Genomic DNA, 57,671 nt, shown 5'->3' on the forward strand with positions numbered 1-57,671 from the left:
CTTGTTCAGTAAGACTTGCTAGTATTAAAGATGGTTTAAATAACGTACTTTCGGAATTAGGCGGAATGCATATTTCATCTTCTTCTTTTTCAAGTATCAATTTGGCTTATACCTCGTTTGAATTCATTGGCTGGATTGACAAGCTTAAAAAGATTTATAAACTATATTCTAAATGCCAAGAGGCTTCATTTAGACTAATCGATGGGGCATTATACCAGAGTGCTTCTGGGACAATAATGTAGACCAGACTCCTTACTATACTCCTAAAGATTTTGCTTTTTTTAGTGGAGTTATTGATGGAGCCTATTTAGATATTGTTGGTACCTTAGGATTACCTGCTACGTTTAATAGCTTCAATGAACTCATACAAGCTTATACACTCTATAATTATTTCAATTGCAAAGATGTAGCTAGTCAAGTAGAGATAAATCAGTTAAGAAATGAATTGCAAAAACATATCTCTGAAAGCAGTATCATTGACTGGATGATATCAGTGTATTTACAATCACAATTGGAGCAAAAACAAGGACATAAAAATAAGTGTGAAAATTATGCAAAAATACGCCAAGGTACTCAACAGTATTTGAATGATCCTATTGTAGTAATAGAAGATCTTAACTGGAAATCTGTAATAAATGGATTTAATAGTCTTGATAATTCTATTAGAAATTATATAGATGAAAAATCAGGTACAAGTAATCAAGCACGTTATGAACAAGGAAAATTATTGTACCTTGTTGCCAGTATATTAGAACCTAATGGAAAGACAGGAATTAGAAGCCTAATTGCAAACACGAAAAACAGCATACAGGCTTTACCTAAAATAACAACCAAAATTGATTCCCGATCTTTAATTACGAAACTTCAGCAGGAAACAAGACAAAAAAATTGAAACCTTAAAAAATGAATGGAAAAATACTCCATCAAAAATAAAATTATATTTTACTAATCCAGCAGCAGTAAAAACTTGGATAACGCATACTAACATTACTAAAATACTGGAGATTATCAAAAATGATGACCTTAAAGGAATGAAAATAGGTATAGAAATATTAGATATAAAAGGTAACTTTGTCAAAACGCATTATATCATAATTGATCAAACATGGGATTTGAGAAGGGTGCATGAGGGAGTAATATATTATCATCCAATAAGTGGTATAGGAAATGATCAAATAAGGTTATTATCAAGCAGTAACTCTGTAGGTAAGCATAATCACCTTAAGCCTTATTTGAAAATAGAAAAGTACGATCCTATAGAAAATAAAGGAAATATTTCTATGGATTATTTAGGAAATAGAGTAACTCAAGAAGGTGCAGAACGATATTTTTTAACTCATTTTAACATAACTTCAATTTCACATGAACTACCATAATAAATATATTACTCACGAATACTTAAGTCGTTTAAAAAGGAGTATCATCTTGTATCTTTTAGATTTTGATTATAATTTAAGGCAGGATTATACTCAAGATCATGTTGCTCGTTGGTACGGAGGACATTATTCTGAAGAATTTATGCCAGAAGAATCTTTGGCTCTAGAGGTGGAAGGTTATTTTAGCCAAAACGAGATTTTTTACATAAAAAAAATATCTAATCTCTTACATAAAGCAGCAGAAATAAATAGAAATAATCTTACTATTGGTGTTATTGAATCTCCAGTAAATTTAAATTATAATGCGAACATGGATATTAATATTTATGAAGAAGTAAAAACTACAATTGATGAATTTTTAAATATTGAATCTATCAAAGATTTCATTAATAAAATGAAATTAATTAATAGTAATGGCAGATGGCTTCCAACTGACAATTTGTAACATTAGATATTTATCTTTCATTAAATCATATTAGTTTATGTTACGTTTGTTTTCTTTTATAACTCTCTTATTTTTTATTACCTCCTGCAAAAAGGAAACCGATCCCATCACCGAATCCTTCGATTCTAAAAACCTAATCCGTCGCTGGACACTCAGCACTATTGAGGCCGATTGGGAAGGGAAAAATTATTCCATTGATGCCACCAAGCCATTTTTAAACGAAATGGAATACAAGGCCGATGGTACCTCAGTCGCCTACAATGATAAAGAAGTAAGTGATACGGGTACCTGGAAGCTTACGGATAATAAACTTGAGGAAACGCTAAGTAGCTATTCCGAAAAGCTGGTTTGGCCCCTCAAGTCGCTTTCTGCTCAGGAACTGGTGATGGAGTCTCCCCTGCACTCCAGACTGCGGGGGTTTCTTTTGTTACTAAAAGCAGGACTTGGTGGAGGGGTTCAGTGAGCCACTGGGGTTGAATTAAAATCCAACCTTACTACATGAGTCGAGCCTATGGCTCTTGGGTGTTGTCACTCCATTGGATAGTCTAGATCCGAAGGATTGGTCCATCTTTTAGGAACGGATTGAAATTCGTTCTTGTAATTGTATGCTCCCAAAATCGCTTTCTCAGGCCAATCCCTCCAACTGCTTAAATACCGGAATCAGAAGCTTCCCTTTCTCCGTCAGGTAGTATTCGATATGCAGGGGCTTTTCTGTAATAGTGACCTTCTCCAGAATTCCTTCTTCTTCCAGTTCCCGCAAGGCTACCGCTAACGACTGTTTATTCGTGTCCGGTATCTGGCGTAGTAGTGAATTGAACCGTAACGGAGCATCTACCGCCAGACGAAAGATGTCAGCCTTCCACTTTCCTGACAACAATTTCAAAAGACCCTTCGCTGGACAGGTCTCTGGGGCTTGGGGCTGTTCGCGGGTAGTCATGAATTTCTGACCTATTGCAAGGCTTAAGTGGATCAATCAATTTCGTACAAAGATAAAGAAATCAACTACATGGGACTACAGGTCAAAAAACCGCACGAAATGAGTGACGAAGAGCTACTCAAAAACGAGAAGTATCTGAAATTAGCAATCACGATGAGTGTAATCGCAGCCCTGCTCATGTTGGCTACCAGAATCTATGTAACCCTGTCGAAAGGAAAATTCAACGCCATTGCGGCGGCTTCGGTGGCGATGGTACCGCTGGTGCTAATCAATGCGATGAACTTAAAAGCAGTACGGACGGAGAAGAAAGGTAGATCATTGTAGATGATACCGTTAGCTCGTTCATAAAGATTTAGGTTAGCGGAAAACGAACGCAGAAAACGCTTTGGTTTACAAGCTATTATCCATTTTTCGGTGAATCATCTTGTCCTGTTTTCAGCGAATCGGGGTAAATCGACTGATAAGATGCTACAGAACCTCGAAAAAATGATATACATATCTCGGGTTTTTATAGCCTTATTTTGAGGTTGTAATGAAGTTCACCCTTCAATCTATCGCTTCATTCGTATTTGTCTTTCTTTAAAGAAGAAGAAAACCTCGATTTATCCGTGATTCATCCGTTTTTTGGGTAACCATGAAGAAAAACCTCATTCCTGTTTTACTAGCTGCTGTACTGAGTTCGACGAGCGTTTTTGCTCAGTATCCCCAAATTCCCGCCGACGTACAGAAAGCTAGTGATGAATTACTGGCCGAAGCCCGCAAAAAATCGGACTTAGCCTGGCAAAAAGCGTATCCAACCATTCTGAAAGAAGCCCGCGAGGGCAAGCCGTACATTCCCTGGGCGGGACGGCCCTATGATTTGCCGCAGGCACCCATTCCGGCCTTTCCCGGAGCCGAAGGCGGCGGTGCCTTTACTTTCGGTGGACGCGGGGGCAACGTATATGTAGTAACGAGTCTGGAGGACAGCGGCCCCGGTACCCTGCGGAATGCCTGCGAACAGGGGGGAGCCCGTACCGTCGTGTTTAACGTTTCGGGTATTATTCGGTTGAAAACGCCGCTCATCATCCGGGCACCGTACATCACCATCGCCGGACAATCGGCTCCGGGCGATGGCGTCTGCGTAGCCGGGGAGTCGGTCTGGATCAACACCCATGACGTGGTGATTCGGTACATGCGGTTCCGCCGGGGTGAAACGCACGTCGGTCGTCGGGATGACTCCATCGGTGGAAACCCCGTGGGTAATATCATGATCGACCACGTATCGGCCAGCTGGGGTCTGGACGAAAACATGTCGATGTACCGCCACATGTACAACGATAGTACGGGAGCCATCGAGCAGAAACTGCCCACGGTGAACATTACTATTCAGAACTCCATTTTCTCGGAAGCCCTCGATACCTGGAATCACGCCTTTGGCAGTACACTGGGCGGCGAAAATTGTACCTTCATGCGGAATCTCTGGGCAGATAACGCCGGACGGAACCCTTCCATTGGCTGGTACGGCATCTTCAATTTCGTGAATAACGTGGTCTTCAACTGGGTACACCGATCGGTAGACGGCGGCGACTACCGGGCCATGTTCAACATCATCAACAACTACTACAAACCCGGTCCGCTGACGCCGAAGGATTCGCCCGTCGGCCACCGGATCATCAAACCCGAAGCGGGTCGCAGTAAGCTGGATCACCTGGTATTTGGCCGGGCGTACGTTCACGGAAATATCATGGAAGGGAACGAAGCCATTACGAAAGACAACTGGAACGGGGGCGTGCAGGTAGAAAACTTCGCCAACACGGATAAGTATACCGCCGATATGAAGTGGAATGAGCCGCTGCCCATGCCTCAACTGACGATTCTGCCCACGCAAAAAGCCTTTGATTACGTACTGGCGAACGCCGGTGCCACCTTACCCAAACGCGATCCCGTGGATACGCGAATTGTGGAGCAGGTACGGACGGGCAAGATCACGTATAAGGAAGGCGTGAAACTGCCGGAAAGCCAGTTCAAACACCGTCGGTTACCCATTGATTCGTACAAACAAGGCATCATCACCGACATTAGTCAGGTGGGAGGCTATCCCGAATACAAAGGCACGCCCTACGTTGATAGCGATAAGGACGGCATGCCCGATGACTGGGAAAAGAAAAACGGACTGAATCCGAAAGATCCGTCGGATGCTTCCAAAGTCAAGAAAAAAGACGGGTACACGAACATCGAAAACTACCTGAATAGTCTGGTTTCAGTGCAAAATGTAAAGCCCTAAAATCTAAGGGTACCCATCATAAAAAGGACTCTTTTGGGGTGTCAGACCGGGGCGAAGGCTTCGACGCTGACACCCTTTCATTTGGTACGGGTTTATGCTAAGATGATACAGCGGCTGGGAAACATGGTATACGAAAAAAAGAGCCTATTTCTTTACTTTTGAATACTTTTTCAGGGAAAAGGTACAGTCCTGAATGATCCATTGAAAAAGAATACGCGAGTGAGTGTGTATCCAATCCACGCTTCTGTAGAAACTTATCTTTTCTCACCAGCGAAAGGTCACCCGATGTTTCGCTGGTGAATGTATTCATTTAAGCCTGTTACCTGCGGTGTATCAAACGAAGCTTTTCTTAGGACTTGTACTGGGACTAGGGCTGGGAACGGCTCTGGCTCAAAAGCCTAAACCGGTAAAAAAACAACCGCCCATTCAGCTGAACGCTCAGCAAAAACTGGAGTATACGACCGACGTCCTCGGCAACCGGATACTGGATTTTTCCTACTGCGGCTACCGGGCGGGCGAAGCGGCTATTCCGAACGTACCCATTCAAATTCGGGTGCCCGTAACGAAAGGCGATGCCACGGCCCGGATTCAGGCCGCCATTGATTACGTATCGAAATTACCGCTAACTACCGAAGGTTTTCGCGGGGCTATCCTGCTGGAAAAAGGGCTGTATGAAGTAAGGGGTACGCTGAAAATCAAAGCTTCAGGCGTAGTCCTGCGGGGCAGTGGCATTCACGCGACGACGCTACGCGGAACAGGAGTCAGCCGGGACGATCTGGTCACGATCACCGGAAAAAACGATCAGCGGATCGAGAAAGCCGTACCGCTGACGGATGCGTACGTACCCGTCAATGCCCGCGTGGTGCATGCCCACGCTTCTTTGCAACCGGGAGATCTGGTACAGATTCAGCGACCTTCCACCAAAGCCTGGATCGATACGCTGGGCATGGATCATTTCGGCGGCGGCGTAACGGCTTTGGGCTGGAAACCCGGCCAACGGGACTTGTACTGGCACCGAAAAGTAGTAGCGGTCCAGGGCAATGAACTGACGCTGGATGCCCCGCTCACCACTGCACTGGATCAAACCTTCGGCGGCGGAACCATGGCCCGCTACACCTGGCCCGGAAAAATCCGGCAGTCTGGCCTGGAAAACCTGCGGATGGAATCGACTTACGATACGAAAAATCCCAAAGACGAAGACCACCGCTGGACGGGCGTAACGCTGGAAAACGTGGAGGACGCCTGGGTCCGTCAGGTCGATTTTGCTCATTTTGCGGGCTCGGTCGTCAACGTACAGGAGACGGCTCAACGCATTACGGTGGAGGATTGTCGTTCCTTCGAGCCCATCTCCGAGATCGGCGGCGAACGACGCTACACGTTTTATACCAAAGGCCAGCAAACGCTGTTTCAACGCCTCTATTCTGAATACGGTTACCACGATTTTGCGGTAGGTTTCTGTGCCACCGGGCCGCAGGCCTTCGTACAGTGCGAAGCCCATTTGCCCCACAGTTTTAGCGGGGGTGTAGATAGCTGGGCTTCGGGCGTATTGTTCGACATCGTGAACAGTGACGGCAATGCTTTACGATTCGGTAACCTGGGCCAGAACGGGCAGGGAGCCGGATACAACGCCGCCAACAGCGTATTCTGGCAGTGTACGGCGGCACTCGTGCAGTGCGATCAGCCCGTACTTGCTCAGAACTGGGCTTTTGGTACCTGGGCTCAGTTTGCGGGTAATGGGTATTGGGAGCAGTCGAACGAGCACATTCGTCCCCGCAGTTTGTACTATGCTCAGGTGAAGGAACGTCTCGGAGAGCGTTTTCCGGAAGCCCTGATGCCCGTTCCCACGGAAGCTTCGAGTAGTCCGCCGGTTAACGTGGCTCAGGAGCTGACGCAGGCGTCGCTTCGTCCAGCTTTAACGCTATCGGAATTCATCGAAAAAGCTTCCACCCGAAACGCAATTCCCGTGGAAACAAAAGTCGCTGCCGTGGATTCCAAAACCACCCCAGGTTCCGTACCTCAATCGGCTCCGATGGAAATCAAAAAGGGCGTGCTGGTACGGGGAGAACAAATTCTGACGGGTCGTCGGCAGGAGGTGCCCTGGTGGAACGGGAGTACCCGGCCCCAGGGTCTGAAAAATGTCAAACCGCACATTACTCGCTTTGTTCCGGGACGCACCGGCGTTGGACTTACCGACGATCTGGACGTCCTGACCGATTCTATGCAGGCTCAGCACATTCTGGCCATCGACCACAACTACGGACTTTGGTACGACCGTCGCCGCGACGATCACGAACGCATTCGTCGCATGGACGGGGAAGTGTGGGCCCCGTTTTATGAATTACCGTTCGCCCGCAGTGGGAAAGAAACGGCCTGGGACGGCCTGAGTAAATACGATCTGACGAAGTATAACCAGTGGTACTGGAATCGGCTGAGACAATTTGCCGATCTGGCCGATCAAAAGGGCTTGATACTGGTACACGAGCATTATTTCCAGCATAACATCATCGAAGCCGGAGCCCATTACGCCGATTTCCCCTGGCGTCCGGTGAATAACTTGAATCACACGGGCTTTCCCGAACCCGTGCCGTACGCGGGCGATAAGCGGGTATTCATGGCCGAGCAATTCTACGACGTGACGCATCCCGAGCGGCGGAAACTACACCGGGCGTACATCCGGCAATGTCTGAATAATTTCATCGGAAACACGGGCGTCGTACAGCTCATCGGAGCGGAATATACCGGGCCTTTGTCCTTCGTTCAGTTCTGGATCGATACCATTAAAGAATGGGAAAAAGAAACGGGCAAACGCGTTACCGTCGGACTCAGTACGACCAAAGACGTGCAGGACGCCATTCTGCAGGACGTCAAACGAGCCGACGCCGTGGACCTCATCGACATTAAGTATTGGCATTATCAGGCCGACGGGTCCGTCTACGCTCCGGCGGGTGGACAAAACCTGGCTCCCCGCCAGCACGCCCGCTTGCTCAAACCCAAACGCAGTTCCTTCGAACAGGTCTACCGGGCGGTGAAGGAATACCGGGAGAAGTATCCCAACAAAGCCGTAACCTACGCGGGCGACAGCTACGACGTTCAGGGGTGGGCTGTGTTGCTGGCGGGCGGTTCCATGCCCAGCCTGCCGCCCATCGCCGACGGTGCTTTTCTACAGGCCGCAGCCCGGATGCAGCCCGTCAACTTACCGGAAAATGGGCCGAATCAGTACGCTTTGAGTAATCCGGCACTTGGTTATATTCTGTACAACGACTCGAATCAAGCCATTAGTTTACCCGTTCAAAAGTCAGTAACCGTTACCCGGATCGATCCGAAAACGGGGCAGGTACGCGGCGTGAAAAAGTCCGACCTTGGAATGCTCGATCTACCCGCCAGCCAGGGTCCCGAAGTGATTTGGATACGTTTTCAGTAAACCAGTACGCAGCAGTACCGAATGATTTTCCAGCCTTTTTACCGAAGGCCGGGAAGCGTATGCTTACCTCTTTACAAGTTAAACCTATACAAAACCTATGAAACAATTCTTCCTGACCCTGCTGGGGTTCCTGCTGCTATTCTTCACGGCTCAGGCCCAAACCCGTACCATTCGGGGCAACGTAACGGGAGCCGGAGAGGCCCTGCCCGGCGTAAGCATTTTGCTGAAAGGTACCCAACGCGGCACCACTACCGACGCCAGTGGTAGGTTCCAGCTCGAAGTACCGGAATCCAACGCCGTACTGCTGTTTAGTTACGTGGGCTATCAAAACAAAGAAATCATCGTCGGTAGCCAGACCGAATTGACGGTAGAAATGACGGCGGATAACAAAGCCCTCGATGAAGTGGTCGTCGTGGGTTACGGTACGCAGAGCAAGCGGGCCGTGACAGGGGCGGTTACGTCCATCGGGTATGACCAGTACAAGGATCGTTCGTTCAGTAACGTCACGCAATCACTGGCGGGGAAGATGCCGGGCGTCAACATCACGCAGGCCCAGGGAGCACCGGGCTTATCGCCCATCATCCGGATTCGGGGCGTCAATTCCATCACGGCGGGGACCAATCCGCTGTTCGTGGTAGACGGTGTGCCGCTGGAAAACTTCAACCTCAACATGATCAACCCGCAGGACATCGAGTCGGTAGAAGTACTGAAAGATGCTTCCTCGGCGGCTATTTACGGGTCACGCGGGTCCAGTGGCGTAATTCTGGTAACGACCAAGCAGGGGCAGGCGGGCCGTACTACCGTGAGTGCTACCTTCGAATACGGCGTGCAGGAAGTAGCCAAGCAGATCAAAATGATGAACGCCCAGCAATACATTGACTACTACGTCACGGCAAAAAACAACGGCTGGGTGGCAGCGGGAGGGAAGGCCACCGATCCCAATTCGGCCCGGACGGCTTCGTACCGCATTCCCGAGGATTTCCTGAACAACCGTCAGCTATTCGGAAATGGTACCAATTGGCAGGATGCCATGTACCGGACAGCTCCGCTGCGAAACGCTCAGGTGTCGGTGTCGGGGGGAACGGACAAAACACAATTTCTCTTTTCAACGGCCTATCTCGATCAGGACGCCGTACTCGATCAGAACTACTACAAACGCCTGACCATTCGCTCGAACATCAAAAGTGCCGTTTCGAAACGCCTCACCATTGGAGCTAACCTCGGCATCACGGGAATCAACGACCGGACGGAAGGGACGCAGGGGAAAAGTGACGTCATCAGTCTGGCTTTGCAGAGCACGCCGATTTATCCGGTGTACAACGAAAACGGCAACCTCGGCCCACTGGACCCGAACTCAACCTGGAATCGCTTTGTACCCTTCAATGATCTGGTACTCTGGCACCCGTATTCGCTGACCCGCTTTTACCACAAGAAAAACCGCTCGTTCAATACGCTGGGGACGGCATACGCGGAATTCAACATTCTCGACGACCTGAAATTCCGGACGAGTATCAACGCGAACCTTTTCAACAACCGGGGCGACAGTTACCGCGTGGCGAAGCAGGGCTACGGCTACTCGTCGGTGCTGGACGCGGCAGCAACGAATTTCTCGACGTACTCACTGAACTGGCTGAGCGAGAATACGCTGAACTACGACAAGCAATTCGGTGATCACAAACTGACGGCTCTGGCGGGGTATACGGCTCAGAAACAGCGGGATGAGTACGCGACGGTGGGAGCCAATAACTTCCCGAACGATCTGGTCGAAACGCTCAACGCGGGTACGGTTTCGGCGGGAAGCACCACGGCTTCGGAATGGTCGATGCTGTCGTATCTGGGTCGGGTGAATTACAACTTCAAGAACAAATACTTTTTGACGGCGGCGGTGCGGCGGGATGCCAGTTCGCGATTTGGTCGGAACAGCCGCTGGGGTACGTTTCCTTCGGTATCGGCGGGCTGGCTGGTTTCGGATGAGAATTTCATGAGTGACCTCAAAGCCGTCAGCAACCTGAAACTCCGGGTAAGTTATGGCGTAACGGGCAACAACCAGATTCCCAATTACGGGGCGGTGAGTTTGCTCGGCAGTAGTAATTACGTGGGCAACGGAGCCATCGCCAACGGCCTGCGAAATACAAATATCGCCAACCCGGATTTACGCTGGGAGAAGAACAATCAGTTTGATATTGGACTGGATCTGGGGCTGTTCAACAACCGGCTGAACATCACGGCGGATTACTACAATACCGTCACCAAAGACATGTTGCTGAACCTGCCCGTGCCGGACATTACGGGTTTCTCGACGCAGCTCACCAACATCGGACGGATGCGGAATCGGGGATTTGAACTGGCGATCAATTCCAAAAACGTGGTCGGAGCATTCAACTGGACGACGGATCTTAACTTTTCCCTGAACCGCAATAAAGTCCTGAAACTCGGTCCCTCGAACGCACCGATTATTTATACGGAATACGTCGTGAGCGTCAAGACGGAAATCGGTCAGCCGATTTCAAATTTCTACGGCTACGTGTTTGATGGCGTATTCAAAAACCAGTCGGAAATCGACGGCTATCCGCACGACCCGAGTACCACGCCGGGCGATCCCCGCGTGCGGGACGTCAACGGCGATGGCCGCATCACCACCGACGATCAAACCACGATTGGCAATTACCAGCCTGATTTCATTGCCGGGATGACGAATACGTTCAGCTACAAAGGCTTCGACCTATCTTTTCTGTTGCAGGGTTCCTACGGCGGAGAAATTGTAAACCAGAACGTTCGTTACCTTGGAATCTGGAACGCGGGCCGGAATTTCTACGAAGACCTGACCAATTACTGGCGTTCCGAAAGCGAGCCGGGTGACGGCAAACATTTCAAACCCACCATTTCGCCGAAGGGTTTACAGGAAAAATTCTCCAGTTACTGGGTGGAAGATGCGTCGTTTCTGCGGGTGAAAAACATTCGGGTTTCGTACGCCCTACCGACGAGTTGGCTTAGCAAAACGCCCGTCCGTTCGGCCCGGGTGTATGTGAACGCTGAGAACGTCTTTCTCTTCAGCAAGTACCGGAATATCGATCCCGAAAACACCACTTACCGTCCCACGAATTACAACGCCATCAGTACCGAAACCGGTACGATTGGCAGTACGGGTAATGCGAGTTTCCCCTCGGGAGCCATGATCGGCGTGGATTACGGCTCGTACCCGCTGCCCCGGGTCATTACGTTTGGTATTCGTGCGGACTTCTAAACCTGATACTCATGAAACGTTATTCATTCCATCAATCGGCTTACGGGCTGATGCTCGTGCTGGCGACGCTTACGGGCTGCACGAATTCCTTCCTGGATCTGGCTCCAATTTCCAACGCCAACTCCGAAAATTTTTACCGGACTACCGCTGATTTCGATCTGGCCGCCAACGCCGCGATGGCTACCCTGTACACCGTATACGGTCCCGAAGGCCCCGTTTCGTACGCGGGAGAAATTCAGTCGGATAATGTAACGCTAAACGCCGTGGCGGGCATTCAGGCCGACAAATGGGCCTACCGCGATTATACGCTTAATTCCACCAATACGATCAATTACTCCTTCTGGCAGATGTACTATTCGGCTTTGTACAACGTCAATATCGTGATTCAGAAACTGGAATCGGCTTCGCTGAATGAAGACTACAAAAAGTCCATGCGGGCTCAGATGCTGTTTCTGCGGGGCTTGTACTATTTCAATATGGTGCGAACCTGGGGCGATGTGCCCCTGGTACTGACACCCATTACAGCCGCGGAAAGTTATACCTACGCCCGCAAGCCACAAGCCGAAGTATACCAGCAGATTCTGTCGGATTTGCAGTACGCGGCGGAAAATCTGCCGCTGGCTTCGGCGACGGCCAAAGGCAAGCCAACCCAGGGAGCGGCCCAAACCTTACTGGGCAAGGTATACCTGACGCTAAATGATAAAACCAACGCAGCCCGCGTGCTGAAAGCCGTTTACGACAGCAAACAGTATTCGCTGGTACCGGCGTACGCTTCGCTGTGGTCGAATACGAACAAGAATACGAGTGAATCGATTTTTGAAATTCAGTTTCTGGGCGGCTCCCCGACGAGTCCGTACAGCGAGTACTACCAGACGTTTTTCCCCGCGGTGAGTTATACGGGGTACATCGGAGGCGGTATCAATCAGGTAACGAATGATTTGTGGAACGAATATGAACCGGGCGATCCCCGCAAAACGGCGAGCATTGATACGGGCTACGTGGATACGAAAGGAGTGTTTCAGTCTATCAGGTTTCCAAAGAAATGGAACGACAAAACAACGCCAGTAACGACGGGCAAGGTGCTCGGCCTGAGTAATTTCATGGTACTTCGCTACGCCGATCTGTTACTAATGCTCAGCGAAGCTACCGACGATCCCACGTATCTGAATCAGGTACGGACGCGGGCGGGTGTACCGACGTATGGCTCGGCGAATTATCCTTCCGGTCGCTACGGAACATTGGCCCTGGCTTTGGAACACGAACGTCGGGTGGAGCTGGCTCTGGAATTTCACCGCTGGTTTGATCTCAAACGTACCAACCGGGCCATTCCAGTGCTGACCACCAAAGGCAAACCCGCCACGGAACCGAAACTGATCGCTCCGATACCCTTAACGGTGCTTCAGCAAAATTCGATTATTACGCAGAATCCGGGGTATAATTAAGCATAGAAACGCCGCTTTTCTGTTCGCCCCGATTGTGAATGATCGGGGCGTTTTTGGTCAAGCGTCTTAGACGCGAAACCATTCCACCCCGATCATTCCATGACGGTTTTAAATCGGGGTGAGCTGAAATGTTTCAAAAAAAAATAATCCGTCTAACCGCCCTCTCAGGAAAGTATCGTATAGAACTATGCTAAGTTCTTACAACGTACGCATGGGTTTACTCCTCTATGTTTGAAAAATGGCCCTCTGAGGTCAGAAAGGCATTTTTCTGGTTAGAAAAGGCAATAGGGGAGAGCCTTTCAAGGGAGCGTCTGTTCTAGTAAGATTCATTGGTAAAAGTGAATAATACTAAGCCTGACCATTAATTGCGTATAGTCATGACGAAAAAAATAGGGCTATTTCTGGGCATGGTGGCCCTGTTGGCCGCCTGTCAGTCTAAAGGAGAACAAGCAAAAGACGAGAAACCCAACGCACTGAGTTTACTGAAGGTATCGGACAACGGCCGCTTTCTGGCCACCAAAGACGATAACGAGCCTTTTTTCTGGCTGGGCGATACGGGCTGGCTGCTGTTCACAAAACTCAACCGCGAACAGACCGATCAGTACCTTGAAAACCGGAAACAGAAAGGCTTCAATGTTATTCAGGTGATGGTGCTGCATACGTTGGGAGCTAAAAACGTATACGGCGATTCGGCCCTGGTGAACAAAAACGTAGCGACGACGCGGGTTGAAAACGGCGATGACCCCACTAAACCCGAAGAGTACGACTTCTGGAATCACGTGGATTATGTGATTGATAAAGCCGCCGAAAAAGGCATCTACATGGCCCTCGTACCCATCTGGGGGTCGAACGTGAAGTCTGGCAAAGTGAAGCCGGAGGACGCGAAACTCTACGCCGAATTCCTGGCCAACCGGTATAAAAATCGCAAGAACATCATCTGGCTGAATGGCGGGGACATCAAGGGAAGCGATGGACTGGACGTCTGGCAGGCCATCGGTACAACGCTGCGGGAAAAGGATCCCAATCACCTGATTACCTACCATCCCCGGGGCCGGTACACGTCCTCGGACTGGTTTCACGCCGAAAAATGGATGGATTTTAACATGGTACAGTCGGGGCACCGTACCTACGCTCAGGATACCTCCCGCAACGATAAATGGCACCACGGGGAAGACAACTGGCGATTCATTCAGGCCGATTACGCCCGGAAACCCGTCAAACCCGTTATCGATGGTGAGCCTTCGTACGAGGGCATTCCGCACGGTTTGCACGACGTTAACCAGCCCCGCTGGACGGCTGCCGACGTGCGTCGCTACGGGTATTGGTCGGTGCTGGCCGGAGCCTTCGGGTATACCTACGGCGACAACGAAGTCATGCAGATGCACCGCACGGACGATACGTCGGGAAGCTCGTACGGCCCTAAACTTACCTGGGACAAAGCCGTAGACGTCGAGGGTGCCGGTCAAATGATTCACCTGAAAAACCTGCTGCTTTCCAAATCGTACTTTGACCGCGTACCGGATCAGTCGCTCGTGGCCGATCAGGGCGAACGGTATAATTATCTGACGGCCAGTCGCGGGCAGGATTACGCGTTGGTTTACACCTACACGGGTCGGACCTTCAAGCTCAACATGGGCAAAATTCCGGGGGCCAAAGTGAAGGCTTCCTGGTACAGTCCCCGCGATGGGAAGTACACCGAAATTGGCGAAGTGAGCAATCAGGGCGTGCAGGAATTTAATCCACCGGGTGAACCCAAAGATGGAAACGATTGGGTACTGGTAATCGACAAGGTATGAAGCAGGTAGCCTGGATGATTGGCCTGTGGATGTGCCTGAGTTCGTGTACCCGGGACACGTTCCTCTTTACGTCTTTTCACGAACCGGCTAACGAAGGCTTGCGGCTATTGTACAGCCACGACGGCCATCAGTGGAAGGATCTGAATAAGGTATTCCTGAAACCCGAGGTAGGTACGCAGAAAGTCATGCGGGACCCTTCGATGGTACGGGGCAAAGACGGCACGTTTCACCTGGTCTGGACCTGTAGCTGGAAGGGTGATAAGGGGTTCGGATACGCCAGTTCCAAGGATTTGATTCATTGGTCGGAACAACGATTACTGCCCGTGATGGAACATGAAGCGGCCACGGTGAACGTCTGGGCTCCGGAAGTTTTTATGGATGAGGAGACGGGACAGTTCGTTATCATCTGGGCGTCCACGATTCCGCACCGGTTTGCCCGGGGCGTGGAGGACGAGGATAATAACCACCGGATGTACTACACAACGACCTACGATTTTAAGACGTTTTCGCCGACGCAACTTTTCCTCGATCCGGCGTTTAGTGTCATTGACGCCGTCATTGTGAAACGGAAAAAGGACGATTACGTACTGGTACTGAAAGACAATACCCGACCCAACCGAAACATCAAAGTCGCCTTTGGCAAACGAGCCATCGGGCCGTACACGAACGTTTCGGAGCCTTTTACTGATCCCTTCACCGAAGGACCTTCCGTGGTGAAAGTGAAGGATAAGTGGCTGATTTACTTCGATTCGTACCGAACGAAAACCTACGAAGCCGTCGAAACCAAAGACTTTAAAAGCTTTCGGAAAGCCAAGGTAAGCGTTCCTGAAGGCCATAAACACGGGACTATTTTGAAAGTAGACCGCAACATTTTGAAAGGATTACAGCGATGAAAAGCCTTTGTACCCTAGCCCTGGGCTTGCTGATCACGAGTGTGAGTGCTCAGGACACGGTTCGCTACGTAGGCACGACGCTTTCGAACGTGGATTACCACCACGGGCAGTTGAATGCAGCCGTGGGCGTGCACAACATTCAGGTCTTTCGGGCCAATCGCGAGAACCCCGAAAACAACTGGACCTACAACCACGCCCCCATGCTGGCGTACTGGAACAACACGTTTTACCTGCAATACCTGAGCGATCCGGTGGGCGAGCACATCCCGCCGGGCCAAACGCTGCTACTGACTTCCAAAGACGGTTACCATTGGTCAAAGCCCGTCGTAATCTTTCCCCCGTATAAAGTGCCGGATGGCTTTTCCAAGAAAAAACATCCCGGAGTTGCCAAGGATCTGTACGCAGTGATGCACCAGCGGATGGGCTTTTTCGTCGCGAAAAACAAACGACTGTTAACGCTGGCCTATTACGGCATTGCGATGGACGCCAAAGATGATCCCAACGATGGGCAGGGTATTGGCCGCGTGGTCCGGGAAGTATACAAAGACGGCACGTACGGACCGATCTATTTCATTCGTCCGAATGCTTCCTGGAAACTGGATCAAAACACGTATCCGCTGTATACCAGCAGTAAGGATAAGGGATTTGTGGAGGCTTGTACCGAGTTGCTCGCGACGCCCCTGATGATGCAGCAATGGGTGGAAGAAGCCGACCGCAATGATCCGCTGATTCCGCTTAAAAAGGAAGTCAAGGCGTTTAGTTACTATCATTTACCCAACGGCAAGGTCGTCGGGCTCTGGAAACACGCCCTGACTTCGGTTAGTGCCAACGAAGGGAAAAGCTGGCAATACAATCCCTTGCGGGCACCCGGTTTTGTGAACAGTAACGCCAAAATCTGGGGACAGCGGACTTCCGATGGCCACTACGCTACCGTTTACAATCCTTCTGAATTTCGCTGGCCGCTGGCGATCTCGACCAGTACGGATGGTCTGAATTACAAAAACTTATGGCTGGTAACGGGTGAAATTACACCGATGCGGTACGGCGGCAATTACAAATCCTACGGACCGCAATACGTTCGCGGAATTGAAGAAGGCAACGGTACGCCGCCCGACGCAAATCTGTGGCTGACTTACAGCATGAACAAGGAAGACCTCTGGGTAGCCAAAGTGCCGGTTCCGGTGACGGCCGATGTAACGGGCCCCGTTCGGGAAGTCTTTGACGAAATGCCCACCGGAAAAGAACTGGGTTCCTGGAATATCTACAGCCCCGTAGAGGCTCGGGTCACGGTAGACAAGGGGAGTGACGGCAAGAAGGCTCTGATCATGCGGGACAAAGATCATTTTGATTACGCTACGGCGGAACGGGTAATCGCTGAATCGCGGAAGCCGACGATTGAGTTTACCGTGGTGCCCCGGCAGAGTAATACGGGCGTGCTGCACATCGAATTACAGGGACCGAATGGACAGGCCGCCGCCCGCCTGATTTTTGACGCCGACAGTACACTGAAAGCAAAAGTCGGGTACCGGGAATCGGCTGTGATGAAGTACGAAGCAGGAAAAGCCTATACGCTCAAACTGGAGCTGGATTGTAGCAAACGAATGTATACCCTTTCCGTCAACGGTCAGCCTAAGGGACTGAAGCTGTTTTTCGCTCCGGTACCGTATTTCAAAAAAGTACTCTTCCGGACGGGAACGGTACGCCGCTTTCCCAACGCCGATACGCCCACCGATCAGAACTATGACCTGCCCGACGCCGGAAAAACGGACCCGGAAGCGGTGTATGAGATTCGGTCGTTCCGGGCGGAAGGAGAGTAAGGTTAGTTGTTAATTAATGGTTGTTGGTTGATGGATCATGTTGGGTGTCGTTGAATTAAGAGTTGAATGAAGAATGGAAGAGATGATTTTCTACGATTTGGCTAATAAAGTCCGTAGGACTGATCCATTCATTAACGCCGGATTTCAATCCGGGGGACCAGCAATCCCAGTCCAGTACCTCCATTTTCATTCGTAAGCGTCATGCGATACCTTGTTCTGCTTCTGGTCCTACTGCTCCACGTCACCGCTCAGGCTGACGTCGTGCTGCCTCGCATTTGGGGGCATCACATGGTCCTGCAGCGGGAAAAGCCCGTCTTCGTCTGGGGACAGGCCTCGCCGGGAGAAGTTGTGACGGTACGCTTCGCGGATCAGAACGAACAAACTACCGCCGATGCTTCGGGGCACTGGAAACTCAGCCTGAAACCGTTGGCAGCCTCCAGTCAGCCGAGAGACCTGACGATTCAGGGCAGGAATACCATCGTACTCAAAGACGTGCTTGTGGGGGAAGTCTGGCTGTGTTCCGGCCAGTCGAACATGGAATTTACCATGCGGAAAAACAGCAAGGTCAAACCCTGGAAAGCCGTAGGCGAGTGGCCCGACCCCGTAAACGAACTCGAAGGGGCCGATAATCCCGAAATCCGAATTTTCCTCGTTAACCGCAAAACTTTACCCAAGCCCGATTCAACGCACGCGGGCTGGAGCATGGCGAAAGACTCCGCCCTGCGATCCTTCTCCGCTCCGGCGTACTTTTTCGCGAAGAAACTCCAGCAGGAACTAGGCGTACCCGTAGGTGTCATTGCCTCATCGGTTCCCGGCAGTCGCATCGAACCCTGGATTGCCGAACGGGCTTTTCAGGAAAATGCCTATTTCCGCAATCAGAAAATCGAAGGAGAACCCGGAAAGTTTTACGAACCTATGATTCGTCCGCTGGCTCTGCTCACACTTCGGGGATTTTTGTGGTATCAGGGCGAAAGCAACTGTTTTCTGAACGAAACCGAAAGCTATACGCAGAAAATGAAAACGCTGATCGACAGCTGGCGTAAAGCGTTCGGTGCTCAGGATTTACCCTTCTACTACGTGCAACTGGCTCCCTTCACCTACAGCGAATCGAAGGGCAACAAAGCTCCGTTGACGAAAGCGTCTTTACCGGAATTTCGGGAAGCTCAGGAGAAGATACTACAACTGCCGCATACGGGTATGATCATCACAACCGATCTGGCCGATAGCCTGACGGACATTCACCCGCCCTACAAATGGGAAATCGGTCGGCGGCTGGCCCTGGTGGCTCTGCACGAAACGTATCAGAAAAAAGACGTAGCGTATACCGGACCGATCTTCCAGAAACTGAAAAAGAAAAAAGGTACGCTACAGCTGTATTTCGAGCACGCCGAGGGACTGATGAGTCAGGATGGAAAACCGTTACGCGACTTCGAAATTGCCGGGAAAGATCAGGTGTTCGTACCCGCTCAGGCCGAAATTCAGGGCAACACGGTCGTGGTATCAGCACCGCAAGTCAAAAATCCGGAAGCTGTCCGCTTTGGCTGGTACGAGCGGGCTCAACCGAATCTGTTCAACCAGGCGGGTTTACCCGCCCGACCCTTTCGGACCCGTCGGCCGTAAGGATTTGCATCGATTTCTAGCAGTTTAACGCTTTCGGAACGTGAACGAAAGCCAGTATTGAAAGCATGAAAAGTACAAGTTTCTACCTCTTATTCCTAAGCATCTGGCTGGTGTCGCTGGCTCAGGCTCAGCAGACCCGCAAACACTATTTGTCGGGTACGGGCAGCGACCAGACCGTCAACTGGCAGTTTTATTGTACTGCTGGGCAGAATTCCGGTAAATGGACGACCATTCCTGTACCTTCCAACTGGGAATTACAGGGCTTCGGGAAGTACAATTACGGCTTTAACCGCGACAGCTCGAAAGGCCGGGAACAGGGCTTGTACAAGTATACGTTTGCGGTTCCGGCGGCCTGGAAGAATAAAAAAATCAACCTGGTGTTTGAAGGCGTCATGACCGATACCGAAGTGAAAATCAACGGTACGTCGGCGGGCCCCAAACACGAAGGTTCCTACTACGCCTTCAAGTACGATGTAACCAATCAGCTTAAATACGGAGCGGATAATCTACTCGAAGTCACCGTCTCCAAACACTCCGCCAATGCGTCGGTCAACGCGGCTGAGCGGAAGGGCGATTTCTGGATTTTCGGAGGTATTTTCCGTCCCGTCTGGCTGGAAATTCTTCCGGTCGAACACATCGAACACGTAGCCATCGACGCTCCGGCGACGGGGGCCTTCAAGGCCGAAGTAAAGCTGGGTGATGTAACGAAAGCCAGCGAAATCAAAGCTCAGCTGTACACGCTGACTGGCCAGAAAGTGGGTACGCCCTTCGGAGCGAAAGTATCCCCGAATCAGGCATCGGTTACGATTCAGACGAAGGTCAACAACCCGTCACTCTGGACTTCCGAAACACCCACGCGTTACCGGGTGGAGCTTAGTCTGGTTCAAAACGGAAAGACGCTTCATACACTTCAGGAAAAATTCGGCTTCCGTACCGTCGAAGTCCGGAAACGCGATGGGGTTTACGTCAACGGTACGAAAGTGAAATTCAAGGGCGTGAACCGGCATTCGTTCTGGCCGACATCCGGTCGTACAATGAACAAAAAGCTGAGTGTACTAGACGTGAACCTGATGAAGGAAATGAACATGAACGCCGTGCGGATGTCGCATTATCCGCCGGACGATCATTTCCTGAACGTTTGCGATTCGCTCGGCTTGTTTGTGTTCGACGAGCTGGCGGGCTGGCACGGCAACTACGACACCCCGACGGGTACCAAACTGCTGCACGAACTCGTTACGCACGACGTTAATCACCCTTCCGTGATCTTCTGGATTAACGGCAACGAAGGGGGACACAATTACGATCTTGATCCGCTGTTTGCGAAGGAAGATATTCAGAAACGCCCCGTCATTCACGCCTGGGAGGTATTCGGCGGTTTCGATACCCAGCATTACCGGGAATACAACTACGGCATTGGCAGCTATGACCTGGGCCATGAAATTGTAATGCCGACGGAATTTCTGCACGGCATGTACGACGGCGGCCACGGGGCAGGCATTGAAGATTACTGGGAAGCCATGTGGCAGAATCCGCTGTCGGCGGGGGGCTTTCTCTGGGATTTCGCGGACAATGGCGTCATCCGTACCGACAAAAACGGCATCCTGGATACCGACGGCAACCACGCCGCCGATGGCATTGTGGGTTCGTATCGCGAAAAAGAAGGCAGTTTCTTCACCATCAAACAGGTCTGGTCACCGATCAAGATCGAACGCCGGGAAATCGCCGAGGGTTTCGACGGGACGTTCACCATCGAAAACCGGTATCATTTCACAAATATCAATCAATGTTCCTTTTCGGGGAAACTCGTGAAAACGGCTTTTGGTACGACTAAGGCCAGCGAACAGAGCTTTACCGTGACCGCACCTTCGCTGAAACCGCTGGAAAAAGGGACGATCCGGGCGAATCTTCCGGCCCACTGGCAGAGCTTTGACGTACTGTATATTACGGCTTTCGATCCGCAGAAAAAAGAACTCTTTACCTGGAGCTTCCCCATCTCTTTACCCGAAAAAATCGCCGCGACGGTGGTCAAAACGGAGGGAACGGGCAACGTACAGATCAGCGAAACCGACTCACTCTACACACTTTCGGCGAATGGCATGCAGCTCGTGCTGCACAAAGGCAATGGCCGGATTCAGCAGGTTAAAAACGGTTCGGGCGTGATTCCGCTGACGAATGGTCCAGTGCTCCAGGAAGGCGTGAATAACTTCAAGAGCTTCACCCGACGCACCGAAGGCAAGAACGTCATCATCGAATCGACCTTCGATCGCAAAAACAGTTACAACACGCTGCAATGGACGATTTATCCCTCCGGCTGGGTGAAAATGCAGGTGAAGTACTTCCCCGGAGCTTACTTTACGAATCTGGTGGGGGTGAACTTTTCGTTTCCGGAAGAACAGGCGAAGTCCGTTCGCTGGATGGGCAACGGTCCGTACCGAGTCTGGAAAAACCGCATGAAAGGCAACCAGCTGGGCGTCTGGGAAAAAGCCTACAACAATGCTTCCACGGGCGAGCCGCCGCTGACGTACCCCGAATTCAAGGGCTATCATTCCAACCTGTACTGGATGCAGCTCGAAACGAAGGGCCAGCCACTGACGGTGGTTACGCCGGACGAAGATCTGTTTTTTCGCCTGTTCACGCCCAAACCGATTGTGGATGAGTACAACAACGTACAAATGACCTTCCCCTCGGGTGATCTGTCATTCATGCAGGGCATTTCGGGCATCGGTACCAAAACCCAGAAGCCCGAAACAACCGGGCCGATGGGAATGAAACACATTTACTACGATTACGAAAAAGAACCGATGCGGGCGAAGGTGCTCACGGTCTATTTCAATTTCGCCGGAAAAAATTAGTACATGCTCGGGACAGCAAAACGGTATACAAACAGATAACCTTAGCCTCTCGAACGTTTAACAAATACCATGAAACGCTACGTACTCATCCTGCTGCTGCCTTTTTTTCTGTTCGCCTTCGATCAGAAACCAACGGCTTTGCGGGTCAGTGACCTGCGAATCGAGGGACGCATGAATCCGGAAGGAATCGATGCCCGACAGCCCCGTTTCAGCTGGCAACTCACGGGCGAGCAACGAAACCTGACCCAGACGGCCTATCAGATTCTGGTCGCTTCGAGTCAAGAAAAACTGGCGGCGAATGAAGGCGATCTCTGGGATTCGGGAAAAGTAAATGCCGACCAGAGTATCCAGAATCCGTATCAGGGGAAAACGTTGAAAAGCCGGACCGAGGCGTTCTGGAAAGTGAAAATCTGGACCAATCAGGGCGAAAGTGACTGGAGTACGCCGCAGCATTTCAGCGTGGGGCAGCTCTACGCAGTTGACTGGAAAGGTCGCTGGATTGGGCTTGATCGGGCCTTTCCTTGGGATACGGAAACGCAGTTTTCCCGCCTGTCGGCCCGGTATTTCCGCAAGGAGTTTACCCCGAAAAAAGAAATCAAACGGGCGAAGGTATACATCATCGGACTGGGTTTGTACGAACTCTACCTGAACGGACAGAAAGTAGGCGATCAGGTGTTGGCTCCCGCTCCAACGGATTACACGCAGGGCGTCAAGTACAATACCTTCGACGTTACTGCACTACTGAAATCGGGTAAAAATGCCATCGGGACTATTTTGGGTAACGGCCGTTATTACACCATGCGGCAGGCCTATAAGCCTTATAAGATCAAGACGTTTGGTTACCCAAAACTGCTGCTGAATCTGGTATTAACTTATGCCGATGGCTCGACGGAGTGGGTCACTACCGATGATTCCTGGAAAGCCACGGCCGACGGCCCCATTCGTACCAACAATGAGTACGACGGCGAAGAGTACGACGCGACGAAAGAACTGCCGGGTTGGAGTACCGCAGGTTTCAACGACCAGAAGTGGCTGAAAGCGGAATTTGTGCAGGAACCCGGCGGAGCTTACGAAGCCCAGATGAACGAAAATATGAAGGTGATGGAGACGGTGAAACCCGTATCGATCCAACCTTTGAAAACGGGTGGCTACGTGCTGGATATGGGTCAGAATCTGGCGGGCTGGGTTCGGCTGAAGGTACAGGGTAAACGCGGCGACCGAATCAAACTCCGCTTTGCCGAGACGTTGCAGGAAAACGGCGAACTGTTCGTCCGCAACCTTCGCGATGCTAAAGTAACGGACGTGTACACGCTGAAGGGCGGTGGTACGGAAACCTGGGAGCCGACGTTTGTGTACCACGGGTTTCGGTACGTGGAAATTACAGGTTTTCCGGGCGTACCCAAACCCGAAAATTTGAAGGACGCGTGGTCTATGATGATATACCGACGATTGGTACGTTCACCTCTTCCAACCCAACGCTGAATCAGATTTTCAAGAATGCGTACTGGGGCATTCGGAGTAACTACAAAGGGATGCCCGTCGATTGTCCGCAACGCAACGAGCGGCAACCCTGGCTGGGCGACCGGAGCACGGGGGCGTACGGAGAGAGTTTTCTGTTTGATAACAGTCGGTTGTACGCCAAGTGGCTGGATGATATTCAGCAGGCCCAGAAAGCCGATGGCAGTATCCCCGACGTCGCTCCGGCCTTTTGGCGGTACTACAGCGACAACGTGACCTGGCCAGGTACGTACCTGATGGTGGCGAACATGCTGTATCGGCAGTTTGGCGACACGGAATCGATACGGAAACATTATCCCTCGATGCAGAAATGGATGGCCTACATGGCCGCTCAGTACACCAAAGACGGCCTCGTTACCAAGGATAAATACGGCGACTGGTGCGTACCGCCGGAATCGAAAGATCTCATCCACGCCAAAGACCCGGCTCTGCAAACGGATGGCATGCTACTGGCTTCGGCTACGTACATCGGTCTGCTGGATTTGATGCAGCAATTTGCTCAGTTGCTACAGAAACCAGAAGAGGCTCGGGCGTACGAGCAACAGGCAGCGGTGATGAAAAAAGCCTTTAATGAGAAATTCTTCCAGGCTTCTACGGGTCAGTACAGCAATAATACAGTCACGGCGAATTTGCTGCCGCTGATGTACGGCATTGTACCCGAGAAACAGCAGTCGCAGGTGTTTGCCAGTATTGTCGATAAGATCGTGAAGGAACAGAAATCGCACATCAGTACGGGCGTGATTGGTACGCAATGGCTCATGCGAGGACTGGCCCAGCACGGTCGGCCCGATCTGGCGTACACGCTGGCAACCAACCGCGATTATCCGAGCTGGGGCTATATGGTGGAAAACGGTGCTACCACCATTTGGGAATTATGGAACGGCAATACGGCCAATCCGGAAATGAATTCGGCCAATCACGTGATGTTGCTGGGGGATTTACTGATTTGGTACTACGAGCATATCGCCGGAATTAAGGCTCAGGCACCAGGTTTCAAAGTCATTGAAATGAAACCGGATTTTCCGGAAGGGCTGACGGAAGTAGACGCCTCGTACCGCTCGGGCTACGGATTGATTCAGTCCACCTGGAAGAAAGAAAAAGGACAGTTAAGCTGGTCGATCCAGATTCCGGGTAATGCCAAAGCACGAATCTATTTACCCGCAAATTCGGTAGATGAAATCAAAGAAAACGGCAAAAAGGTGACGGTCGTGGAAGGGCTGAAGTTGGTAAAGAAAGAAGGCGATCGCGTAGTGCTGGAGGTGGGTTCGGGAACGTATCGGTTTGAGGTTAACCCGTGACTTATCCGGGACACCCGTAGACCTAATCTCAGGATCCGATCCCAGGGAAAGTCGAAGTAAGAAGTCCGGAGGACTTCAATGTGCATAGCCCCGGGTGGAACCCGGGGAGACGAATCCGGAGACCAATGCCCTCCCCGGGGTTGTAACCCCGGGCTAATCAGATTGAACCCCTCCAGGGTTCGGTCCCAACGGCGGACGAAATAAGAAGTCCGAAGGACTTCAACGTACATAGCATAGCCCCGGGTGAAACCCGGGGACGGGACGGCAAAATCCCCAAACCCAAAGAAACAGAAACCCCGGAAACCGATGGAAATCCGGCATAGCAACAACAAACCATGAAAACGTTCCAAACCTACCTACTACTGGCGGGTGGTCTGCTGACCGCCCCGTTAACCCAGGCCCAGGTCGAAAAATGGCAGAGCGGCGTAGTCAAACACGAAGCCATCTTTGAGACGGCCCCTTTCCCGGAAAGCCACTCTGCCACCATCGTCGAAACGCCCAAAGGGCTGGTAACGGCCTGGTTCGGGGGAACGAAAGAGCGAAATCCGGACGTCTGTATCTACATCAGTCGACTGGAAAAAGGACAGTGGACGGCTCCCCAAAACGTCGCCAACGGCATCGTAAACGATACCCTCCGGTACCCCACCTGGAACCCGGTGTTGTACCAGGTACCCAACGGAGATCTGCTGTTATTTTACAAAATCGGCCCGAGTCCGAGTAAGTGGCAGGGCTGGATGAAAACCTCATCGGACGGAGGGCTAACCTGGTCGGCAGCGAAATCCTTACCCGAAGGCTATATCGGACCCGTCAAAAACAAACCCGTCTTACTGGAAAATGGCAACCTGTTTTGCCCGACCAGCACCGAAGGCAAGGGCTGGAAAATTCATTTTGAAGTAACCAAGGATCAGGGAAAAACCTGGCGGAAAGTCGGACCGATCAACGACGGAAAAACGCTCAACGCCATTCAGCCCAGCATCCTCAAACACGGGAAAGGGAAGCTACAGATTCTGGCACGGAGCAAAGACCGGGCTATTCTGGAATCCTGGTCGAACGACAATGGGGAAACGTGGTCGCCGCTGGCGAAAACCAATCTGCCCAATAACAACTCCGGTACCGATGCCGTCACCCTGAAAGACGGTCGGCAGGCCCTGGTGTATAACCATGTGCTGCCACCGGGCGACAAAGCCAAAGGTCCGCGGACGCCCCTGAATCTCTCCATTTCCGAAGACGGCAAAAACTGGTCGGCGGCGGTGATTATCGAAGACTCACCCATCAGTCAGTATTCCTATCCGTCGATCATTCAGACGTCAGACGGACTCATTCACGTCGTGTATACCTGGCGTCGCCAGAAAATCAAACACGCCGTGATCGACCCGAAAAAGATGAAACTCATTCCGATCAAAGATGGCGTCTGGCCGTCGATCAAAGGCTATACGCCACCGCAGGGCGGCGAGATGACGAAAGACGGATAAACCGATCGGAACGGTTTGAATCCACGAAATGAATCCTCTACAACCATGAAACGAATCCTTGTTTTACTCCTGCTGCTGGGGGCGAAAACCTACGCTCAAAGCTCCGACGATGCATTCCGGAAACCCTTGAAAGAGGTAATTCAGGAAATCGAAACCCAGTATGCGGTAAAAATCCGGTATCCTGAAGACCTGGTGAAGGATCGGCAGATTACCTACGCCGACTGGCGGTTTCGTCCCGACGTCGAGCAGACGATGTCGAATATCTTCGCCTCGCAGGACATTACGTTTACCAAAGAAGGCGACAAAAAATACAAATTGCAGGCCTTTCAGTATCATCTGAAAACGCCCAGAGAAGGCAAGCAGCAGCTCGACTATCTGGCCTCTCTGTACAAGGATCAGGCGAGTTGGGAAATGCGTAAAGCCGAACTCAAAAGCTGCATGCGGGCGGCGTTAAAGCTGGACCAGCTACCCGCGACTCCGAAAAGCCAACCCATCATTACCAACAAACGAACGTTCGATGGATATACCGTCGAAAACGTAGCCATTGAGACCCTGCCGGGAATGTACGTCTGCGGATCGTTGTACAAACCCACGCATGCCAAAGGACTAATGCCCGTCATCCTCAATCCTGACGGTCATTTCGGAGACGGACGGTATCGCTCTGATTCGCAGTATCGCTGTGCCATGCAGGCCCGAATGGGAGCGATGGCGTTTAGTTACGACCTCTTTGCCTGGGGAGAATCACTGCTGCAATTCAAATCCGCCGACCACCGTCGGAGTCTGGCCAATACGATTCAGATTCTGAACGGGATGCGAATTCTCGACTGGCTGTTGACCCAGAAAAATGCCGATCCGGCCCGCGTCGCGGTAACGGGCGGTTCGGGTGGCGGTAGCCAGACGATGCTGCTGACGGCCCTCGATGATCGTATCGATTTGAGCGTTCCCGTGGTTATGACGTCCTCGTACCACAGCGGCGGTTGTCCCTGCGAGAGTGGAATGGGTGTGCACCTCTGCGGCCACGGTACCAACAACGTGGAGATAGCGGCCATGGCGGCTCCGCGTCCACAACTGGTCATTTCCGACGGTAAAGACTGGACCCAGTACGTTCCCGAACATGAGTTTCCTTTCCTGCAACGAACCTACGGCTTCTACGGCCCTTCGGCGGTGATCAAAAACGTGCATTTGTCGGAAGAAGGACACGATTACGGCATCAATAAGCGACTGGCTCTGTACCAGTTTCTGGCCGATCAGTTCAAGCTGGATACGAAGCAAGTGAAAAATGCAGCGGGTCAATTCGACGAATCGAAATGCACGATTGAGAAGTATCCCGCGATGTATGTATTCGGTGAAAAAGGGGAGAAACTACCCGCGAATGCCGTGCGGAGTTTTGAGGAACTGGAGCAGAAAATCGGACTCAAATAGGGGCTGGTGGTTGGTGATGAATACCCGTTCGCTCCTGCGTATAAAGCGTTGCAGATCGTTAAAAGCAAGAAAATAACATGAAAAACCTGAATCGTCGTCAGTTTTTGGGTCAGTCGGCTTTGGTGCTGACGGCCCTGTATGGTTCGCCGTTTGAGGTGTTTGCCAAAGAAAAACAAGCGTACAAAATCGCCGTGGTGGATCTGATGATTCTGAAACGGCAGAAACTCGGAGCTTTTCAGTTGACCAAAGACATTGGAGCCGACGGACTCGAAGTGGATATGGGTGGACTGGGGAATCGGGAAACCTTCGATAGTCAGCTCGCCAAATCCGAAGTACGGCAGCAGTTTCTGGAGAAAGCCAAAGAATTGAAGTTAGAAATCTGTTCGTTGGCGATGAGTGGTTTTTATGCTCAAAGCTTTGCAACGCGACCGACCTACGAGCGAATGGTGCAGGATTGTATCGATACCATGAAAGCCATGCAGGTAAAGGTTGCCTTTCTGCCCCTGGGTACGCAGGGCGATCTGGTCAAAAATCCCGAACTGCGTCCGGCGATTGTGGAGCGGTTGAAAGTGGTGGGAAAAATGGCGAAAAAAGCGGGTGTGGTAATCGGGATTGAAACCTCCCTGGATGCGAAGGGCGAGGTAGCGTTACTGGACGAAATCGGCTCGAAACACATTCAAAGCTACTTCAACTTCTCCAATCCCCTGAAAGCGGGCCGCGACCTGCACGAAGAACTACGGATTCTCGGCAAAAAACGCATCTGCATGATTCACTGCACCGACGAGGATGGCGTATGGCTGGAAAACAACCCGCGGCTGGATCTGAAAAAGGTCAAACAAACGCTCGACGACATGGGCTGGAAAGGCTGGCTTGTCATCGAACGGTCTCGCGATGCCAACGATCCCCGCAACGTAAAGAAAAATTTCGGAGCGAATACGGCGTATCTCAAATCCATTTTTCAGGCGTAACCATTAGCCCAAAAGGATTCATTATCAATAGTCTGGACTTAAAACTCCAGGTACTTTCGATGCATAAAATTAGCTTCATACTACTTTTCATCTGCTTTCTTTCGATTCCAGGCTTCGCCCAGCAGGCCGAAGTGTGGGTATCGACTACCGGCTCGGACGCGAACGTAGGTAGCCGGGAAAAGCCGTTGGCGAGTTTGACGATGGCCCTGCGGAAAGTACGGGAGTTACGACGGCTCGCCGATCCTTCCGTACGCAAGGGGGCTCATATCTATCTGGCGGGTGGACGGTATTCGCTGGACGAACCCGTCTTCCTCCGGCCCGAAGATTCGGGTACGGCTGAAAGTCCCACCTGGATTGAAGCGGCTCCCAACGAAAGGCCCGTCCTGAGCGGCGGCGTAACGCTAACGGGCTGGCAGAAAGTGAAAGGAACGGTGCCGGGATTGCCTAAAGCCAGTACCGGAAAAGTCTGGGTGACGGACGTTCCTTTCATCGGTGGACGACCTTTTGAATTTCGACAGCTATGGGTGAATGGGCAGAAAGCTACGCGGGCGAAGGATACGCCCTACGGAACGATGAGCCGGATTTTGTCCTGGAATAAAACCGAACAAACCTGCTGGATTCCAGCTCCGAAGTTCGGCGACTTATCCCAGGCGTACGGACTTGAATTCTTTATTCATCAGTGGTGGGCCGTAGCGACCTTACGCGTCCGGAAAATGGAAGTGCAGGGCGACAGTGCCCAACTCTTTTTTCACCAGCCCGAAAGCCGGATTCAGTCCGAACACCCCTGGCCCGCTCCCTGGATTTCGAAAGAAACGGGCAACTCCGCCTATTACCTGACCAATGCGATTCAGTTTCTGGATGAACCCGGCGAATGGTTCCTCGATACCCGAACGCAGAAACTCTATTACTATCCAAAAGCGGACGAGAACCTGAGTAACGCCGAAGTCATCGCTCCGCACCTTGAAACGCTGGTACGGATGACGGGTACCGTCGATCATCCGGTTTCGCACGTACAGTTCAGAGGGATTGCCTTCGAGCATACGGGCTGGCTGCGACCCTCGCGGGAGGGGCACGTGCCGCATCAGGCGGGTTTGTACATGCTGGATGCGTACAAGTTGAAAATTCCGGGTACGCCCGAGAAAAAAACGCTGGAAAATCAGGCCTGGGTGGGGCGGCCCACGGCGGCGGTGGAAGTTTCCTACGCCACGCACACGGGTTTTGAAAACTGCCGGTTCGAGCATCTGGCTTCTACGGGGCTGGACTACCACCGGGGCGTTCAACACAACCACATCACTGGAAATCTGTTCCGGGATATCGGCGGTACGGGCATTCAGGCGGGCGTTTTTTCCGACGAAGCCGTGGAAGCTCATTTGCCGTATCAGCCCCAGGATGAACGGGAAGTTTGTAGCCAGTTAAGTATCCGGAATAATCTGATTACCAACGTAACCAATGAAGACTGGGGTTGCGTGGGCATTGGAGCGGGCTTTGCCCGGAATCTCAACATCGAGCACAACGAAATCAACGAAGTCGGCTATAGCGGCATCAGTATGGGCTGGGGCTGGACGCCGACCGTTAACGTTATGCGAAACAACCGCATCCGGGCCAACAAAATCCATCACTACGGCAAGCACATGTACGACGTAGCGGCGATTTACACGCTTTCGGCCCAGCCCGGTTCGCAGATCATCGAAAACGCCATCGACAGCATTTACAAAGCCCCGTACGCCCACATTCCGCAGCACTGGTTTTATCTGTACACCGACGAAGGCTCCGCGTATTTCACGATTCGGGATAACTGGACGCCGACGGAAAAGTACCTGCAAAACGCCAACGGTCCGAACAACGTCTGGGCACACAACGGCCCCGCTGTACCCGACAGTATTAAAAACCGGGCGGGACTCGAAGCTCCGTATCGGCATCTGTTGAAAGAAAAGTCAAAGCCGGATGCGTACTGGAAAATCAATGAAGAGAAACCCGTCATCGTAGAACTGATCGCGACACAGCCGCTGGAAGAGGAAAAACTACGGGCCGTCATGGCAAAAGGGAATGTACCCGCCACGGCTTTGTACCGCTGGGAAAACCACTACGTCATTTTTGAGAAGATTCAGGATGTATACCTGCTCCGTGAACGGCTAAAAGCAGCGTTTCCTGGTGTGACGATCAAAACCTACGACGACTTATTTTACGAATTCAACCGGAAAAAATGTGCGGATGCATCCGAAGCGAAGGAATGGGAGCACACGATCCTCACGGCGAATCTCGTCGCGGATCCAAAGCTGCAGCGGGAATACCTCGATTATCACGCCACGCAGTTCGAACAATGGCCGGAAGTCTCGAAAGGCTTTTGTAATGCCCAGTTTCAACAACTGTTGCTATTCCGAAACGGGCGGCAACTGATGCTGGTCATCAGTACCCCGAAGGGCGAAAGCCTGGAAAAGCTGGACCCCAAAACCACCGAAAGCAATCCCCGCGTAGTCGAATGGAATCAACGCATGAAGAAGTATCAGGAAGGCATTCCGGGTACGAAGGTGGGGGAGGTTTGGGTACAGATGAAGTAAAGCTCGTTTGTTTTTGTAGTGCTTTAGACTAAGACCTATTTCGCCCCGCAGGCACGGCTGGTCATTTAGTCTCTATGCATTCCATGCCGGCACGCCCACCGCTCTTTTCATCCCGCTTTAGGCCACCGCATTGCGGATGAAAAAGGCGGCTTGAGCCCGCCATGGAATGGGATAGGACGGGGCCTGGTTTTAAGTCGTCCATGAGGGTATTCGACTGTAGTTATAACAACTATAAATCATCAACCAATAACTAAATAGATGTCAGAAGAAGAAAACCTCTCCCGCCCGTGAGCAGCGGAGTAACCTGTCTCGCGGGCAATGCGGTGGCCTGGAGCTAAGCTAGGCAGTTACGGAGAGGTCCAGCCTGGAAGGCTCACGGGCTACTAGCCAGCTAGTAAGGAGAACCAAACCCCGTTTAGGTGAATAACGAAGCTTTAAAAGGGCAAAGCTTTCGAATTGGGTCCAGGCAATCCAGAACAATAAAAAAAGATCTAAAAATACATCCATGTTGAAGCTAGGAATTTTAGGATTGGGCGAGGGCCGTAGCACCATGTCGGCAGCGTTACAGAGTACAAAAATCGAACTCGTCAAAGTCTGTGATCAGAAGCTCGAACTCTGCCTGCAACGATCCAAGGAATTTGATTTTTACTCCTATACCACGCAGTATCAGGACTTGCTCGATGATCCGACCATCGATGCCATCGCCATTTATACCCCCGATAAATTTCACGCCGAGCATACCAAACAGGCCTTGCTGCACGGCAAGCATGTCGTCTGTACCAAGCCCTTCATTGACGATCTCTCCAAAGCCAAAGAACTCATTGAACTGAGCGAGCAGACGGGTAAGAACGTCTTCGTTGGCCAAAGTTCCCGCTTCTTCGAGCCCATGAAAAAACAGCGGGCTGACTACGAAGCCGGACTCATTGGCGAGCTGATCACCATCGAAAGTTATTACCACGCCGACCACCGCTGGTTTCTGGACAAAGGTTGGTCGCTCGAAAACGCCTTCAAGTGGCTGTACGGCGGCCTGAGCCACCCCGTCGATTTCATTCGCTGGTACCTGCCCAACATCGAAGAAGTGATGGGTTATGGAATGCTCAGTTCGAACGGAAAAAACGGCGGCCTCAAAAACGCCGATACCATGCACTTCATTTTCAGGGCTACGGACGGACGCATCGCCCGGGTTAGTGGAGCCTATACCGGACCCGTACAGCCCGTCACCCGCGACAGCGAAATGAGCTGCATTCTGCGGGGTACGGAAGGCTGTAGTCAGGGAGATTACATGGATTTGCGGTACGCCATCACCGACAAAACCGGCGAAGAACGTATTCTGACCTGGGAACACAAACTCAAGCACTATTTCCGGTTTGAGGGAAAAAGTCATCACGCGGGCGAATACCAGAACTACCTCGAATACTTTGCCGACTGCCTGGAAAGCGGCCAGACGGCGTACCCCGACGTAAAAGAAGGCATCGGAACCGTGGCCTTGTTACAGGCGATGGACCAGTCCCTGCAAACGGGAAAACCCGTAAAAGTGGCGGATTTGCTGCGGGAGCACGGACTTTAACCTTCATTCCCGATTTCCCGAAAAACGATCATTTTCCGGGAAGTTAATCTTCGTATGAACAATATCATTGATCGCTTAACGCTGCTGGACTACGGGATCGTGGTGGCCTACGTTCTGATTTTAGCTTTCATCGGTTTTCGAGCCAGTGTAAGCAAAAAATCGGCGGATGAAGAAACGCTTTTTCTGGCGAACAAATCGCTGGGCTGGGCGAGTATTGGCTTCAACATGTGGGGGACCAACGTCGGGCCGTCGATGCTGCTGGCCTTCGCGAGTATCGGGTATAGCACGGGGATCGTCGCCATTAATTTTGACTGGTACGCCTTCGTATTTCTCTTTCTGCTGGCGATCGTTTTCGCTCCGAAATACCTGGCTGCCAACGTCAGTACCATGCCCGAGTTCATGGGTCAGCGGTACGGCGAATCCACGCAGACCATCCTGGCCTGGTATGCCCTCATCAAGATTCTGATTTCCTGGCTTTCGCTCGGCCTGTTCGCCGGAGGATTTCTGGTACGACAGATTCTGGGCTTACCCATGGGGCCGTCGGTGGTGGTACTGGTCGCTTTTGCCGGACTGTTTGCGTATACGGGCGGACTGAAGGCCATCGCCCGCGTCAACGTTTTTCAGATGCTGTTGCTGATCGGCGTATCCCTGACATTGACTCTGTTAGGAATTCAGAAAGTCGGTGGACTGGAAGCCGTTTATGCCCAAGCCCCCGCCGATTACTGGAGCCTGATTCATCCCGCCGACGATCCGAAATATCCCTGGTATGCCATCCTGCTGGGTTATCCGGTAGCGGCCATTGCCTTCTTCTGTACCGATCAGGCGATGGTCCAGTCGGTACTGGGAGCCCGCAATCTGGAGCAGGGACAACTGGGCGTCAACTTCATCGGCTGGCTGAAAATCCTTTCGTTGCCGCTGTTTATTCTGCCCGGCATTCTCTGTTACATTCTGTTCCCGAACCTCAAGGATCCGGCCGAGGCGTACATGACGATGGTGACCAACCTCTTCCCGCCCGGATTGAACGGACTGGTCATTGTAGTGCTGATTGCTGTACTGGTCGGTACGATTGGCTCGTCGCTGAATTCGCTGAGTACGGTGTTTACGATGGATGTGTATGCCCGAAAAATCAACCCTTCGGCTACCAATAAAGACTTGATTCGGGTAGGCCGCCTGACGGTCATTGCGGGCTGCCTGTTTGCGGTAGGTATGGCCTTGGCCATTGACAGTATCAAGGGATTGAACCTGTTCGACGTGTTTCAATCCGTACTGGGTTTCATTGCTCCGCCCCTGGCCGTCGTCTTTCTGCTGACGGTATTCTGGAAGCGAACCACGCGACGGGCCGTCAACACCGTTTTATCGGCTGGCTCGGTAGTCAGCCTCGGCGTCGGCATTGTGTACCTGTGGGTCTTACCGCCCGACCGCTACGATTTCTGGCCGCATTACCTGTTGCTTTCGTTTCTGATTTTCGTGAGCCTGCTGGTACTGGCGATGCTGATTTCCGTACTGGATCGGAACCCGACGGTTTATCAGGTCAATACCACGCAGGTGGTAGTCAAACCCACGCCCAAAGTCTGGGCGGCCTGGATTGCCCTGATGATTACGATGCTGACGCTATATCTGCTGTTTCGATAGCAACAGAAGCTGGGTTAAAGTAAACTAGTGCAAGAGTCTGTAGTACTGACGGATTAACATTTTTGATTCAAATGAAAAAGAACCTCTTCCTCCTAAGCCTGCTCCTGATGAACGTTTCGGTATTCGCTCAGGCGACCTGGATCTGGTATCCCGGCGATTACGAAATCTGGCTGGGGAACCAGATGCAGAATCGACGTACGGAACGCACGACTTTTATGCCGCCGTTCTGGAAGCTAGATAGTCATTACAACCTCATGGATTTCCACAAGGAATTTACCCTGAGTCAACCGGAAGAAGTGGAGCTTTTTGTGGAAGGCCGGTATAATGTCAAGCTCGACGGCAAGATTCTCACGGGCTATCCCAAACGCATTACGGTACCCGCCGGAAAACATAAAATCAACCTCAAAGTCTTCAATCAGGCCCACGTTCCGGCTGTTTTCGTTCGCGGAAAAACCATCCAGTCCGACGCTTCCTGGCTGGTGACATTCGAGGATAAAGAATGGATTGATGAAACGGGAAAAGCCTCCGACCAGTCGGGAACGACCTGGTTACAGGCGGGTTCCTGGAACTTCAACGATCCGCTCGTACCGCCTTCGCAATTCAAACTGAATACGAAAGAAGAAAACCCCGTGACGGTCGATAAGCAGGCGAAGTCGTTCCTGCTGGATTTTGGGAAAGAAACCTTTGGTTTCCTGAAGCTGAAAGGGCTGACGGGTCAGGGAAACGTCCGGATTTATTACGGCGAATCGAAGGAAGAAGCTCTGGCAACGGAGACCTGCGAAACCACGGATTTTCTGGAAATCAACCAATCCGCCAAACGCGACTCGGTGATGGAACTGACCAAAGCCTTTCGGTACGTCAACGTGCAGTTTGACGGCAGTGTGGCCATCGACGGCGTTTCCATGCTTTACGAATTCCTGCCCGTTACGGAGCGGGGCGGCTTCCGTTGTTCCGACGAAGAAATCAATAAAATTTACGACGTTGCTCTCTATACGCTTCATCTGAATACCCGGGAATTTTTCATCGACGGCATCAAACGTGACCGCTGGATCTGGTCGGGCGACGCCTCCCAGAGTTACCTGATGAATTATTATTCCTTCTTCGATTCGCCCTCCGTGGCTCGTACCATGCTGGCCTTACGCGGCAAAGACCCCGTAACGAGCCACATCAATACCATCATGGATTACACCTTTTACTGGTTCATCAGCATTTACGATTACTACCAGTTTACGGGCGATAAAGCTTCATTCAGCAGTTTTATCCCCGGATGAAAAGTCTGATGGATTACTGCCTAACCCGGCGGAATAAAAACGGGTTGCTGGAAGGCTTGTCCGGCGACTGGGTGTTTATCGACTGGGCGGAGGGACTGAGCAAAAAAGGAGAGGTGAGTTTCGAGCAACTACTCTTCGCCCGAAGTCTGGAAACGATGGCCTTGTGTGCCGGAATCGTGAACCATGCTGAGGACGCCAGTCAGTATGCTCAACTGGCCAAAGAAGTAAAAGGCAAGCTCTTTCAATACTACTGGAATTCCGAAAAACACGCTCTGGTACACAGCCGGGTAGACGGCGTTTCAACTCCGCACGTGACCCGGTACGCGAATATGTTCGCCGTCTTTTTCGATTACCTCAACCCCGCCCAGAAACAGGAAGTCAAGCAACACGTGTTACTGAACAATCAGGTGCCGAAAATTACAACGCCGTACATGCGTTTTTACGAGCTGGAAGCCCTGTGTGCCCTGGGCGAGCAACCGTACGTAACCAAAGAAATGAAAGATTACTGGGGCGGAATGCTCAAACTCGGAGCGACCTCTTTCTGGGAAGAATACAATCCGGACAAAAAAGGAGCCGAACATTATGCCATGTACGGTCGCGAGTTTGGCAAGAGCCTGTGTCACGCCTGGGGAGCCAGCCCGTTGTACCTGCTGGGCAAGTATTATCTGGGCGTAAAACCGACCGCCCCGGCGTATCAGACCTATCTGATTGAGCCGAATCTGGGTGGCCTGCAGTGGATCGAAGGAAAAGTGCCGACGCCGCAGGGGGAAGTAGAGGTGTATTGTAGTGGCAAAGAAATCAAGGTGACGGGTGCCGCCGGAACGGGTACGCTTCGCTTCAAAAGCAAAAAGAAACCCACCAGCAAGCAGGGCGAAATCCGTTCAACCGGGGCTGGTTCCTACGAAATGACGATTGAAAAAGGGAAAAGTTATCGGGTGAGTTACTCGCTGTAGAATTTGGTTGTTTGTTCATCGGTATTGGTTGTTGACATGATTGGTTATCAACGGTTTTTTCTAGTTTTATTCAGTATCCTAAGTGGGGCATTTTTCGAGCTATCCGCTCAATCCTTGCGAGTAGTAAACCTGCGGTGCGAGTACCGAACGGAACCCCTGGGCGTTCAAAGCAAACACCCGGCCCTGAGCTGGCAATTGTCAGCCGATACCCGGAATGTCCGGCAGGGAGCGTATCAGATTCTGGTGGCCGATTCGGAAGAGGCCTTAAGTCGTCAGCAGGGTACGTACTGGGACTCGGGAAAAATCGCGTCTGATTCGTCCCTTCAAATCATCTATCGGGGAAAACCCTTGCAGGCCACCCGAACGTATTACTGGAAAGTACAAGTATGGGACGCCCATCAGCATTCGTCTGAATGGTCGGCCCCGGCTTCCTGGCACATGGGCTTGCTCACGCCTGCCGACTGGAAGGATAGTCAGTGGATCGCGTACGAAAAACTGGCCGATTCGCTGGTAAATCCGCTGCCACGGGACGATGTGAAGGATAAAGTTACGGGAAGCAACGTCCTGCCGTTATTCCGGAAAGCCTTCGTCCTACGGAAACCCCTTCGGAAAGCAACGGCCTACGTCTGTGGACTGGGCCATTTTGAAATGAGTCTGAACGGAAAAAAGGTAAGCGACCATTTCCTCGATCCGGGCTGGACCAAATACGACCGGGAAGCCCAGTACGTGACGTTCGATGTGACCAATCAGCTTCAGCAGGGCGAAAACGTCATTGGCGTCATGCTGGGCAATGGCTTTTACTACGTGCCACCGGTAAAAGGTCGTTTCCGAAAACTCAAAGTACAGTTCGGGTATCCGAAGCTCATCGCTCGGCTGCAACTGGCGTACGCGGATGGTTCAACGGAAGATATTGTCACGGATGATTCCTGGAAAACGGCACCATCCCCCCTTACGTTTTCCAGTATTTACGGCGGGGAAAATTACGACGCCCGCCTCGAGCAAGTCGGTTGGGATAGTGCCGGTTTCAACGATGCATCCTGGAAGAAACCGATACGCGTAACGGGTTCGCCCGTACTGATTTCCCAACTACAGGAGCCGTTGAAAATTGCCGATGTATTCACGTCAAAATCGACGACGAAAACGAAAACGGGCGAGTGGCTATACGACTTCGGACAGAATTTCTCCGGAATTATTTATCTGAAAGTCCGGGGCAATAAAGGCGATACCGTGCGGATTTATCCGGCGGAATTACTGAAAGAGGGCCTCATTACCCAGCGAACGACGGGCGGACCCTATTACTTCGAATATATTCTGAAAGGACAGGGCGTCGAAACCTGGCAACCCCGGTTCTCGTACTACGGCTTCCGGTACGTACAGGTGCGGGGCGGCGTACCCACGAAGCAGAACAATCCGGATGGACAACCCGAAATCCTGGAATTACGGGGTCTACACACGCGAAACGTGGCCCCGAATACGGGTACGTTTGTAAGTTCGAATCCCCTCTTCAATCAAACCCATACGCTGATCGACTGGGCCATCAAGAGTAACATGGCGAGTGTCTTTACGGACTGCCCACACCGTGAAAAACTCGGCTGGCTGGAGCAGGTACACCTCATGGGCGGCTCGGTTCGGTATCCGTATGACATTGCGTTGTTGCTGAAAAAGTCCATTCAGGATATGAAAGCAACGCAACTGGCGAACGGACTGATTCCGGAAATCGCTCCGGAATACGTGGAATTCCACTGGGGTGACGGCATTTTCCGGGATTCGCCGGAGTGGGGGAGCAGTGCCATTCTGGCTCCCTGGTACCTGTATCAGTGGTACGGTGAAAAAAGCGAACTGGCGGCGAGTTACCCGATGATGCAACGCTATATCCAGTATCTAGGGACGAAAGCGAAAAATCATATTCTCTCGCAGGGTTTAGGTGACTGGTACGACCTGGGCCCCAAACCGCCGGGAACTTCGCAACTGACGCCCATGGGCGTAACGGGTACGGCGATGTACTATTACGACCTGACGGTTCTTCAGCAAATCGCTACGTTACTGAACAAACCAGAGGATGCAGCGGCGTATCAGGCCTTTGCCGGAACAGTGAAAAAGGCTTTCAACAATACTTTCTTCAATCCTCAAACCAAACAGTACGCCACCAACAGTCAAACGGCCAACGCCATGGCGGTGTACATGAAACTGGTGGAGGAGCAGGACAAAGCGGCGGTGATTGAACATATAATCAAAGACATTAAAAGTCGGAATAACGGGCTGACGGCCGGTGATATTGGCTACCGGTACCTGCTCCGGGTACTGGAAGACGCGGGTCGCTCGGATGTGATTTTCGATATGAACAGCCGCAGCGATGTGCCCGGCTACGGCTATCAATTGGCGAAAGGGGCTACCGCTCTGACGGAATCGTGGGAGGCCTTGCCCACGTCGTCGAACAACCATTTTATGCTGGGGCATTTGATGGAATGGCTCTACGCCGGGCTGGCGGGAATCAAGCAGGAGGCATCGTCGGTTGCCTTCAAACAAATCGTCATCGAACCGCAACCCGTCGGCGATGTGACGCAGGCCAAAGCGACCTATCAGTCCCCGTACGGCTTGATTGTTAGTGACTGGAGAAAGTCCGGAAATACGTTTGAGCTGAACGTGGAAATTCCGGCCAACACGACGGCTACGGTACTACTGCCAGTGTCTAAGACGGCCGTAGTTACTGAAAATAATCGACCGATCAAGGAAGTGAAAGAAGTGAAGATTATGAATTCAGAATCTGGGAAAATAAAAATATCTATAGGGTCCGGAAACTACCAATTTCGGGTAATTCGTACGAGTGGAAACTAATTTCGACGTACTGTGAACACGGAAAGAAAAGTTAGTACGTACGCATTTTCTCTACCGTCTCTACAAAAAGATGAAGTTTGTTTATTAAAATTTTTATAAAAATAACAATTAGTTAAGATAAGTTAAAATCAATGAATTTGCTTACATAGCATTCTTAAATTTGAAAAATGAATCTATATTTGGACGTGATTAACTGTCCATAAATGAAGTATTTTTTTACTTTTATTAGTTGTATTTATTATTGCATTGGCCTGAATGCTCAGGCTTTTACTTACGCTTCTGATGGGCAAAAAATAAGTACTGAGCAATCTTTTTTTAATGAAAAACGTACGAAAGAATCTTCAGTAACGGACTATATTTCTATTTATCAGCAACATATTAGTGCGATTAGAGGACATCAGTGTCCCATGTATCCCAGCTGTTCTAATTACGGGATAAAAGTATTTCAGGAAACGTCATTTGTGAACGCATTTCTATTAACTTCTGATCGTTTGCTGAGGTGTGGACACGACCGCGATCATTACGGACTGACATTGAGTAAAACTGGATTTAAATACATCGATTATCCGCACTATGATACAATTCCCAGGAATCTGGAGTATACTGCTAACCGTTACTTTTACGCCTATACTAGTTTAAACCAACCGGATTCCAGTTTGCGATTAATTAGGAATTTATTAAATAATGAATACTATCAGGAAGCTCTTTTAGAAATTATCCGTCTGGAGAATAGTGCCAAGAACGTTGGCAATGAACTGTTTGTTAATAAGATTATCTGTTTAAATGCTTTAGGGCACTACGAGAAAGCTATTTTTGAGTACGAAACGAAAGCTTCCACCAGCCTTAAAAAAGATCCTGAACTGATCTATCAGATTGCTCTTGTTCAGGATAAGCTTTCAAATGATACGCAGACGCTTACGCTGATTACGGAAGGATTAACGCAATGTCAGCACTGTCGTACAGAACCTAAGTTTCTGGCCCTGCGAGCATTAGTGTACGCAAAACAATACAACTGGCAGGCGTCCGCTCAGGCGTACCGACTTCTTTCTTCGTTCGATTCATACGTAATGAATTCAAAATCAGCCCTTAAAACGCTTGCCGATGCGGAGAAAATTTGGTATCGCAGTCCTACTTTGGCGGGAGCTTTATCCGTTATTCCAGGTGCTGGATACTGGTATGCGGGGCATAAACAAACGGCGGTTGCTTCGTTTCTTATCAATGGACTTTTAACGTTTGCTACATATTCTAATATAAAGAAAGAAAATTACGGAATGGCGGCTCTAACCGGTGTGTTTAATTTAAGTTTTTACCTCGGAAACATCACGGGAGCAGTCAAGAGTACCCAACGGTTTAATGAAAAACAGAAAGAAAATATCGTTCGAAAACTTCAATATAATTCTCACCTATAATTTGTCCTTTATGATTCAATCAATCTACCAATCCACTTACGTAAAGTACGTTGCTTTACTGTTAGTGATTTGCTGTACCTGCATGTCTTTCCGAATGCGTGGTAATGCCGAAGTGGTATTGCCGGCGGGTACTCCCATTCCGATGGAAACGATGTCTCTGATTCGATCCGATCAGGTTATTCCCGGACAGGTCATTGATTTCCGGGTTAAATATGACGTTAAAGTAGAGGATCAAGTTGTCATTCCTGCTGGATCTATTGCCAAAGGTCAAGTGATGCGGGCTCAAAAAGCAAAAGGGCTGGGAAAAGAAGGATTTGTAGAAATTCAAATTAAATCCGTGCAGGCGGTTGATCAGCAGGAAGTTTTTTTAACGGGCGGTAATTTGTACCAGGAAGGAGAAGATAAACAAACCCTGGCGATTGTACTGGGTATCGTAGTTTGTATCTTATTCTTAACGATGAAAGGTAAGAATGCTGAAGTTCCCGCTGGTTTCGAATTTAACGCTCACGTAGCAACGAATATGACGATTGCTGCCAAGTAATTGAAGTATTCAGTATTACCAAAAAAGCTCGTTTTAAACGAGCTTTTTTTGTAGATAAAGCGTACCACAGAAATGAATACGAAGTAATAATCATTGGAAAGGCCCCTATAGCGATTTAGAATAAGCCTTTTGCTACCCAGGTAATTCCGCAATCAGTATTTTTAGGTGAAGCTAATTTCATACAATCTTTAGAAAAAATGATAGAGAATACTGCGGATTCATGCCTTTAGTTTTGTAACGTTCAAAGAAGTAACTGCACAAAACAGGCCATTGCCCATGACTCGTACGCTGCTGATTCTAGTATATTTTCTTTTCGCTTCGCTTGCTTTTGCCCAGAAAACCAGTGTTTCCGCAACGGAAATGCAGCAGTTGTACGACGAAGTCAAAACGCCCTATAAGTACGGTCTGGTAATGGTCACGGAGGATGATTCCAAAAAGATGGATTGTCCCACCGTGTTCCGAAAGGGTAAGAACTGGTACATGACCTATTTGCAGTACGACGGTCGCGGGTACGAAACCTGGCTAGCCGAAAGTAAAGACCTCTTGCACTGGGAAAACAAAGGCCGTCTGCTCTCCTTCTCCGCCGATACGACCCTGTGGGATGCTCACCAGAAAGCGGGATACAACGCCCTGCAGGATACGGAATGGGGCGGTAGTTACGAGCTGAAAACCTATCAGAATAAATACTGGATGTCGTATATTGGAGGGAATGGCCGGGGCTACGAAGCGGGTGATTTATCCATCGGTATGGCCTATACAACGAAAAATCCCACGCAGGTACACGAATGGCAACGCTTTTCTAAACCCTTATTTACGGCCAAAGACCCCGATACCCGCTGGTGGGAGAATCGCAAGCTGTTTAAAAGCTCGGTCATCGAAGATCGGCAGAAGCTGACGGGACATCGCTTTGTGATGTACTACAACGCCAATGGTGATTCGGCAAAAAATAACCTGAAAACCCGCTGGTTCGAACGCATCGGTATGGCCGTCTCTGACGATATGGAGCATTGGCAACGCTTTGAACCAGAGCCCGTTCTCCAGCATCCGGTCGGTATCACGGGCGATGCGGTTCTCCAGAAAATCAAAGACACCTGGGTGATGTTTTACTTTGGAGCCTTCTGGAAAGATCACAAAGCCAAAGGGTTTAACCGATTTGCTGCGTCCAAAGACCTCGTGCACTGGACCGACTGGACGGGCCCCAATCTAATCGAGCCTTCCGAACCCTACGATGCATTATACGCTCACAAATCGTTCGTTCTCAAGCACCAGGGCGTCGTGTATCATTTCTACTGTGCGGTGAATAAGAAAGATCAGCGGGGAATCGCCGTCGCTACTTCGAAAGATGTAGGAAAGAGTGAAAAAGAATTTGCGAAAGAGTAAGGTTAGAGGGATTCCCGGACAATCCCGGTATGTTCCCCGAATTGCATCCGGGGCTAATCACATGCAAGCCCTCCGGGCTTAGGTCGAGAGGGTCGAATAAGCCCGGAGGGCTTCCACTTAAATAGCCCCGGATGCCATCCGGGGTACTGGTATGAAATACGTATTCATTTTTTTGTCGCTAATCTGTCTTCAAACCTACGCCCAGGTTTCCCCCCGACAAACGGAGTCATTCAATAAAGACTGGACGTTCGTCCTTGCGGATGTGCCCCAGGCCAGGGAAGTCAGTTTCAATCACCCTAAAAGCCAGTCCGTCACCCTGCCCCACGACTGGAGTATCAGCGGTCAATTCAGCAAAGATCACCTGACTACCACGCAGGGCGGAGCCTTACCGACAGGTATCGGCTGGTACCGCAAAACGTTTACCGTGCCCGTTACCGCTCAGGGAAAACGCGTGTCCATCGAATTCGACGGCGTACACCGCAACAGCGAAGTCTGGATTAACGGACACTCCCTGGGCGTTCGGCCAAGTGGGTACAGCTCCTTTCAGTACGACCTGACACCGCATTTGAAGTTTGGTACAGAACCTAACGTCATCGCCGTTCGCGTCGATAACTCCGTTCAGCCAAATTCCCGCTGGTACACGGGTTCCGGGATTTACCGAAATGTTCGGCTGGTTACTACGTCACCCACGCACATCCGTCCCTGGGGCGTATTCGTAACGACGCCGAACGTGACCGCTCAGCAGGCTCAGGTGCAGGTGCAGACGCAGGTCTCGGGCGGCGATCGACTGGTGCAAACCATTCTGGACGCGACGGGGAAAGTAATTGTAACCCAGCAGTCTAAAAATAGTCAGAAATCTATTCAGTTAACGCTTGCCAAACCCACCCGTTGGTCCATCGAAAACCCGTATCTGTATACCTTACGAACGCAGTTGTACCAGAACAATCAACTGGTGGATCAGGTGGAAACGCCTTTTGGCGTGCGGTCTTTTCGTTTCGATGCCAGCAAAGGCTTTTACCTGAACGATCAGCCGACGAAGATCCTGGGCGTATGCCTGCACCACGATCTCGGAGCCCTCGGAGCGGCGATCAACGTGCGAGCCATGGAGCGGCAGTTGGAACTACTGAAAGCCATGGGCTGCAACGCCATCCGTACCTCGCACAATCCGCCCGCTCCGGAGTTTCTGGACTTGTGTGACCGGATGGGTTTTCTGGTGATGGATGAAGCGTTTGATATGTGGAAGAAGAAAAAGTCCGCGAAAGATTATTCCCTGTTTTGGGATCAGGAACACCGCCGGGATCTGGAAGATCTGGTGAAACGTGACCGTAATCACCCCTCCATCATCCTCTGGAGTATTGGCAATGAAATTCGCGAACAGTTTGATTCCACGGGTACCACGATTGCAAAAGAGCTGGTGCAGATCGTTAAAAACCTGGATACCAGCCGTCCGGTAACGTCGGCCTTGACGGAAAACATTCCTGAGAAAAACTTCATTTATCAGTCGAAAGCCCTCGATATACTGGGCTTCAACTACAAACACGAAGCCTACGCCGATCTGCCCAAAACCTTTCCCCATCAGCTTTTCCTGCCTTCCGAAACCGTTTCAGGCCTGCAAACCCGGGGCGACTATATCATGCCCTCGGACTCCCTGCAACTCTGGCCCCGCAGCGGCCGATCGAAACTGGTGGAGGGGAATATCGACTTTACGGCTTCGGCCTACGATAACGTGTTCGCGTACTGGGGTTCCACGCACGAAGACGTCTGGAAAGTCATCAAAAAATACCCGCATCTGGCGGGATGTTTCGTCTGGTCGGGTTTTGATTTTCTGGGCGAACCGCACCCGTATCCCTGGCCCGCCCGCAGCTCGTACTACGGCATTATTGATCTGGCGGGTTTTCCGAAAGATGTGTATTACATGTATCAGTCGGAATGGACCAATACGCCGATGTTACACCTGTTTCCGCACTGGAACTGGGAGAAAAATCAGACCGTGGACGTTTGGGCCTACTACAACCAAGCCGACGAAGTGGAACTGTTCCTGAACGGAAAATCACTCGGTACCCAAAAGAAAACGGACGAACGCCTGCACGTGCAATGGCGGGTGAAGTACGAACCCGGAACCCTGAAAGCCGTTTCCCGGAAAAATGGTCAAACGGTTCTGACCAAAGAAATCAATACCGCCGGAAAAGCTGCCCGAATCGAACTGGTGGCCGATCGCAAAGAGCTGACCGCTGACGGAAAAGATTTGTCCTTTGTTACCGTTCGAATACTGGATGAACAGGGCAATCTGGTACCGAATGCCGGGCATCTGATTCACTTCGACCTCGAAGGCGAAGGGACAATTGCGGGCGTTGACAACGGTTTTCCGGCGAGTACTGAACCCTTCCAGGCCTCGTACCACCGGGCTTACAATGGCCTGTGTCTGGCCATCATTCGTACCCACGAAAAGGCAGGGACCATTCGGCTGAAAGCTTCCGCAGAAGGCTTGAAGGGATCGGAAATCGTGTTGCAGGCAAAAGAATAATAGCGTTCTTTTCCAAGGAATAAAACTTAAAATCCGTCTTTCCTCTAAAGCGTTCGGGCCTTTAGAAAAAGGCGAAGGTTTTGGGTTGATACCGTAATTTACTTGTATGAGGCTTATCCGTTTTCCAAAATTACTCTTCTCTTTATGCTGGCTCCTTAGTACGACAGGTTTTGCCCAGTCGGGCAGCGGGTTGACGCAACTCGTGCCGAATCCGCCTTCATCGGCCAAACCCTGGGTATTCTGGTACTGGATGCAGGCGGGCGTTTCAAAAGCGGGCATTACGGCTGACCTGGAAGCCATGCAGGCGGCGGGGATCGGGGGAGCGTACCTGATGCCGATTCAGGGAGCGAAGAATCCGCCCGTGTACACACCCGTAGCCGAACAACTCACGCCGCACTGGTGGGATCTGGTACGCCACGCCATGCAGGAAGCCAAACGGCTGAAGCTGGAGATGGGCATGCACGTGAGCGATGGTTTTGCTCTGGCCGGAGGACCCTGGATTACGCCGGAATTATCGATGCAGAAAGTGGTATACGCCACGACGCAGGTGCAGGGGAATCAGCCATTTTCGGGCGTGTTGCCGCAACCGCCCACGCAGGAAAACTACTACAAGGATATTGCGGTGTTCGCCATTCCCGCCTCACCTACGATCGCTTCCAAACCAGTGATAACTTCCAGTCAGTCCGGAAGCTCTCCGCAGTTTTTGATTGATCCCACCAACAAGCAGGCCTTCCGAAGCGATACCGTCTGCTGGATTCAGTACGCGTATGAGCAGCCCGTTACGGTTCGGTCATTACTGGTGCGAACGCCCGGCAATAACGTACAGGCCCATCGGCTGAAACTGGAAGCGAGTAACGATGGCAAAACCTTCCGGCCCGTGACGCAGCTACAGCCGCCCCGGCACGGCTGGCAGGATACCGACGCGGATGTCACCCACGCCATTCCGACGACTACGGCCCGGTATTTTCGTTTCATTTCCGACAAAAAAGGCTCGGAACCGGGGGCCGAAGACCTGGACGCGGCGAAATGGAAACCTACGCTAAAGCTTACCGGACTAACATTATCCGCCGAGCCCAAAATTCATCAGTACGAGGGAAAATCGGCTCTGGTCTGGCGGGTGAGTCCGCGTTCGACGGAACAGCAGCTTCCCCGGGAATTATGCGTACCGCTGAACAAAATCATTAACCTGACGAGTAAACTCAAGGCCGATGGTCGGCTGGACTGGCAGGCTCCCGCCGGTACCTGGACGATCATTCGTATGGGCCATACCTCCACCGGACACACCAACGCCACCGCCGGAGCCGGTAAGGGACTGGAATGTGACAAATTCAACCCGCAGGCCATTACGCTGCAATTCAATCGCTGGTTCGGTGAGGCCCAGCGGCAGATTGGGCCGAGTAAAGACGTGCTGAAAGTACTGCACGTGGATAGCTGGGAATGCGGGAGTCAGAACTGGTCGGTCACGTTTCCGGCGGAATTTAAAAAACGCCGGGGCTACGATCTACTGCCGTACCTGCCCGTGCTGGCGGGGATTCCGCTGGTATCGGCCGAGACGTCCGAACAGGTGCTGTACGACCTGCGGCGAACGGTAGCGGAACTGGTCGTGGACAAATTCTATACGACCCTGGCCGGACTGGCGAAACAGCACGGCGTACAATTTTCGGCGGAAAGCGTCGCTCCAACGATGACGAGCGACGGACTGGCTCATTACCGGAAAGTCGATATTCCGATGGGCGAATTCTGGCTGAATAGTCCCACGCACGATAAGCCTAATGACATGCTCGACGCCACGTCGGCAGCTCACATTTACGGCAAAAACATCGTACAGGCCGAAGGCTTTACCACCGTTCGCATGGACTGGTCGGAGTACCCCGGTATGCTCAAAACCTTGCAGGATCGAAACTATGCCCTGGGAATCAACAAACTGGTCTATCACGTTTTCTCGCACAATCCCTGGCTGGATCGCAAGCCGGGCATGACCCTCGACGGTGTAGGGCTGTACTTCCAACGTGATCAAACCTGGTGGAAACCCGGTCGGGCCTGGGTGGAGTACGCCCGGCGTTGCCAGACCTTACTCCAACTGGGAAAACCCGTGGCGGACGTCGCCGTGTTTACGGGCGACGATTTGCCCCGGCGTTCGGTATTGCCCGACCGACTGGTAAACACCTTACCGGGTATTTTTGGAAAGGAACGCGTACAGAGCGAGGCACGGAGACTGGCGAATACAGGCGAACCCTTACGCGTCAAACCCCTGGGCGTATCGCATTCGGCCAACATGGCGGATCCCGAACACTGGGTTGATCCCCTGCGGGGCTACACCTACGACTCGTTCAGTGCCGATGCGTTGACCCGACTGGCTACCGTAAGCGATTCCAGCGTACGTTTTGCTCCGGGTACGGCGTATCGGATTGTGGTCGTTCCCGGCAGGCATCCACTGAACGTAAATCAGCCTTTCGTAACGCCCGAAACGGCTAACAAGCTGGTTGCTCTGGCGAAAGCCGGAGCCACCGTGTTGATCGAAGATCAGGCTTTTTTTGCCGCCGGAAAAGGGGCGAAGGAGGTTAGCAATGAATTATGGGAGGGGCGTTTTGAAATGGAAAACGGACTAGTTGCCAAGACGTTAGGCAAAGGCCGGGTCATTCAATTGCCTTATGAACTGGAATCTTTCGCGTCGCTGGGGATTGAACGGGATGTAGCGTTCACAGAGACGAACGGTACATACGCTAAAGACCTCGCCTGGACGCACCGCCGCAGTGCTGACATGGATCTGTATTTTATTGGAAATCAGCAGGAAAAGGTACGGGAAATTACGGCTTCTTTTCGGGTGCGGGGCAAACAGCCGGAACTATACGATGCCGTCACCGACGAACTCCTGAACGCCGATCAGTGGCGAATGCACCCCAACCGGACGGAAGTAACGCTTCGATTGGAGCCGAATGCTTCCGTATTCGTCATTTTCCGAAAACCGACGAAGCAAAACGAAGGTACGGGTCAGGTGGCAAAGGAATCACAACGCGTACAAACCCTGTCACAACCCTGGCAGGTACAGTTTGATCCGGCGTTCGGCGGCCCCGCCCAAACTCAAACTTTCGCTACACTTAGCGATTGGAGTCAGCATGCCGACTCGTCCATTCGGTACTATTCGGGTACGGCTACGTATACGCAAACCTTTCAGTGGTCAGATCAAAAAGGTCGCTACTGGCTGGATTTGGGGAAAGTAGCCAATATGGCTGAGGTGAAGCTTAATGGCCAATCCTGCGGCGTAGCATGGACGTTTCCGTACCGCGTTGAACTCACGTCATACCTCAAAGCCGGAGAAAATCAATTGCAAATCGAAGTGAGTAATACCTGGGCGAATCGGCTCATAGGAGACCATCGGTTGCCCGAAAAACAACGCATCACTACTACCACCGCCCCGTACCGACTGGAGGGCAGACCGTTACTGGAGGCGGGCTTGCGGGGACCAGTACAGATTATCACTCGATAGGAATTGGCTGAAGCGTTCACTACGATCGATCCAGTAATGCTTCTTCGTGAGGCTTCTATTTACTTCGTGCCTTTATGGCTAACTCTAACTAGTTAAGCGTTACTGGCAAAGTCAAATTTTCGAAGCGGTTCCCACTGCTTGCCCGTGTGTTGCAACAGCCAGAGGGCGTCTAAAGGCATACGAGCGGAAAAGGATTCCTGCTCAAAATAGGGCCAGGCCTGTTCAAACTGCCGGCGACTCAGGTCCCGGTACGCAATGGTCAGGTGCGGTGTAAATACGGAATGGATCGGTGGCAGGGATACTTGCAGGCTTTCCCGCACAAACGCATCGAGTGTAAGATACTGTTGCTCCATGCGTTCCGTCTTCTCAACGGCTACATAAATCACGTGGCCCCGATTCGTGGAAAAATATCCGAAATCAGTCAGCTGAATAGTTTCGGCCTGAAAGCTTCCCAAAAAAGATTCCAGTTGTTGTGCCAACGACGAAATAGGTACCTTTTCGGACAAGGTAAACGGACTTACATAGGTGATATGCGGCAATACCCGCAAACCCCGAACACTGCCGTAGTGCTCGGATACGTAGCGTTTGTAGGCCCAGATGGGTTCGGCGATAGATTCAGGTGGGAGAGCGGCAATGAGATAACGGGTCATGGCTGAGGAATTAGCGTATGGAGGCAAGAAAAGGTATGCCTGCCATAAATAAAAAGAGGGGTTAAAAAATCTTAAGGAATACATCAAACCTACCTAGGGTATTTACCTTGTTTCGCAATTACAGATTTAACCACAGGAAATCTGGCCGTATGAACGTACTTGATTCCTTAATCCTCACTACCTTTTAAATTCTAAAGCGATGAAATATCTTTTCTGCTTAATACTTACTTTTCTGGTGATAGCCGTCTATGGACAAATGCCTAAAGAGGTTGCTGGAAAAGCGATCAACCCATCAATTCCAGTAGTTCCGGATACGGTATTTCGGGTAGTCCATCTGGAGCAATCCGCAAAACTAAAAAATCAGAATCTGGCTGTTTTTGTAAATGATCAATTCGCGGGAAATATTCCCGTCGCGGGTATACCACCTGAACAAATAGAAAGCATAACGGTTGAGCACAAAAAAATACAGGTAAAGGGAATCGATTATGAACATCAGCTATACGTCGAAACTAAAAGTACGTACAAGCCTAATCTTATTTCGTTGAGCGATTTGAAAACCAAATACACCGATCTAGGCAATAAGCCAACTGTTTTTAGTATAGATGGAGAAATTTGTACTTCTGATTATTCCGAATACTTTATTGACGAAAGCAATCTGCTTCGAATCATTATTGATCATATTTCAGACAAAAAAGAAAAGACAAATCTGGTTCTAATTAAAATATTAAGTAAAAATCCGGAAAATATTAAAAAAGTAAAAGACATACGAATCAGGGGCGACAAACTTCGTTTTCATTAGGGTTGGGAACGGATTGAAATCCGTTCTTAAGAGATGTGCCGAGCCTACAGCTCTGTTGCGTTAGTGGAGTGGAGCATCAAAGAGCCGTAGACTCGACCTGTTTAGTAAGGTTGGGTTTCAACCCAACCCCCTCAGCCTAAAGTATAAATCAAACCGAAATTAAACGTACCTTGCTGTATCAGCAAGCGAAAACCTTCGATCGGTATGAAAAGCATTGTGCCTGCCAGCGTGGATGAATACATCGCCGGTTTTCCCGACGACGTTCAGGCGATTCTCCAGCGAATTCGTGCGGTAGTGAAAAAAGCCGCTCCGGAAGCCGAAGAAACGATCAAATACGCCATTCCTACGTTTACGCTGCACGGTAACCTGGTGCATTTTGCGGCCTATAAACATCACATTGGCTTTTACCCGGTACCTTCGAAGAGTACGTTCGAGGCTGAACTCGCCCCGTACCGAAAAGCAAAAGGCACTGTCCAGTTTCCGCTTACGCAACCTATTCCCTACGCACTGATTGAGAAAATAGTGGATTTCCGAATGCAGGAAAACCGGGCGAAAGCAAAAGGGTAAGATTGCATGAAGCCGCTATAGGCGAATGAAATGATTGATAATGAGTGAATAAAACTATACTACCTCATTTCCCTATTCTTCATGAAACGACTCGTACTAGGCTTGATTGCCTCAGTTGCTTTCGCCTGTCAGCCAGACGCTGAAAAAAAGAAGATGCCTGAAAACGAAACCATCGCCCGCAAGGTATACGAACGTTTCAACGCCCATGACTGGGAAGGGATGGCGGCTCTTTACAGCGATTCTACCGAATTCAAAGATCCGGCCTTTGGTACAAAAGCCGTGATGCAATCCCGAAAGCAAATCGTTGAAAAGTACGCCGCCATGCACCAGGAAACGCCGGATATTCACGATGAAATTACGGGTATTTACCCTTCCGGAGACACCCGGGTCATTGTTGAATTTGTATCCTCCGGCTCCATGCCCGATGGCAACAAATGGGAATTACCCATTTGTACCGTTTTTACAATTGAAAAGGGAAAAATTACGAAGGATTATACGTATTACGATCAGGAATAAGAGGACGTTTCATAAAATGATAGAAATCGAATACGTTCAATCCGAAGCGTAATAAAAGCCGTTATTTATTCAGTTTAACAGTCGGAGTATTCAGGCTAATCATCTCATTGATAAACGCCACCCGGTCGTCTTTCAAGCGTTTCAGGAACGTAGTAATCTCGTTTTCATACGCCCGTTTGGAGTACGCACAGACTAGGACACCCGGCTGATTCGGCTGAATTTCAACCCGTTGGTACCGATAGACATTGAATTCGACCGTACTCAACTCGTTTCCTTGGCTTTCACTGAGAATAAAATCAACGATAAATTCTTTTCCGTCAGGACTTTCGCTGACTACGTAATTACACGTAGGATCTGTCTTTTTGCGATTTTCTAATTCCTTTACTTTCTGACTTACTGCTGCTTTTACTTCAACGTTTTTATCAAGCAGATAAAACGTGATCATCTGGTTAAATTTTTCCGGGGTTTCGCCCGCGGGCAGGTACTCCTGAATGTAATAAAAATCGTTTGGCTTAGCGGTCCAGGCCAGTTTGAATTGGGTTTGATTAAAGGTAAACGGGCCTTTAATCCCTATTCTCTCAATGGGATCAATACTGAAACTGCTAAACACTAAAACAATGAAGGCTAAACAAAAAAGTCGGGAAAGCATGTGGATATAATTAGAGTGCCTGTAAAAGTACACATTCATTTTTAGGAATGACTTCCGGTGATTATTTGGGCATTCGCTTATTTTCAGTAAAGTGACACTTTTACGGCAGATAATGGTGTTACGCTTAAAAGTTAGCCGTTGGATCGTTTAGCTCTTCCGAATTTATAATCTACGTTTTTTCGGAGTTACAACCCACGCTCTTTCGGATTTGTAATCCGAAAGCGACTGTTTCGAATGTACACTTCATTTTCCGCTAACAACTTTTAACATCGCTCTTAACAACTATTAACGTTCTGACTTTTAGAGCGTTGGTACGGCGTTCTACTTTCGGCCTGCTTATCGTAGCCTTTCACATGTTCGCTGTACCTTATGAAAAACTTTTTACGTATCAACACCTGGTTAGGCTGGGGCATGTTTGCCGTTGCCTTCTTTACGTACGCTTTTACGGTCGAACCCACGGCCAGCTTCTGGGATTGTGGCGAATTCATTGCCTGCTCCTACAAACTTCAGGTACCGCACCCGCCCGGAGCACCGATTTTCCTGATGTTGGGTCGATTGTTTTCGCTGTTGGCGGGAAGTGATCCATTGCAGGTCGCGTACTGGGTCAACATGGTATCGGTGCTGGCGAGTGCCGGTACTATTCTGTTCATGTTCTGGACGCTTACCTTACTGGGCCGTAAAGTCGTCGGTAAAACGGCGGCTACCGTATCTGCCAGTGAAGCCATTGGCATCTTCGGAGCGGGCGTGGTTGGAGCCCTGCTGTACACCTTTAGCGATAGCTTCTGGTTTTCAGCGGTAGAAACGGAAGTATACGCTTTGTCTTCATTCCTGATCGCTCTGGTCTTCTGGGCCATGCTGCGATGGGAGCTGATCGAAGAGGAAGCGGCTGCCAACCGCTGGCTTATTCTGGTTGCGTATCTAACGGGTATTTCCATTGGGATACACCTGGTTAATCTGGTCATTCTGCCAGCCCTGACCTTGGTTTATTACCACCGCAAAAAGCAGAATCCTTCGTTTTTGCAGAGTATAGGAGCGGTACTGGTCGGGGTTTTACTGGTCGGATTGATTAATGGAGGGATGCTTTCCGGTCTCGGGGCTCTCGCCTTTGCTACGGATCGCCTACTGGTCAATTCGTTCGGTTTCCCGTTCCATTCGGGCGTAGTGGTGTGGTTGGTGCTGGTGTTTGCGGCCCTGGGCTACGGCGTTTATTTCGCCCAGCAACGCAAACGACCCATGCTCAGTACAGCTCTGCTGTCGGTGCTGTTTATTTTGATTGGTTACGGCTCGTATACGTCCATCGTGATCCGGTCGAACTTTCATACGCCGATCAATGAAAACAATCCGTCTGATCTCATCAATTACCTGCATTACCTGAATCGGGATCAGTACGGAAGTCGCTCCTTGCTGTACGGACCGCAGTTTACGGCTCGGGTCACGGATTTTAAACGGGGTAAACCCCAGTATAAAACGGATGGTAGTCGCTACCAGATTTACGACTACGAACCCGCCTACATCTGGGAAAAAGACCAGCAGTCATTCCTGCCCCGCATGGGCTCGCAGTTGCCCGGTCATGCCGACCTGTATGCCGCCTCGCTGGGCTTAGCCAAAGACCCCACGGACCCCTCGCGGTACCAGAAGCCTACATTTTTTCAGAACCTGCAATACATGTTTAGCCGTCAGATGGGCTTTATGTACATGCGATACTTTCTTTGGAATTTCGTGGGTCGGGAAAGTGATCAGCTCTGGGCCGACTGGTACCCCCGGCTGGGCAAAAGCGTAGCCCTGCCCGAAAGTATCCGTACGAATAAAGGGCACGATAACTTTTATTACCTGCCGCTGATGCTGGGACTGATGGGCTTTTTCACGCAGTTTACCAAGGGGGATAAGGATTGGCTGGTGATTGCCGTTGCTTTTCTGATGACGGGCCTGGCTCTGGTGTTTTTCCTGAATGCTCCACCCGTAGAGCCTCGCGAACGCGATTACATCTACGCGGGGTCGTTTTATTTCTTCGCTCTATGGGCCGGACTGGGCGTACTGACCCTGCAAAATCTGGTTCAGAAAATCACGAAACATCAGGTACTGGCCGGATCGCTGGCGGGTGCACTGGCCCTGGGTGTACCCGTATTGATGGGGGCGAAAAGCTGGGATAACCACGACCGTTCCCATCGGTACACGGCCGTTGATTTTGCCCGAAATCTGTTGAGTTCCTGTGCTCCGAATGCGATTCTGTTTACCGGAGGCGATAATGATACGTTCCCGCTCTGGTACGTGCAGGAGGTCGAAGGTTTTCGGAAAGATATACGCGTGTGCTGCCTTTCGTTGCTGGGGACGGAATGGTATATTCAGCAAATGAAGGAGCCAGCGGATGGATCGGAGCCGTTGCCGATTTCACTGGCGATGGACAACTTCCGGACGGGTATCAACGATCAGATCATCTTCTCGGAAAATCCGAATGTAAAGCAAGGCATTGATCTAACGGAGTATCTGAAACTGGTTCGTGAAAACAACCCCGCCATTCAGGCCGAAACGTCGCTGGGAACGATCAATGTGTTGCCTTCGCGGGTTTTCTCGCTGAAGCTGGACCGGGATACCATTCAGAAATCGGAAGTTGTGGCGAAGGGCATGGAGCCGTTGTTTACGGAAGACCGGATGACCTGGGATTTTGGTACGAACGACATCATCAAGGATCGGCTGATTCAACTGGATATTATCGCTCAGAATCAGTTTAAGCGACCTGTGTACTTTGCCTCGACGCTCTCGCCGGCCAATTATTTGGGCTTAAAAGAATTCATGCAAATCGAAGGGTACGCATATCGACTCATGCCGTTCAAGGTAGCCGGAGCCACCGATGGGTTCGTCAATACGGAACTGATGTACGATAAAATGATGCACAAAATGGCCTGGCGGAGTATGAACAACCCGGATGTCTACCACGATGATACCATTCGCGGCATACCCGTCGTTTCGGCCCGACTGGCTTTTTATCGCTTGTCGACCCAGTTGATTCAGGAAGGAAAGCTGGATACGGCGAAAGCGGCTTTGCAGCGTTGTCTGGAGGTGATGCCGGATCAGGCAATTCCCTACGATCAGATTTCAGCGAGCTTCATTGGGCCCCTGATTTCCGTGGGCGAAAAACAGAAAGCTCTTGAGATGGCTCAAACGATGATGAAACGCTGCGATGAAAACCTGAATTACTACTTTTCCAGCAATGGCGATGCCGAGGATATACGGGTCAATTTGTTTCAGATGAACCGGATCGTCCAGCAATTACGCGAAGCGAAACTGGAAACGCTGGCCCAGAATTACGAGACGACATTTGAACGGCAGTATCAGAAATTTGAACGTCGCTTTGTGGAAGCGGAGTAAGGGGAAGCCGCTCTTTGTTGCGGTGAGGATGGAATAACGCGTCGGAGACGCTGGACCAATAAGATCCCGATTGTAAATCGGGATCAGCGGAGCGGAGGATTAGCGGATGTACAATCGGAAAGAGAAGAAGCCCCATGTGTTTCAGGCGCTSATACATGGGGCTTCTTCTATCGCTGAGCATAAGCTTTACCCAATAGCTCGGTAAGAATACAGTTACTTCCCCGACACCGGAATCCACTGAGTCGACAGATTCGGCGTTTTCATGTTCTTATCCAGCGGATACATGGGCCGCTGGATGTGTTTGTAGGGTAGACGGTACAAATCCTGATCGACGCCACCGGGCGTCAGGGCCATGATCCAGTCTTTTTGCATGTGGTATAATTCGGGTTCAAGGTAACCGATTTTTACGACGACAATGTCCGCTTCGCGGGGTTTGAGGCCCAGGCGGGTAAAGTCCTTTTCTTTATGATAGGGTTTGCGTTTCTGCGTCACGATGACGTGTACGCTGCCCACTTTGACCATTACTTCCACCACGGCATCCCGGTCGCCTTCCACGATGGATTCAACCGTACCTTTCAACGCTACAGGTTTGGCAAACCGGTGATCGACGATGGCTCCGGCCGTACCCTCAATCGAGCCACCAACACCCACAGCCTGGGCTTTCTTCACAAAAGCAGGATCGGGAATGGAGGCGTAAATCAGCGTCGGACCATCGGCTTTCCGGAACTCCGGACGTTTCAGGATTTCCGTAATCGTCCAGGTGACATCACCGGCTGCTCCGGCCGTTGGGTTGTCGCCCGTATCGCTGATAAAAAAGGGCTTTTTCTGGCTGGCGATGGCTTTCGACAGTACCTCATCCAGCTTGCCTACGGGGGCCACAAAATCGAATTTCGAGCGAACGTCCCAGAAATGCTTCGCCAGCTTTTCCGCCGCTTTGGCCACTTTCGCCTGATCGTCGCCCACCATCATGATGACGCCGTGATTACGGGGAGCGTCGGCCCAGGCGTAGCTGATCCAGATTCCACCATCCACAATACCGGGGTTATTGTCGGCCAGGGGAGCCACTTCGGCGTACAGACTTTTGCCCGGTTCGATGCGGGTGCTGGTTTGTTCACCGGGTAGCAGAATCGGTACGGGAATCCAGGCTTTGTAGGCGGGTTTGCCCTTGCCACTTTTCAGGCGGTCGATGAGGTGTTGAACGGCCCGTTCTTTCGTCTGCATGGCGTCTTCGTGGGGAGCCATGCGGTAACAGGTCATGAGGTCGGTGTTTTGGGCCAGTCGTTTGGTGACGCAACCGTGCAGATCCATGGACGTAGACAGCAGCGTTTTGTACCCCACCACCTGCCGGATTCGCGTGATGAGATCGCCTTCGGGGTCGTCGAGCCCCTGTACGCTCATCGCTCCGTGAATATCCAGGTACAGGCCATCGTAGGGAGCATTTTGCTTGAGCAGGTCCAGCATCTTCGTAACCAGCGATTCGTAGGCCTCCCGCGTAGCCGCTCCGCCGGGAATGGATTTGCCAACCAGCGAAGGGAACCACTGAGCCTGCTGCCGCAGGGGCGAGTCAGGCGTCAGAAAAGGGTAGGAGGTAAAGACCTGCTCACCCGTTTTGGGGTGAAACGCCTCTTCGTGCGTAACGGCGGGCGAAAAGGTGCTGGATTCAATACCTAATCCCGCAATGGCGATGCGAGGTAACGTCGATTGAGCAAAACCTGCGTTCAACCAGAGCGTAAGAATAAAGAGCAGAGGTTTTTTCATGCAACAAGATAAAGAATTCAATCCGGTAAGTGTAGGCTTGCCAAGGGATGGAGGATGGAATAAAAAAAGACTGCTATCGATTCCTTAAAATCCATAGCAGTCGCTGGTGAACAGAAATGATGTTACTGAAGATTGGCGTCTTCGTTGCTGTTGAACGTATCTCCCTGTTTAATATCGCCGGTTTTCAACCCTTTTTTGAACCAGTACACGCGTTGGGCCGAACTGCCGTGCGTAAACGCATCCGGTACGACGCGGCCCTGCGTTTCTTCCTGAATCTTGTCATCGCCGATGGCATGAGCGGCGTTTATGGCCTGCTCAATGTCTTTCTCGTCCAGGGCTACACTTTGGCCCTGAGCCCGGTTGGCCCATACGCCCGCGTAAAAGTCGGCCTGTAATTCCAGTCGTACTGATAAACGGTTATATTC

The 57,671-nt window shown here is 50.9% G+C and carries 40 protein-coding genes (1 of these 40 running past the window's edge); 35 read left to right on the top strand and 5 right to left on the bottom strand.

The genetic code is table 11. The annotated features are described in order from the left end of the window. From BWI97_RS28380 to BWI97_RS17550, 5 genes are all read left to right on the top strand, one after another. The coding region (locus tag BWI97_RS28380; protein ID WP_233207894.1) for a hypothetical protein at positions 1-242 on the top strand (242 nt) is incomplete at its 5' end. A gap of 203 nt (positions 243-445) precedes the next feature. Further along, entirely contained in the window at positions 446-892 is a 447-nt protein-coding gene (locus tag BWI97_RS17535) for a hypothetical protein (RefSeq protein ID WP_146010966.1), read from the top strand. 139 nt (positions 893-1,031) lie between these two features. Further along, the gene (locus BWI97_RS17540; protein ID WP_102202156.1) at positions 1,032-1,376 is read left to right on the top strand and encodes a hypothetical protein; all 345 of its coding nucleotides are present in this window, start codon (positions 1,032-1,034) and stop codon (positions 1,374-1,376) included. After that, entirely contained in the window at positions 1,363-1,821 is a 459-nt protein-coding gene (locus tag BWI97_RS17545; protein WP_102202157.1) for a hypothetical protein, read from the top strand. The genes BWI97_RS17540 and BWI97_RS17545 overlap by 14 nt, the downstream gene beginning before the upstream one ends. Before the next feature lie 37 nt (positions 1,822-1,858). Next, positions 1,859-2,284, top strand: a complete 426-nt coding sequence (locus BWI97_RS17550; protein WP_102202158.1) for a hypothetical protein — start codon at positions 1,859-1,861, stop codon at positions 2,282-2,284. A gap of 162 nt (positions 2,285-2,446) precedes the next feature. Here BWI97_RS17550 and BWI97_RS17555 read toward each other — a convergent pair whose 3' ends face one another. Beyond that, positions 2,447-2,758: a helix-turn-helix domain-containing protein gene (locus BWI97_RS17555; protein ID WP_102202159.1), complete on the bottom strand. Its 312-nt coding sequence runs from the start codon at positions 2,756-2,758 to the stop codon at positions 2,447-2,449. Between the two features lie 27 nt (positions 2,759-2,785). Between BWI97_RS17555 and BWI97_RS17560 the strand changes: the two genes are divergently transcribed. The 26 genes from BWI97_RS17560 to BWI97_RS17675 all read left to right on the top strand — a co-directional run bounded on the left by BWI97_RS17560 (position 2,786) and on the right by BWI97_RS17675 (position 48,941). Beyond that, complete coding sequence (locus BWI97_RS17560; protein ID WP_102202160.1) at positions 2,786-3,082, top strand: hypothetical protein; 297 nt, start codon at positions 2,786-2,788, stop codon at positions 3,080-3,082. Between the two features lie 310 nt (positions 3,083-3,392). Further along, positions 3,393-5,021: a polysaccharide lyase family 1 protein gene (locus tag BWI97_RS17565; RefSeq protein ID WP_102202161.1), complete on the top strand. Its 1,629-nt coding sequence runs from the start codon at positions 3,393-3,395 to the stop codon at positions 5,019-5,021. 328 nt (positions 5,022-5,349) lie between these two features. Next, a complete protein-coding gene (locus tag BWI97_RS17570; protein WP_102202162.1) occupies positions 5,350-8,442 on the top strand; it encodes a DUF6298 domain-containing protein in 3,093 nt (1,030 codons plus the stop codon). Between the two features lie 97 nt (positions 8,443-8,539). Next, positions 8,540-11,686, top strand: coding sequence for a TonB-dependent receptor (locus BWI97_RS17575; RefSeq protein ID WP_102202163.1), 3,147 nt, complete (start codon positions 8,540-8,542; stop codon positions 11,684-11,686). An 11-nt stretch (positions 11,687-11,697) separates the two neighbouring features. Next, complete coding sequence (locus BWI97_RS17580; protein WP_102202164.1) at positions 11,698-13,128, top strand: RagB/SusD family nutrient uptake outer membrane protein; 1,431 nt, start codon at positions 11,698-11,700, stop codon at positions 13,126-13,128. A 377-nt stretch (positions 13,129-13,505) separates the two neighbouring features. Next, complete coding sequence (locus BWI97_RS17585) at positions 13,506-14,924, top strand: glycoside hydrolase family 140 protein (RefSeq protein ID WP_102202165.1); 1,419 nt, start codon at positions 13,506-13,508, stop codon at positions 14,922-14,924. Then, on the top strand, positions 14,921-15,817 hold the full coding sequence (locus BWI97_RS17590; protein WP_102202166.1) for a glycoside hydrolase family 43 protein: 897 nt from the start codon (positions 14,921-14,923) through the stop codon (positions 15,815-15,817). Before BWI97_RS17585 ends, BWI97_RS17590 begins: the two co-directional genes overlap by 4 nt. After that, positions 15,814-17,634, top strand: a complete 1,821-nt coding sequence (locus BWI97_RS17595) for a six-hairpin glycosidase (protein WP_102202167.1) — start codon at positions 15,814-15,816, stop codon at positions 17,632-17,634. The genes BWI97_RS17590 and BWI97_RS17595 overlap by 4 nt, the downstream gene beginning before the upstream one ends. Before the next feature lie 201 nt (positions 17,635-17,835). Continuing rightward, on the top strand, positions 17,836-19,254 hold the full coding sequence (locus BWI97_RS17600; protein ID WP_102202168.1) for a sialate O-acetylesterase: 1,419 nt from the start codon (positions 17,836-17,838) through the stop codon (positions 19,252-19,254). A gap of 65 nt (positions 19,255-19,319) precedes the next feature. Beyond that, the gene (locus BWI97_RS17605; RefSeq protein ID WP_102202169.1) at positions 19,320-22,106 is read left to right on the top strand and encodes a glycoside hydrolase family 2 protein; all 2,787 of its coding nucleotides are present in this window, start codon (positions 19,320-19,322) and stop codon (positions 22,104-22,106) included. A 69-nt stretch (positions 22,107-22,175) separates the two neighbouring features. Beyond that, positions 22,176-23,588: a family 78 glycoside hydrolase catalytic domain gene (locus BWI97_RS28055; RefSeq protein ID WP_199182031.1), complete on the top strand. Its 1,413-nt coding sequence runs from the start codon at positions 22,176-22,178 to the stop codon at positions 23,586-23,588. Next, complete coding sequence (locus BWI97_RS28060; RefSeq protein WP_199182032.1) at positions 23,531-24,922, top strand: alpha-L-rhamnosidase C-terminal domain-containing protein; 1,392 nt, start codon at positions 23,531-23,533, stop codon at positions 24,920-24,922. The genes BWI97_RS28055 and BWI97_RS28060 overlap by 58 nt, the downstream gene beginning before the upstream one ends. Positions 24,923-25,257: 335 nt before the next feature. Next, entirely contained in the window at positions 25,258-26,394 is a 1,137-nt protein-coding gene (locus tag BWI97_RS17615; protein ID WP_102202170.1) for an exo-alpha-sialidase, read from the top strand. Positions 26,395-26,439: 45 nt separating this feature from the next. Further along, positions 26,440-27,816 carry a DUF4974 domain-containing protein gene (locus tag BWI97_RS17620; protein WP_102202171.1) on the top strand — a complete coding sequence of 459 codons (1,377 nt, stop codon included), beginning with the start codon at positions 26,440-26,442 and terminating at the stop codon, positions 27,814-27,816. A gap of 77 nt (positions 27,817-27,893) precedes the next feature. Then, positions 27,894-28,784, top strand: coding sequence for a sugar phosphate isomerase/epimerase (locus BWI97_RS17625; protein WP_102202172.1), 891 nt, complete (start codon positions 27,894-27,896; stop codon positions 28,782-28,784). A gap of 59 nt (positions 28,785-28,843) precedes the next feature. Continuing rightward, positions 28,844-31,342, top strand: a complete 2,499-nt coding sequence (locus tag BWI97_RS17630; protein ID WP_102202173.1) for an L-rhamnose mutarotase — start codon at positions 28,844-28,846, stop codon at positions 31,340-31,342. Positions 31,343-31,847: 505 nt separating this feature from the next. Next, a complete protein-coding gene (locus BWI97_RS17635; RefSeq protein ID WP_102202174.1) occupies positions 31,848-32,909 on the top strand; it encodes a Gfo/Idh/MocA family protein in 1,062 nt (353 codons plus the stop codon). Positions 32,910-32,963: 54 nt separating this feature from the next. Beyond that, positions 32,964-34,541 carry a sodium/solute symporter gene (locus BWI97_RS17640; protein WP_102202175.1) on the top strand — a complete coding sequence of 526 codons (1,578 nt, stop codon included), beginning with the start codon at positions 32,964-32,966 and terminating at the stop codon, positions 34,539-34,541. 71 nt (positions 34,542-34,612) lie between these two features. Beyond that, the gene (locus BWI97_RS28935; protein WP_199182033.1) at positions 34,613-35,812 is read left to right on the top strand and encodes a hypothetical protein; all 1,200 of its coding nucleotides are present in this window, start codon (positions 34,613-34,615) and stop codon (positions 35,810-35,812) included. A gap of 8 nt (positions 35,813-35,820) precedes the next feature. After that, positions 35,821-36,765 carry an alpha-L-rhamnosidase C-terminal domain-containing protein gene (locus BWI97_RS28940; protein ID WP_199182034.1) on the top strand — a complete coding sequence of 315 codons (945 nt, stop codon included), beginning with the start codon at positions 35,821-35,823 and terminating at the stop codon, positions 36,763-36,765. Positions 36,766-36,879: 114 nt separating this feature from the next. After that, entirely contained in the window at positions 36,880-39,600 is a 2,721-nt protein-coding gene (locus tag BWI97_RS17650) for a family 78 glycoside hydrolase catalytic domain (protein WP_199182035.1), read from the top strand. A 203-nt stretch (positions 39,601-39,803) separates the two neighbouring features. Then, complete coding sequence (gene yidD, locus BWI97_RS17655; protein ID WP_102202177.1) at positions 39,804-41,009, top strand: membrane protein insertion efficiency factor YidD; 1,206 nt, start codon at positions 39,804-39,806, stop codon at positions 41,007-41,009. Between the two features lie 10 nt (positions 41,010-41,019). Then, positions 41,020-41,550: a hypothetical protein gene (locus tag BWI97_RS17660; RefSeq protein WP_102202178.1), complete on the top strand. Its 531-nt coding sequence runs from the start codon at positions 41,020-41,022 to the stop codon at positions 41,548-41,550. A gap of 276 nt (positions 41,551-41,826) precedes the next feature. Beyond that, on the top strand, positions 41,827-42,930 hold the full coding sequence (locus tag BWI97_RS17665) for a glycosylase (RefSeq protein WP_102202179.1): 1,104 nt from the start codon (positions 41,827-41,829) through the stop codon (positions 42,928-42,930). 151 nt (positions 42,931-43,081) lie between these two features. Then, positions 43,082-45,454 (top strand): glycoside hydrolase family 2 TIM barrel-domain containing protein, encoded by a 2,373-nt coding sequence (locus BWI97_RS17670; RefSeq protein ID WP_102202180.1) that lies wholly within the window; start codon positions 43,082-43,084, stop codon positions 45,452-45,454. A gap of 106 nt (positions 45,455-45,560) precedes the next feature. Next, positions 45,561-48,941: a glycosyl hydrolase gene (locus tag BWI97_RS17675; protein WP_102202181.1), complete on the top strand. Its 3,381-nt coding sequence runs from the start codon at positions 45,561-45,563 to the stop codon at positions 48,939-48,941. 92 nt (positions 48,942-49,033) lie between these two features. On the opposite strand, the gene BWI97_RS17680 is transcribed toward BWI97_RS17675, so the two are convergent. Continuing rightward, positions 49,034-49,591 carry a 2'-5' RNA ligase family protein gene (locus BWI97_RS17680; RefSeq protein ID WP_158242784.1) on the bottom strand — a complete coding sequence of 186 codons (558 nt, stop codon included), beginning with the start codon at positions 49,589-49,591 and terminating at the stop codon, positions 49,034-49,036. A 199-nt stretch (positions 49,592-49,790) separates the two neighbouring features. On the opposite strand from BWI97_RS17680, the gene BWI97_RS17685 reads away from it, so the two are divergent. From BWI97_RS17685 to BWI97_RS17695, 3 genes are all read left to right on the top strand, one after another. Beyond that, positions 49,791-50,390, top strand: coding sequence for a hypothetical protein (locus BWI97_RS17685; protein ID WP_102202183.1), 600 nt, complete (start codon positions 49,791-49,793; stop codon positions 50,388-50,390). Between the two features lie 204 nt (positions 50,391-50,594). After that, entirely contained in the window at positions 50,595-50,957 is a 363-nt protein-coding gene (locus BWI97_RS17690; protein WP_102202184.1) for an iron chaperone, read from the top strand. Positions 50,958-51,038: 81 nt separating this feature from the next. Then, positions 51,039-51,473 carry a nuclear transport factor 2 family protein gene (locus BWI97_RS17695; RefSeq protein WP_094808789.1) on the top strand — a complete coding sequence of 145 codons (435 nt, stop codon included), beginning with the start codon at positions 51,039-51,041 and terminating at the stop codon, positions 51,471-51,473. 61 nt (positions 51,474-51,534) lie between these two features. On the opposite strand, the gene BWI97_RS17700 is transcribed toward BWI97_RS17695, so the two are convergent. After that, positions 51,535-52,122 (bottom strand): hypothetical protein, encoded by a 588-nt coding sequence (locus BWI97_RS17700; protein WP_102202185.1) that lies wholly within the window; start codon positions 52,120-52,122, stop codon positions 51,535-51,537. A gap of 369 nt (positions 52,123-52,491) precedes the next feature. Here BWI97_RS17700 and BWI97_RS17705 point away from each other — a divergent pair, with 369 nt between their 5' ends. Next, on the top strand, positions 52,492-55,488 hold the full coding sequence (locus tag BWI97_RS17705) for a DUF2723 domain-containing protein (protein ID WP_102202186.1): 2,997 nt from the start codon (positions 52,492-52,494) through the stop codon (positions 55,486-55,488). Between the two features lie 213 nt (positions 55,489-55,701). Here BWI97_RS17705 and BWI97_RS17710 read toward each other — a convergent pair whose 3' ends face one another. Together BWI97_RS17710 and BWI97_RS17715 are read right to left on the bottom strand one after the other, a co-directional pair. Then, the gene (locus tag BWI97_RS17710) at positions 55,702-57,246 is read right to left on the bottom strand and encodes a M81 family metallopeptidase (protein WP_102202187.1); all 1,545 of its coding nucleotides are present in this window, start codon (positions 57,244-57,246) and stop codon (positions 55,702-55,704) included. Between the two features lie 122 nt (positions 57,247-57,368). After that, on the bottom strand, positions 57,369-57,671 hold the end of the coding sequence (locus BWI97_RS17715; protein ID WP_094808787.1) for a neutral zinc metallopeptidase. It continues 546 nt past the right edge of the window; the window shows 303 of its 849 coding nt (coding positions 547-849); the start codon falls outside the window, past its right edge; its stop codon occupies positions 57,369-57,371.

Source organism: Siphonobacter sp. BAB-5405 (genome assembly GCF_002872335.1).
In the GTDB taxonomy this organism is placed as follows: Bacteria; Bacteroidota; Bacteroidia; order Cytophagales; family Spirosomataceae; genus Siphonobacter.

Bases quoted from the DNA above. Each gene is read 5' to 3' on its own strand.
- BWI97_RS17585 (WP_102202165.1), top strand. From the start codon at position 13,506: ATGACGAAAAAAATAGGGCTATTTCTGGGCATGGTGGCCCTGTTGGCC.
- BWI97_RS17690 (WP_102202184.1), top strand. From the start codon at position 50,595: ATGAAAAGCATTGTGCCTGCCAGCGTGGATGAATACATCGCCGGTTTT.
- BWI97_RS17640 (WP_102202175.1), top strand. From the start codon at position 32,964: ATGAACAATATCATTGATCGCTTAACGCTGCTGGACTACGGGATCGTG.
- BWI97_RS17635 (WP_102202174.1), top strand. From the start codon at position 31,848: ATGTTGAAGCTAGGAATTTTAGGATTGGGCGAGGGCCGTAGCACCATG.
- BWI97_RS17705 (WP_102202186.1), top strand. From the start codon at position 52,492: ATGAAAAACTTTTTACGTATCAACACCTGGTTAGGCTGGGGCATGTTT.
- BWI97_RS17675 (WP_102202181.1), top strand. From the start codon at position 45,561: ATGAGGCTTATCCGTTTTCCAAAATTACTCTTCTCTTTATGCTGGCTC.
- BWI97_RS17580 (WP_102202164.1), top strand. From the start codon at position 11,698: ATGAAACGTTATTCATTCCATCAATCGGCTTACGGGCTGATGCTCGTG.
- BWI97_RS17685 (WP_102202183.1), top strand. From the start codon at position 49,791: ATGAAATATCTTTTCTGCTTAATACTTACTTTTCTGGTGATAGCCGTC.
- BWI97_RS17615 (WP_102202170.1), top strand. From the start codon at position 25,258: ATGAAAACGTTCCAAACCTACCTACTACTGGCGGGTGGTCTGCTGACC.
- BWI97_RS17550 (WP_102202158.1), top strand. From the start codon at position 1,859: ATGTTACGTTTGTTTTCTTTTATAACTCTCTTATTTTTTATTACCTCC.
- BWI97_RS17660 (WP_102202178.1), top strand. From the start codon at position 41,020: ATGATTCAATCAATCTACCAATCCACTTACGTAAAGTACGTTGCTTTA.
- BWI97_RS17670 (WP_102202180.1), top strand. From the start codon at position 43,082: ATGAAATACGTATTCATTTTTTTGTCGCTAATCTGTCTTCAAACCTAC.
- BWI97_RS17710 (WP_102202187.1), bottom strand. From the start codon at position 57,246: ATGAAAAAACCTCTGCTCTTTATTCTTACGCTCTGGTTGAACGCAGGT.
- BWI97_RS17545 (WP_102202157.1), top strand. From the start codon at position 1,363: ATGAACTACCATAATAAATATATTACTCACGAATACTTAAGTCGTTTA.
- BWI97_RS28055 (WP_199182031.1), top strand. From the start codon at position 22,176: ATGAAACGCTACGTACTCATCCTGCTGCTGCCTTTTTTTCTGTTCGCC.
- BWI97_RS28940 (WP_199182034.1), top strand. From the start codon at position 35,821: ATGGATTACTGCCTAACCCGGCGGAATAAAAACGGGTTGCTGGAAGGC.
- BWI97_RS17575 (WP_102202163.1), top strand. From the start codon at position 8,540: ATGAAACAATTCTTCCTGACCCTGCTGGGGTTCCTGCTGCTATTCTTC.
- BWI97_RS17565 (WP_102202161.1), top strand. From the start codon at position 3,393: ATGAAGAAAAACCTCATTCCTGTTTTACTAGCTGCTGTACTGAGTTCG.
- BWI97_RS17540 (WP_102202156.1), top strand. From the start codon at position 1,032: ATGAAAATAGGTATAGAAATATTAGATATAAAAGGTAACTTTGTCAAA.
- BWI97_RS17680 (WP_158242784.1), bottom strand. From the start codon at position 49,591: ATGACCCGTTATCTCATTGCCGCTCTCCCACCTGAATCTATCGCCGAA.
- BWI97_RS17590 (WP_102202166.1), top strand. From the start codon at position 14,921: ATGAAGCAGGTAGCCTGGATGATTGGCCTGTGGATGTGCCTGAGTTCG.
- BWI97_RS17620 (WP_102202171.1), top strand. From the start codon at position 26,440: ATGAAACGAATCCTTGTTTTACTCCTGCTGCTGGGGGCGAAAACCTAC.
- BWI97_RS17595 (WP_102202167.1), top strand. From the start codon at position 15,814: ATGAAAAGCCTTTGTACCCTAGCCCTGGGCTTGCTGATCACGAGTGTG.
- BWI97_RS17700 (WP_102202185.1), bottom strand. From the start codon at position 52,122: ATGCTTTCCCGACTTTTTTGTTTAGCCTTCATTGTTTTAGTGTTTAGC.
- BWI97_RS17695 (WP_094808789.1), top strand. From the start codon at position 51,039: ATGAAACGACTCGTACTAGGCTTGATTGCCTCAGTTGCTTTCGCCTGT.
- BWI97_RS17665 (WP_102202179.1), top strand. From the start codon at position 41,827: ATGACTCGTACGCTGCTGATTCTAGTATATTTTCTTTTCGCTTCGCTT.
- BWI97_RS17555 (WP_102202159.1), bottom strand. From the start codon at position 2,758: ATGACTACCCGCGAACAGCCCCAAGCCCCAGAGACCTGTCCAGCGAAG.
- yidD (WP_102202177.1), top strand. From the start codon at position 39,804: ATGAAGTATTTTTTTACTTTTATTAGTTGTATTTATTATTGCATTGGC.
- BWI97_RS17630 (WP_102202173.1), top strand. From the start codon at position 28,844: ATGCATAAAATTAGCTTCATACTACTTTTCATCTGCTTTCTTTCGATT.
- BWI97_RS28935 (WP_199182033.1), top strand. From the start codon at position 34,613: ATGAAAAAGAACCTCTTCCTCCTAAGCCTGCTCCTGATGAACGTTTCG.
- BWI97_RS17625 (WP_102202172.1), top strand. From the start codon at position 27,894: ATGAAAAACCTGAATCGTCGTCAGTTTTTGGGTCAGTCGGCTTTGGTG.
- BWI97_RS17605 (WP_102202169.1), top strand. From the start codon at position 19,320: ATGAAAAGTACAAGTTTCTACCTCTTATTCCTAAGCATCTGGCTGGTG.
- BWI97_RS17600 (WP_102202168.1), top strand. From the start codon at position 17,836: ATGCGATACCTTGTTCTGCTTCTGGTCCTACTGCTCCACGTCACCGCT.